Raw genomic sequence first — 57,671 nt, 5'->3', positions numbered from 1 at the left:
TAATATTGATTTAAGTAGATATTTTGAGTAGATCATTGACTCTAGCGGGTACATATCTGCACTACATAATCCATCGAATTCGGCGATAATAGCTTTAGATAAAGACGGACGAATTTTAGAGTACAAAATTTGGCCATTATAGAATCTACTATTAGGTCCTTTGATTCCGGACTCTTTCACAGTTCTGCGTTTGATAAGTTGACCAGTTCCTTTTTCAATAGAATCAGGTCCAACTTGATCAAAGTCGAGAAAAGCCTCAGGTCTTACTAACTCAGCTTTAAAATTAACTAAGTCACCAAACCTAACCCACTCCCACCCATGCGGCAGTTCAAACGGCTTTTCTTGGTCGGTGATGGCGGGGAGTGGTTTCTGCTTTTTGATTTTTTTGTCAGCGATTAACTGTGCTTTTTCTGCGGCGATACGCTCTAGTAGCTTAGCGGCAGGTTCATAGTTCGCACTATTTCTCGCTTCGCAGCTGGCCTGTTCCACCAGCTTGCCCATGACGGCGAGTTGGAGGATGGTTTGTTTTAGGGTGTCGATGCTGGCGCTGGTGGTGAATAGCGTGTCGAAGTGCTCGGCAACACGTTGCCAGTTCTCTTTGAAAAGTAGCTCAGGACTATCTATAAAGTGCGGCTCATGGCTGTTCTCAAAAGAAGGATCAGGGCTTTGTGCATGTTCAGAACCGGCTGCTGAACTAAGGCTGTTTGCTGTTTTGCTGCCACTGGCTGTTTGGGCACCTGTTGGCTGAGCGGTGTTAGGCAGTAACAGCGCATTAAGCAGGGTTTCGACTATGGTTTGATGTGCGCTGATACTCGCTTCTGTTTGCGCTTCAAGGGCATCACACAAGCTCATCAGCTCATCGACTTTAGCGACGATGCGGTGTTGTTCTTCGATCGGAGGAATAGGAATAATAAATTTAGCAATATTACTCATACTAAGATTAGGCCTAGCATTTTCAACTTGCTTGTCATACATATACGAAATGCATGTATGACTATTAAAAAATTTCAGAAAAAAATCTGGAACTATATGCTTTGAAAATGACCTGATTAAGCAAACTGCTTGATTTATATTAGCGACTTCATTTAAGTCAAATATTGCACATCTCCCTATTGAAGCGCCAACAATATTCATTAAGAAATCATTCTTTCTCAGAATTGAACGAGGTTCAATTTCATTAAACGTCCTTTCAACATATTTTTTCTTATCAAGTAATATCTTAAAAGCGCCAACATTTTCACTGGTAACAAAAAGAACATCGTCTGGGTTATCTGTATAGGAAACACCCTGCCATTTAGGAGATGATCCTTTTGTAATTAACTCACACATATTTTCTAATCGTAAAAATGACCAATTAACTGGCAGCTCAAACGGCTTTTCATCCTTGCTAATTTCAGGCAGGGCTTTTGGCTTTTTAATCTTCTTGTCTTTGACCAATTGCGCTTTTTCAGCAGCAATACGTTCAAGCAAGACTGATGCAGGTTCGTCTTTCTCATCTTGTGGGACCAACTTACCGCGCACGGCGAGTTCTAAAATCAGTTCGCGTAGCTTTTTAATGCCATGCAGAGAAAACTTCTTCGATGAACCACGACCTGATGGTGACTTTTGCTTGATGGCTGAAGTCCAAATATCGATATGGTCAGTGATAATATTTAAATTGGTTGAGTCTACTTTTGATGCTGTTTTTGATTTTGTAGGTAAAGAGTCAGCCATTACTTGTTATCTCCGCTCTTTACTGGAGTAACAGGTGCTGGAGCCAGTGCAGCCGCGAGAATACCTTTAAGCTGATCACGCAAGGCTTGAATATCGGCTTGCTGCTTGGCGTAGTCTTGGAGTAATGCTTGTGGGTCGTGACTGATGACCTCGCCCACATGTTGATTTTTAATATCAAGGTTGTAGTTACGCTTGATGATGTCTTCAATTGACACCTTCCAGGCTTGCTCGTTCTCTACCCGCGACGCAAAACCGTCAGCCTCGTTGCCCCACCAGCTCAGTTCAGGTGCAAACTCTTCAAAGCGCATGGGCTTGGTTTTGTTGTAGTTCTTTACCCCTGCTGGGTATGGATGCTCGTAGAACCATACGTCAGTTGTTGGCTGGCCTTTAGTGAAGAACAGAATGTTAGTTTTAATGCCTGTGTAGGGGTTAAATACACCGTTAGGTAAACGCACTATGGTGTGCAGGTTACATTCATCCAACAGTAGCTTTTTGATTTTGGTTTTAACGCCTTCACCAAACAGGGTGCCGTCTGGTAATACCACGGCAGCGCGCCCTTTCGTTGCTAAGACCTCAATAATGAGCTGTAGGAACAAATCAGCTGTTTCACGGGTTTGATACTCGCTGGGGAAGTTCTTTTCAATACCGTCTTCTTCAGTGCCACCAAATGGCGGGTTGGTGATGATGACATCTACTTGATCATCCCAACTTGAAAGCGGCTTGTTTAAGGTATTGCCGTGTTTGATTTGTACTGGTACTTCTATGCCGTGCAACATCATATTGGTGGTACACAATAAATGTGGCAGTTGTTTTTTCTCGACCCCATGGATTTGTTTTTGTAGCTGCTGGTGGTCTTCCGCAGTTTTAACGTAGTTGGCTTTAACATGGTCAAAGGCACATGCTAAAAAGCCGCCAGTACCACAAGCTGGGTCCATGATGGACTCGCCAAGCTTAGGGTCAGTTACTGCAACAATAAACTTAGTGATGGCGCGTGGTGTATAGAACTCACCTGCATTACCGGCGCTTTGTAAGTCTTTTAAGATTTGCTCATAAAGGTCACCAAATAGATGACGCTCTTTTGAGTCGGTAAAATCAATCTCGTTGAGCTTGTTGATCACTTGGCGCAGTAGCGTGCCGTTTTTCATGTAATTAAAGGCATCAGAAAATGCGGCTTTGACTACATAACCACGGGGATTTTTGTCGATTGGCGCAATCAGGCTTTTAAGCTGTGGGAATAGCTCGTCATTGACAAACTCAAGTAATTCGTCACCGGTAATGCCTTGGTTATCTGCCGCCCAATTGCGCCATAAAAACTCTTCAGGGATTGGCTCACGGTAATCGTCTAGTTCAAGCTCCAACTCTTCTTCTTGGGCATCAAACACTTTTAAGAAGAGTAACCAAGACATTTGCCCTAGGCGCTGTGCATCACCATCGACCCCAGCATCTTTACGCATAATATCTTGGATGGATTTAACTGCTGAACTGATAGACATAAAACTTTCCTGAATACAAAAAAACTGCTTAGGATAGTAGCAAAAACACTACATCAATACACTGAATAATAAGCCATAAAAGGCTCATAAACATGATGAAACTCTCCTGCTCGATAAATTACAGAGTTGACTGCTCGGTTATTATTAGAAGCATTTTTAAAAATGAGATATAAACGTATGCAGTAATCAATTAACTATGATTAAATAATTGCCAAACAACTGATTAACAAGGATGAAAGTTAGTGGTGTCCCATGATTATTGAATGCCCCCATTGCAGCGAAGATAATAAAATCGAGTACGCTGAAAACATACGCTGTAAGAAGTGTGAGAAAGACTACAAAGGTTTTGAATTTTCTAAACGAAAAATCATAACAGGCACTGCGCTCGCCCTTTTAACTTATGTTGGCTTTCATACTCTCAATGATGAGATTAAAGGCTATGGTGAGCGTTACCCAATAGCGGTGGAATATGCGTTGCTGGATAGCTGTATTAATGGAAGTACAAATTCTATTTCTAAAAGCAACTATCTCAGCAAGCGCGATGCTTGCCTATGCGCGCTTAAAGATACTCAGGAAGATTATCCTTATGCTGACTATAAAGACAATGTGAAAGGCTTTGTTCCTATTTTTCGTCAGAATGCTAAGAGCTGCCGATAATTTATAGGTAAACAAGCGGTCACCAATGGTGACCGCTTTAGTCGAATTTAACGTTACATCGTTTTACTTACCCTTTGGGACGTTACCTCGACTTTTGCCAGACGGTTTACCTGTTGTGCTAGGGTAGTTGGGGTTGTTACTTGGGCGAGATGTTGCCGGTGCTTTAGAGTTTGATTTGGGTGTTGATTTGTTCATGGTAATCTCCTTATTTGCCTGACTTTTTGTTGGTTTCTGCTGCACGTTGTGCACGAGCACCAAAACTACCTTTGTCTACCTTGCCACCATTTTGCTTGGCTGTGCCTGAGTGAATGCGAGCAGCGGCTTCAGGTGTCATTGGGGTTTTACTTTTAGTCATGTTTAATTCCTTTTTACTGGTTAATTTAATTAGTGTCTTCGCTAAGACAGGCACAGAATGACATAGGGTGTGGGGACCAATGGGGACAGAACTAAAACAAAAACAAATAAAAGTGTTACTGCAAAAACTAAACCTGAGTATTAACAAGTTTGCGGAGTTAGTTTATGAAGCGCTTTATGATGATTTTGATAAAGAGGCTGAGCAAAAGCTTGCTGAGAACATTAAGAAGCAGCTACAACGAAAAACGACCAAAGAGGAAGTGTTAGATTCATACCTTGATATATTAGCAGAACAGCCTAGTTATCAAGCACTCAACCTTGATAAGGTTCGAAGTCAATTTGTTAGTCATAGCTGCTTAAATGATGAGATTACAATTGTTCTTACAGAGCTTTCTGGTGAGCTGGACAACTAATTGTACAATCAAAGGGGCACTCCCCCCTTTGATTTCGTTACTTATTAGCACAAGCTACAATGTTAATCATCTGAGATTGGCGGGCTTTAATTAACCGGTAGTACAGGTAAGCAGTAATAAACGCATCGATTGTCATACCAATACCAAACATAATGGCAATTTTAATGAGTGACGGAATAAACCAGCCAAATTGATAAGCAACAAACGCACTACCATAGAAAAAAGTGTTAACGATTAGCGATTGATACAACATTAAGTCGGTACGACCAATGCCATAAAAGTAGCTATCAATGACATGATTAAAAGCAAAGATAATGTAGAACCCGAGCATCAGCAATGCTAACTGAGCCACGGCTTGTGATTGTTCTATCCCCATCACTTGGCTGATAAATAACTGCCACCCCGCTGTAGAGCATAACCACAACAGGACAAAGGCCAACACCAGTAGCATATAGCCGTTAATTTTATCTGTACTTAAGCCATTATTGTTGGCAGCATCTCGCTTAACCAGCTGCCCTATAGCCAGAATAGGTAATAGCAACCAACCCCAAATGAATTGGTTGGTTAGCCAATAGGTACCAGCCTGCTGCACTTGATTGACTAGCTGTAAAATCATCACCACAAATGCGGTATTACGCACTAATGACTCTAATCCTGATTTCCAGCCTACCCGTAACCACTCTTTGAGCCATGACTGCCCAATAAAATGTATTCGATTTATTGATAACCCTTTACTCGAAAGGTAAACAATAGATATGCCAGCCAAGATGCAATGGGTGATGATGTTTGTCCATGCGATGCCATTTACCCCAAGCTGGTATGAAAACGATAAATGACTCACAAACAAGCTGTCACCAAGGATGATTAACACCGTTTGAAGGATCAGAAGTTTGTAAATTAGCACCTTTTTATTTTTCAGTACCAATACTAAGCTAGCAAATGAAAATACACTCGATATGAAAATACCGAGTGCTTCGAGCCTGATATAGCTGACGGTTTGTGCGACAAGTGTCGTTTGCTGCTGCATGCCTTTCACCAGTTGCGGTGTGAATATGGCGACTAAAACTGTGACAATGGCATAGGCAAGTAGCAGTACTATTAAACCTGTAGAAATACGAATATTGTAAGCTTTCGGCTGTTTTCGTACTTGCCCTAGTATGTAAGCAAAAGGCAATAATAAAGCTTCTGCTAACACCTCATAACCCACATTCAGCCATGCAACTTGCGCTGCAATGCTAAACGACCAAGGTTCAGGTAAGTTACCTAAAAAATGGATTCGAGTGGTTGAATAAATAAGTGGTATTAAACTAGTAAAAATTAGTACCAGTAAGAGCTCAAAATTAATCTGCTTAAAAGCGTTGATGGAAGCTGTTCGCTTTAAGCTTTGGAACATATTTCAACTACACCTTAACTAATGGTTACACGGGTTATATACTCGCCAACGGCCTAACCTTTGGCAGGTGTGCCTTGGCGGATATCATTATGCTGATTGCTGGTGGTTTTGATAAATCTCTGCTTCTAATTCTTTAATGGCTTGCTCATACTGAGGTTTGCCCCCAAAGCCTTTTTTGACAATCTCACTTAGGCTGCCAATTTCGTTAAATGGCTGCACTTTGAGCACTTGCATGGATTCGATTTCTTGCACGCCAACGTCGGCGTATTTTATCAGTAGATTCTCTAAAACAGCTTGTGCTGTATCGGAATATTTAGTGAAATAATTGCGTTTTTTGACATTATTGGCGCGTTCAGCGCGTGTTAGTGGCGGTTGGTCATATACCACGTGACAGATCATATCAAATGGGTCCATGTCTTTACCCACTTCTTCCTCTAGTGCTTGCCAGATAATGCCTTCATTGGCGAGTTCATCAATGATGGCTTGTTTGCGGTCAGACTCGTTCCAACGTTTGACAAATTCATCAAGCGAGCCAAACTGTTTAGCCATGGTTTTACAGGTGTAATCTTTAAAAGATTCGGTCACCAATTTACCGTCGCTGTCGTAGTACTGCACGCGCTCAGCGACCTTACTGACGCTGACTCCCGATACACGGTATTTGTTAATCTTTTGCGGTTCATCGTCAGCCCATTCACCGTCATAACTGCCATCACCTTGGGGTTCTTTTACTGTGTCATCTTGATTGTTATCAGTGCTATGCTCATCAGTTGCCAGCTCAGCATCGGTATTTTCTTCATCTGCATCAATTATTGAATCGCCAATTGAGTCGATATCAATCTCTTCATCTTTAATATCGTCTGGCGTGGCCTTAATGACTTTCTCAGGTGTACCGTCAAAGCGTTCATCAGCAAACAATTCAGTGGCTTTTTTGAAATCTAGAATGGTGAACCATAGCTTGCCGTATCTGTCGTCAATACGTGTACCACGACCAATGATCTGTTTAAACTTGGTCATGGATTGTATGTTTTGGTCCAGTACCACCAGCTTACAGGTTTTAGCATCAACACCAGTGCTCATTAACTCTGAGGTTGTGGCAATAACGGGATAGGACTTTTTGGGATTGATGAAGTTATCGAGCTGGGCTTTACCTAACTCATCATCACCGGTGATCTTCATGACGTATTTTTCGTTCTTGGCCATTTGCTCTGGATTGAGATTAGCGAGAGCACGGCGCATACGGTCTGCGTGGTCAATGTCATTACAGAACACAATGGTTTTAGCCATTGGGTCGGTACGTTTTAGATAGTTGGTGATGGTTTCGGCAACAAGTGTCGTTCGTTCATCAATAACCATGGTGCGATCAAAGTCTTTTTGGTTATAGATGCGGTCTTCAATGATTTCGCCTTGATTATCAATCTGACCTTTAGTGGGTCGCCAGCCTTGCAAATCAACATCAATGTCTACACGCACCACTTTATAAGGTGCTAAGAAACCATCTTCAATACCTTCTTTAAGCGAATAGGTATAGGCCGATTCACCAAAGTAATCAGAGTTAGATACTTCATCGGTTTCTTTAGGTGTGGCCGTTAAACCAACTTGCGCTGCACTGTCGAAGTATTCAAGAATTTCACGCCATGCACTGTCATCAGCGGCGCTCCCTCTATGGCACTCGTCGATGATGATTAAGTCGAAGAAGTCTGGATCAACTTGTTTAAAGGCTTTTTGGCTTTCTTCTGGACCTGTTAATGCTTGGTATAACGCCAGATGGATTTCATATGACGGGTCTACTGTTCTGCCCGTGATCTTGGTCATTGATTGACCAAATGGCTGAAAGTCATTAATACGGGTTTGGTCTACTAGAATATTACGGTCGGCCAAGAACAAGATTCGCTTTTTAGCGCGAGACTTCCATAAACGCCAAATGATTTGAAATGCGGTGTAGGTTTTACCTGTACCGGTAGCCATCACCAAAAGAACACGATCTTTACCTGATGATATTGCTTCTATGGTTTTATTGATGGCTTGTAGTTGATAATAGCGAGGGTGTTTACCGCTGCCATCGTCATAGTATTCTTGGTTAATAATCGGCAGCTGTGATTCGGTGTAACCTTTCCAAATACAGTATTTAGCCCATAATTCTTGTGGCGATGGAAAGTCTTCTAAGCGAATTTCTGATTCTAGGTTGTGTGCTTCAGCGGTACCTAGTTTGGTTTTATCATGAAAGATAAAACCATCACCGTTGGAGGCAAAGATGAAAGGCACTTCAAGCAAGCGTGCATAATCCAACCCTTGCTGCATACCTTTACCAACTTCATGCTTATTGGCTTTAGCTTCAATAACAGCAAGCGGCATGCTCGGTTTATGGTAGAGCACAATATCAGCCGACTTAACGGTTTTACGCACACCTAATTGGCCACGCACAATCACTTTACCATCACGCAGTTTCACCTCTTGGCGAATTTGCGTCATATCATCCCAACCTGCATCAGTAATGGCTGGCATGATGAACTTTGTGATGATATCCGTTTCAGTCAACTTTGCTTTATTAATGCTCATCGCCAATCCAGGTCCTTCTTAGAAGATAACAAACAGTTTCGGACAGTTATGCCCGTTTGGATTGTGCCATAAAGAGCTGGACTAACCTATATTTTGCTTCAAACATAAATGGTTGGTCACAAATTGATCTCAAACAACTTAACATAGAGTTATATCGCCGTAGTCAAAATCTGTATGACGCAACCAATTACATTCAATTGAGTACATTGCACTAGTTACTTAACTCCCACAATGCTCTTTATTTCATGTACATATTCATCCCACAATAAAGCGACCTCTCTAACGACTTTCAGCTCAATTTCTGAATAATTAACATTCAAAAACCATTCGTTAGTATTGCTAGCAACTCTCTGTTTGTAACCAGGTCCTTTTCCCCATTGGCTATTTAGTAACTTCCAAAATTCCGTATCTTTTTCAAGTTCAGACTGATAAGCACTACGTCCCAAAAGGTATGCCACATTTCTTAGTTTTTTTAGCCTAAGATCTGTTGTATTTTTTATCTGCTCAAGCAACATGTAAGCAGGCTGCAACCTGTTATTCGACAGCATATTGTTCACAAGCGTATTTAACTCTGAACATAAAACTTCTGTTTCCTTTACACACTGAGAACGAGAAGCAACTGCAAGTATTTGATAATAATCAAGGCGATGCCAGTCTCCATCTCTATTAACGCTTGCACGTACACTTGCAGCATAAGTTGTTCTACCGAGTATGGTATTAATTAGTTCTTTAAAGTATTTGTCTATTGTTGGCTTACTTCTTTGAGACTTTTGAATCCACGGTTCCAAAGTTTGCCTTACATCATTTTTTGCTTCACTTGAAGAATTAGAGGTCAACTCTCGCTCGATAGCATTTACTGCTTCTGTAATTTGATTTAGCTTTCGTATATGTGCTTTCCTTAACCCAGTTACTTTATTCTCTACGAGTTCCAACACATCACAAGGAGAATCTAATTTAGCATCAAAACAAGGCATACAGAGCTCTTTGATACCACGAGATTGGTCAACAACATTGGTAACCTGCTCAATTCTTACTTCTCTTCCATCTTCAGTGTTAGCGACAGTACCATCGTAATCCATAACATCTTTAGCCTCTCCGTTTCTTTCTAAAATGAGAAGAATTGTTTCAAGACTGATGCGATTCTCTAATCCAGCTTTACTCGCAAAATCAAGTAGGTTCATTGTAGTTTTATCAGGAGCATCATTGAACCGAGTACAAAGCACACATATTGTTCTATCGTCGTTCAGGTAAGAATCCAAATCATGTCTATTAGCGATCTGGTCAACCCCTTTAGTATCGACGATAGTAATAGACACATCTGAATTAGTAAAAGTAAGATCTGGAATTGTTAGGATCATCTTCTTGGGCAGACTCACATTACCTTTCAGACCTGAGTTAATGTTTTTAAACGTCTCATGCATCCAACTCATACCGTTCTGTTCACCATCAAAAACATGCCTTGTAACTGTTCTTTTATCTAACATAATTAGACGTTTAAACTCATCAAACAACTCTATCGCTGATGAGAATTTTCCAGCTAGAACTTTCGCTTTATCAATACGTACCTTATTACCATTTTTGTCTTTTCTTATGCATTTAAGATCTAACATGTTTCTCAACGCCCTATCAACTTCGGCGCTTAACTTGAAACTTTCTCTATCACTCTCATCGCCATTTCCAGGCATTAAATATTGAGCAAACTCTAATAAGTATGCATAGACCTCTTTATCACTGTGAGGTACGAGTTCAACTTTTAATGCAGATCCAGATTTCAATTGTACTTCGCAAAGCGTAGTTCGTCCGGAACCAGTGCTGAGCAATGGAACTCCGTTGTGAATCAAACCCAAAAGGTGACAAATAGCCGTAGTTTTACCTGCGCCTACATTGCCAATAAATGCAATATTATGATTAAGGTCAGCCAAATAATCGCGGCTAATCTCATAGAGTTCTGAGAAGTTCTCTAACTGTGCTCGGGTATTATTTTCCTCCGGAAGAGTTGAAATCAACCTGTTAATCGTCTCTATAGTCTCGTGTTCCATGCTAACCCCTGAATATTGTTTGATACTTTAACTTTGGATTTAGCAATTATCATGTCTATTTAAGTTAATATATAACCAATAACTATTAGCGAATCGAATACGTAAACTAAACAGGTCGCGCATAGATCTAAAAGATTTTCAAATATGGATTGTTTATTTCGCATGACATAGAGCTATAGGAACACAAGTGGGAACACCGCAATCAATATTCCTGGTGTTTGCATTTAATTACAAAAGCTTACGCCAGAAAATAGAGCCCCGCCGCCTCCACCAAATACTAAGAAGGGTCATCAGCAATGATGACCCTTTTTTTATGTCTTGAATTTAAGAATGTCTCCCTACTATGATTGCAGGGAGATTAGTTGCAAATTTAACCTACTCGGTTAACCCTCTGCGGATGAGTAGGTTGTCGATGTTCGGTTCGCCGCCAGTGAAGTTAATGTAGTCTTGCATTAAATCTTGGCTGTTACCTTTCGACAAAATAGCTTCGCGGAATTTGTCGCCATTATCATGCGATAACCCACCGGTTTTATTCATGTAAGAGAACGCATCAGCAGCTAATACTTCTGTCCATAAATAGGCGTAATAACCTGCAGAGTAACCACCGCTAAAGCTGTGGCTAAAGTAGCTAGTCTTGTATCTAGGCGGAACAGCAGCATAGTCGATACCGTGTTTAGCAAGCACTTTATGCTCAAACTCCTCTACATTTGAAATTTGTGTGTTTGCGGGCACTGAGTGCCACTCCATATCTAAAATAGCCGCAGCTAGATATTCGGTGGTGTCGTGACCCTGATTAAATTTATGAGATTTTAATATTTTATCTAACAGCGAAGCTGGAATTGGTTTTCCAGTCTGATAATGCTTGGCGTAATGAGAAATCACCTCAGGGTTAATGTCCCAGTCCTCATTAAACTGTGATGGAAACTCAACGAAATCTCTAGCAGTTGCAGTGCCTGCAATACTTGGGTATTTCACTTGAGAGAACAAACCATGTACTGCGTGACCAAACTCATGGAACATTGTTGATACTTCGTCGAACGTCATCAACGTAGGATTTCCCGCAGAAGGCTTTGGTATGTTAAGCGCGTTATAAACGACCGGCTTATTGCCCATTAGGCCTGACTGCGTCACTAGTTCATCCATCCAAGCACCACCGCTCTTGCCAGGCCTTGCGTATGGATCAAGGTAGAAGATCCCCACTGAGCTCGAATCTTTGTTAAAGACCTCAAATGCTAAGACATCATCATTCCATACCGGCAGATCGGGCCTTGGTTTGACTTCAATCCCGTAGAGCTTGTTCATTGCATAGAACAACCCGTCTTTTAGCACTCGGTTAAATTCAAAATAGGGCTTTATCTGACTCTCATCGAGGTTGTACTTTTCTTTACGCACCTTTTCTGCGTAGAACGCCCAATCCCATGGTTGTAACTCAAAACTCACGCCCTCTTTTGCCATTTCAGCTTGTATGTCTTGCGCTTCTGAATCCGCTTTCGCGACAGCTTTGGGCACTAAGGCATCAAGTATGTCGAACACTGCAGATGGGGTTTTAGCCATCTGGTCGGCAACCGCATAAGCAGCCCAGCTTGAATAGCCAAGTAATGCTGCTTTTTCAGCACGTAGCCTAGCAATTTTTAGTGCTAACGGGCCATTGTTAGACATGGCGCGAGTTGAAGATGCTTGCCATATCTGTTGACGTAAATCACGGTTGGTTAATTGGGCCAATATCGGTTGTCTGGTAGTGTTTACCAAGGTGATCATGTAACCCGTTTTACCTGCTGATTTAGCCGCGGCGGCCAAAGATGAGATTTCATCTGCTGACAGTCCATCTAGCTTGCTTTTATCCTGCACTAAAACGACATCGCTTTTAAATGATTCAAGGATGTTATTTGAAAACTCTGCAGTGTCTTTAGCTAACGAGGCATTGATACTGCGAATTTTGGCTTGCTCGGCTGCAGATAACTTGGCACCAGCACGGAGAAAGTTATTGTAATAGATCTCTGTTAAACGTTTTTGTTCACCTTTTAGTGCGGACCTATGTTGATACACAGCTTCCACTCGAGCAAACAACTTCTGGTTGAGATAGATATTGTCGCCATGATTGGTGAGCTCTGGGGTAATGGTCTGTTGGATCTTTTGCATCTCATCATTCGACATTAAAGACGATAAAGCAAAGAACACTCGTGACACGTGGTTTAATGCTGCGCCGGAAGATTCCATTGCTGAGATAGTATTCTCAAAATCTGCTGCTGATGGATTGTTGATGATAGAGGCTAGCTCTTCATCATGGCGTCGTATTCCCTCTCTAAATGCGGGTAGATAATCTGTTGATTTTATTTTATCAAATTGAGGCGCGTGATCTTGCAGCGGACTAGGGTAAAGCAATACATTACTGCTATTGCTCATACCGACTTTAGCTGTCGACATATCATTTGACGATGATGAACAACCGCCTAGAACAAATGCCATGGTGATTGTAAGTGTGATTAAATTCTTGCGCATGTGCTTTCCTTCCTTTTTTAAGTTTTATAATTAAGCTCGCTATATGAAACATTTCTTCAAGGTGTTGCTAAGGTTTAGTGCTGTTTTTTGATACCTATTATTTGGCTATCTCACCAAAACTAATTAGTTAAAAGTGCTAGCGGGGTTTGTGTCACTAACTGAAAATCCAGCGCCATAGTGACGCTTAGCGCTGTAATCGTGATGATGGAAAAACCAAAGAGTTGTCGTGCCCAACGCTGTAGGTTTACCCCATGGCGATAGCCTTGTAATGCCATCGCCAGCCACCATAGACTGGTAGCACAAGTAACCGCCATAAAGGTCAATCCCGTGTAGCCGGCGAGTGGCAGTGAAGCGCTAACCAAAGCAAACACAGCGATATAAAGCACGATATGAAGCTTTGCCTTAGTGATCCCCGATGCAACCGGTAATACTGGGATTTTTGCTGCTGAATAATCGTTAAAGCGAAAGATTGCTATCGCATAAGAGTGCGGCATCTGCCACAGGCTAAACATCAGTAATAGAATAATGGCAGCAATATCGAGTTGGCCTGTCACTGCGCAGTAGCCGACCACAGGTGGAACAGCACCTGAGATGCTGCCCACCAATGTGCCGTAGACTGAGTTTCGCTTCATATACAAGCTGTAAACACCGACATAAATCAGATAGCCAAGTGCAGCAAATAACAAGGCAACCTTATTGGTAAAAATCCCCAACATGGCAAAGCCAAGAACACCTAACACTAGGCCAAAAATCAGTGCCGAGCGCAGCGAGATCTGCCCCGTAACCGTGACTCTATGGCGGGTTCGTTGCATCTTGCCGTCGATATCGCGGTCAATACAGTTATTAATCACGCAGCCAGAAGCAACCACCAGAGATAAACCAAGCAAAGTGGCAAGCATCAAGAGCCAATTTACATCACCCTTTGCAGCTAACAAGAAGCCACCCGCGACGGAAATCAAATTACCCATGATGATGCCAGGCTTAGTGACCTGAGCATAACTTCGTATCGTTGACTTCAATCGTGCTGACATAAACCGGTCTTGAATTCTCATGACATCATTCTCACTACATCATCAATGCATTGGCGGCGTAGATAATCCACACCGACAAGCCCACAACCATGACAATAATCAAAGCGGTGAATAAAAAAGAGAATGTATTGAGTTTGCCCTCTTTTGAGAAATCGAGATGCAAGAAGTACTTGAGGTGCACCACAATCTGTACCACTGCAGATCCAAGCACTAGCGCGATTGTTAACGGTTTCTCAAAGCAGTGGCTCATCACCGCCAAAAATGGAATTGCCGTTAAAACCACTGACAACATAAAGCCAACCAAATAGGACTTCACTTGACTTGAAAGGTCATCAGTCTGCTGTGTTGCTAAAGTATTTCCCTGTCCCATCACAAAGCTCCCAATAGATAAACAACAGTGAATACACAGATCCATACAATATCGAGAAAATGCCAGAACAAACTTAAGCAACCAAGACGTGTAATACTGCGGTTATTCAGCCCAGTTTTTAGCACCTCTATCATCAATACTGCCATCCAGATCAAACCAGCAGTGACATGTAATCCATGCATACCGACTAAGGCAAAGAAAGAGGATAAAAATGCACTGCGTTGAGGTCCATTGCCCTGCTCTATTAAGTGATGGAACTCATAAATTTCCATACCTATAAACACACAACCGAGGGCAAAAGTGATCAATAACCAGATCACAGTTGCTCTGCGGTTATGTCGTTTAGCAAAAATTAACGCCAAGCCAAAAGTGATACTACTGAGCAATAACGCTGCGGTTTCAATCAAGACAAAATTCAACTCAAAAATGTCTTTCCCCGAAACGCCACCATCAGTATTCATATAGAGCACTGCATAAGTTGCAAACACAGACGCAAACAAAATGCAGTCGGTCATCAAGTAGAGCCAAAAACCGAATAGCGTATTTTGGCTGCTGTCGTGATGTTCGCCATGTGCCGCGTTAATCACCGTTTCAGAGGGAGTAACGTTTAGGTCTGTTTTAATGGCTGTATTCATACTGCCCCCCTTGCAACCTTGTCTAAATGCGCATTCTCAATAGTGGCAACCTCTTTAGGCTGCACATAATAATCATGGTCATTGCCATAGGCGCGAAATAGAAAAACCACAAAGGCACCAAGCATGCCTGCGATTGCCAGCCATAAAATATGCCAAACGGCAGCAAAACCGGCAGCAGTGATGCCAATAGCCATCAATATCCCGCAGGCAGTATTTTTGGGCATATGAATAGCCTCATAGTGAGTAGGTCTTTGGTACGCTTGCCCTTTCTCTTTCTGATCAGTAAAAGCATCGATATCTGATACATGAGGAAGTTTGGCAAAGTTATAGAACTGAGGCGGAGATGAAGTTGACCATTCCAAGGTATGGCCATTCCATGGATCACCGGTGGTGTCGAGGTTTTGTTCGCGATCGCGAAAACTCACATACAGCTGTACAAACTGCAAAATGATGCCAACGAAGATAATAAACGCACCAACCGCCGCAAAGTAGATCCAGAAGTTCCAAGCGGGATTATCAGTATGACTAAGGCGACGGGTCATACCTAAGAATCCCAACACATATAACGGCATAAAGGCCACGTAAAAACCTATCTGCCAGCACCAGAATGCTGCTTTGCCTAACCGCTCGTTAAGGTGGAAGCCCATGGCTTTAGGGAACCAATAGGAGAATCCGGCTAAATAGCCAAATACTGCGCCACCTAAAATGGTGTTATGAAAGTGAGCGATTAAAAACAGACTGTTATGCAATACATAGTCGGCACCAGGTACAGCCAGCAATACGCCTGTCATTCCGCCTATCGTGAAGGTCACCATAAAGCCCAGTGTCCATAAAACGGGGACCGTTACCTTTAAGCGACCGCGATAGATAGTGAACAACCAGTTAAATAACTTCACCCCAGTCGGCACCGCAATCACCATGGTCATGACACCGAAAAACGCATTTACATTGGCGCTAGATCCCATGGTAAAAAAGTGATGCAACCAAACGATAAAGCCCAAGATTGAGATAGCACCACTCGCCCAAACCATGGAGGTGTAACCAAACAAACGTTTAGAGGTAAAGGTTGAGATCACTTCAGAGAAAATACCGAAAGCGGGCAAGATAAGAATATAGACCTCAGGATGACCCCAAGCCCAAAACAGGTTGATATACATCATGGCGTTACCGCCACCGGCATTGGTAAAGAAGTGGAAATCCATGTAGCGATCTAAGGTCAACATGCCAAGTAGCGCGGTTAAAATTGGAAACGATGCCACGATTAGAATGTTGGCCCACGTGCAGGTCCAAGTGAAAATGGGCATCTGCATTAACTTCATACCTGGTGCACGCATTTTAAGCACTGTGGCGATAAAGTTGACCCCAGTTAATGTGGTGCCAATGCCAGAGATCTGTAACGCCCAAATGTAGTAGTCAACACCTACTCCGGGGCTAAATGCCAACTCAGATAATGGTGGATACGCAACCCAGCCCGTCTTAGCAAACTCACCTAAACCCAATGAGATGTTAATCAACACAGCTCCTGAAGTGGTGAGCCAGAAACTCAAGTTATTCAGGAAGGGAAATGCGACATCTCGAGCGCCTATTTGCAATGGCAACACCAAGTTCATCAGACCAATCATGAATGGCATGGCCATAAAGATAATCATGATGACGCCGTGAGCAGTAAATATTTGATCGTAATGTTCTGGCGGTAAATATCCAGCCGCACCATTAGTCGCTAATGCTTGCTGGGTTCGCATCATAATGGCATCAGAAAAGCCGCGCACTAACATCACTAATGCCAGCACGATATACATGATACCTAGACGCTTATGATCAACCGAGGTAAACCAGTCACTCCATAACACGCCCCACTTTCTGTATTTTGTAATTAGGGCCGCGATGGCAACCGCAAGGACTGCAACAACAGCTAACGTCACCATGATAATTGGCTCATGGTAGGGAATTGATTCTAGTGTTAATTTTCCAAGAATAGACATGGTTACTCCGTCTCCCCATGTTTAGAGGATGAATGTCCAGAATGTGGTGACATCTCCATAGCATTACCCATATGCATATACTGCATAACGATATGGTTAAACATGCCCTCGCTTACGGAGCTGTAATACTGAACAGCATTGTTCTCGCTCGGTTTAGCGAGTATTTGATAGCTATCAGGATTTAACTGCTGGTTATGCTGCTTAACTTTGGCAACCCACGCATCAAACCCTTCAGGAGTCGCGGTGGCAATGGCGTTAAATTTCATTCCAGAAAAGCCTGCGCCGCTATAGTTGGCAGAGATCCCCTCAAAAATCCCAGCTTCATTGGCAATAAGATGCAACTGTGTCGCCATGCCTGCCATGGAATAGATCTGGCTACCCAGTTGTGGAATAAAGAATGAGTTCATAGCGGTGTCAGAAGTGATCTTAAAGTTCACAGGAACATTTGCAGGAAAGGCAAGTTCGTTGACAGAGGCTATCCCCAACTCAGGATAGATAAACAACCATTTCCAATTAAGAGAAACAACTTCAACTGTTATCGGCGTAGCTTGGTGCTTTAAAGGCTTGTAGGGGTCAAGATCATGAGTTGAGCCCCAAGTAATGACGCCTAAAATAATCACAATCACGATTGGCACTAGCCAAACAACAATCTCAATCATTTTAGAATGCGCCCACTTCGGCGCGTAAATTTCATGGTCCCGTCCATCACGATATTTCCATGCAAAAAATAACGTCATGAATATGACAGGGAGAACAACGACGAGCATCAGCAAAGTAGCAACAACAATGAGATGTTTTTCATCGATGCCTACCTGCCCTTTCGGATCTAATACGCCGCCTTCACAGCCGCTCAGCAATATTGTAAATATCACCATTGCAGCTTTACTTATATTTCGGATTAGCAAAGGAAGATTCCTCTAACCTTAGGGTGTATCGCTCTGCAGGCATTGACAGCAAGTCCTACAGCATTGGCTGTAATAACAATTAAATATAGGAATCGTCATGCTCGACGAACCCTTTCAATAGGAGAAGTTTTAATTTCAAGCCTATGACTTAACTATTAAAAAGCTTATTTTTATCAGAAATTACGAGTAGATAGAGGCGGAGCGCGGCAGCCGTGTGCAGCTTGCACTCGAGCTTGAAGTTGTGGAATTAAAAAGTCGGGGAATAAAACAGTCAAACTTAACTTGTTGATGAGTTTGACAATATAACGAATCAATCGCCAAAGCTGTTCTATAACAATGGGATTACTTAACAATAAACTGAATGAGCTGGCCGCTAGACAATCAAAGAAAAAACCGTCGTTAAGCGCTATGAACTCACTAAGGTCTATGTATCCAGCTGAAGATATTGATAAACCATCTGAGAATAACAGCAACAGTAACCCAGTTAATATCATTGAGAGATTAGCTTTACCCGCATTACAAGCCTCTGCCGATAAAGGCAGCTTGGTCAGTGTTAGTAGGTAAGGGGCTAGTTTCAAAAAGGTTTCCTGCTGGCTAAATTATCATTTTTATTTTGACTGGAAAGTATTCCAATTCAGTCTTTCGCTGGAGAATAACAAGAAGGTTGTGTTGGATCAAAGCAACTCAGCCTTAAAAACGACCTTTATATTAAATAAAGCTTAATTTAAACACTAAACACCCGAAAAAATTACTAATTTAACAAGATGGAAACCTTCAGCTTCACAAAATATGTGCAAAAAGCTAACTAAATCACACCTAAAGGCTTTTGATAAGTGATGAACGCCTCAGGCATTGATTAAGGTCAGTTAACAATGTTGCAAACACAAATAGAGCAGTTCAAACCGCAGTGTGCATCAGTACTTTTTAAAGCGCATAAAAAAACATCTGCACGAGGCAGATGTTTTAGATGTTGAGCTAGCTAAAAGTTAATTAGTTTTGTTTTCTAACAAACTTCGACTTAAGCATCATCTGGCCGTGGCCATCGACTTTACAATCGATGTCGTGGTCAGCGTCAACGAAACGCTTGATAACGGCTTTAGTACCAACTTTAAGTACTAGAGAAGAACCTTTCACTTTAAGATCTTTAATCAAAGTGACTTTGTCTTCTTCAGCCAACAGGTTACCTACGGCGTCTTTTAGGATAATTGCATCTGGATCAACGATAACTTCGTTTGGATTCCATTCATGAGCACATTCAGGGCAAATCAGCTGTGAGCCATCTTCGTAAGCATAGATAGATTCACATTTTGGGCATGGTGGTAAAGCGCTCATGGCATATTCTCTTTAGTCAATAATTTGGTGAATCATGCTTGATAGTGCTGTTAACTAAGGCTGCTATCAATATAACTCGCATTTCAAAGGCACATTATAATCAATATTTCGAATATCATCTAGATTGAAAACCTTGTCCTGTGAACTTGCCTCAACTGAGCAGCAAGCTAACTTGCGCAAGGTATCAAATTTGATGCTAGCCCATAGCGTTAGCAATCACTTATCGCTAAAGCCTTGTCGGTTTAGAAACTCTTTCATAAAAGGTCGAGACTCTTTACTCAACGTTGCGGTGATTTGCTGTGACCAAGTCACTTGCTTGGTATTGCTACTGCGAGCAGCATAATACTCAAGAATATGTTGGTCATAGGCTGCAACAGCCGCGAGATCTAACGCTTGGTACTTGTCTTGGTGCAGCACGATATTGAGCGGCAAACGTGGTTTTTGTTCAGGCTCTTTGGCTGGGTAACCAATACATAAACCGAATAACGGCAGTACATGTTTAGGCAGGTCTAATAGCTCACTCACCTGCTGCGGGTTATTGCGAATGCCGCCAATGAATACACCGCCTAGACCTAATGACTCGGCAGCAAGTAAAGCGTTTTGCCCCATGAGTGCGGTATCTACCGCACAAATCAAAGTTTGCTCTGTAAAACCAAGTTGCGCATCGGGGTGGATCTGTTGGTGACGGTTAAAGTCGGCACAAAAGACCAAAAACTCTGCAGCAGAGGCTACATAAGGCTGGCCACCAGCATATTGCGCCAGCTTTTCTCGACTATCAGGACTTGATACTCGAATGATACTGCTACATTGAATAAAGCTTGAGGTTGATGCAGCTAACGCGCAGTTCAAGATCTGCTCAAGGTTAGCGGCATCTATTATTTGATCAGTAAAATGCCTTACTGAACGGTGGTTCATTATTGTGGCTATTGTTGGAGTCATATCTGCTAAATTCTAGCTGTTGTGTCGCACCAGACTACTTTTCAATAAAGTTTAGTGCAATGGCTAGCGGCAAACGAGCAAGTGTTTTTAGATAAATGATTCTATGTTGCAGCCTTTAATACTAAGCTTCTAATAATGAACTAAAGGCTGCATAGCAGTTTAAGCAGGGTCTTTGGGCTTATCTTCTAACGAGAAGTAGATTTTCGAAACGATAAACTCAGCGATTAAAATCCCAAATACCAGCGCAAAAAAGGCCACGATGCCATCAACAGGTCCGGTAAAAGTAATACTGTCGCCAAATACTAAATTTATTGCCTCTAACATCACAAACTTAGAGCCAAATAAAATAAGCCAAGTACAAAATGCACGGTAGAACTTGGGCGCTTTGCCCGGTTTGTCTTTAAAGTAGTCAGCGATGGCATGTTCTGCGGCGATTGTCAGTTTAAGCAGCAGTTGCAGTAAAATAGCCACCAGTAGCGAAATAGAAAAAGACTCAACCGTAATGTATTGCCAGAACTCATTAAATAGATTCAATACGGTAAGGTCGACCAGGACTGCTAGCGTATAGCCAACAAAGAAACGTTGCGGGGTATTGAATCCATACTCTTTAATCGGTGCTGCTAATGTGGGTTTAGCAGTGGCTGCTGCAGACTCTTGGCTCATTGACTTTCCCCTTTCAATAACTTGTTGAAAATTTTATCACTTCTCTAACCTAACAGTAACTCAGGGGATTTCAAGGCATTGATGTTAGTTAACAGTTTACAGGGCCATTTTTCTTAGTTCATTGCCTAAGCACGCGGCTTAGGATAATAATAAGCAAAGCAAAAACAACAACTCATTTTGGTAAGAGAGACTATGGACAAAACTACGCCTATCGTTCCTTTGATCAAAACCCAGTACGCCCTAGCTTTTGTGGATATTCTTAAGCAGATAGACAGCGATATTTACCCATCGATTGCTAAAGCTCAATTGCCAGAAAACATCCTAGCACCAGGCCACGATTACATACCTCAGCTCCCCTTAATCAAACTGCTAAACATTATTGGCGAAAAAGCAGGGCCAGACAGATACAGCCAGCTAATATGGCAAGTATGCCGACAAGTTTTGATCCCAAGCTATATAGGTAAAATGCAACATGCTAAGACCCTCGAAGAGGCTTTGATTGAGTTTGCGCAGCTATTTAACCAAGAGTCGTTGCATTCGGCAGTAAAACTTCGACATCTTGCTGGCCGCCATTGGTTTATTCGAGAACATCGTTTCTATAGTGAACAACTACAAGACTTTAGAGCACACTTTATTGTCACTTTTATGGTTGAACTGGTGCGGGCATTAACAAATAGACAATGGTCCCCTACCGCAATAATGCTCACTGGCAGTAATGCCGAAGAAATTAAAGCATCGCTGCTGCTTGAAGACGCTGAGTTTTATCTCAATCGCCGAGTGATTGGGTTATCTCTGTCTACAGAAGAGTTAGCTTCCCCGGTAAAATTGACGCTGAATTGGCATGAAACCTCCGCTCACTCCCCTTTAAAACCAGCGTTATTTGCTGACTCATTAAAGCAAGCACTTAAACCCTATTTAGGCTTAGGGAGGTTACCAATAGAGGCAGCAGCAGAGATCTTAGGGATGCCGATTCGCACTATACAACGGCGTTTAAAAAAGGAGAATGCCAGCTACTCAAACATCGTTGAGAATATTCTATTCAACCAAGCTTGTGAGATGTTGTCTGATGCAAATATTCCTATCAGCCGCATCGCCTCGTCCTTAGGCTATTCCGATCTGCCACACTTTTCTCGGGCATTCAAACGCATAACAGGTCTATCGCCGCGAGCCTATCGTCAACAGATTAGCTAGGCCCAGCTATCCCCGTGCTACCTGAAGATGCAGGATTCGATGGGAGTTTTAGCGACTCTGATGCTGCGTTAATGAACTTGAACGTAGAATAACTATGCTCTTCATTCATAGCCTTACTTCAAAGCCGCTAAACTCTCGCTGAGCGATCAAATCTTTATACTGATTGGTATAACCATTTCTACGCTAATACGCCTAGAATTGAACTGGCACAATGCCTCTGAAACGAGCATATTCAAGTAGAACGGGTATATACATGCCTATAGTTTATCTATATTCTGGCAGTGTTAGTTTTGTGTATCTTCTCGCCTGAAATCATGCATTGAACTAAATTGAGGAGTCTATTGTGACCTTCTTCCCCTCTAGAGATCCAGCGAAGCTAAAACCAGCTGTCGCCACCGCACTAATATCGATTTTACTATCAGTTCCTGCTCATGCGGACCAGTGGAATCTGGGGTTAGATAATGACGTGGTGATCGGTGATGACGGTGACTTTTCCAATGGCATTGTTATTGGCTGGCAAACCGCAGACGAGCACGACTTCTCACACGCTATCTTACCGATTAACTGGCAATCTAAGTTACTGTTCTCCCAACAAGAAGGTCGTAAACAATGGGGCGCCAAAATTTATCAGCGCATGTGGACGCCCACAGAAATTGGTTATGATTATGCCCAACCTAATGAGCGGCCATACGCAGGCTTACTAGAACTTGAAAGCTATACCGCAGCCTACAGCAGCCAAATCGCGCAAAAGAACTGGTTGAGTATAGGGATAATGGGGCCCGCTTCTGGTGCTCAAGCAACACAGGAATTGGTGCACAAAATAACCTCCTCTACTGAGCCTCTGGGCTGGAAATATCAGGTTGAGAACCAGTTCACTTTGCAATTTGCTTATGAAGCAGACTATCTATTCGCTCGACAGACAGCCTTTGAAAATAGTGATTGGGAGCTTAGTGGTCACAGTTATTCGCAACTGGGTAATTTCCGCTCTGAAACCAATCTAGGCATGACCTTGCGTTGGGGCGATGACCTAGCACAATCATTTGGCCAGCTCAGTAGCCATCAAGGGCATTACGGTCAATACAGTATGTCAGCGAAAGACAGTGGCAGTTTAACGGTATTTACTCGGGCTCAAGCGGGTTATCGCTTTAACGATTTAACGCTTGAGGGTGATCTCCCCTACGACTCTTATGTTCAGCTGAAAAATCAGCAAGCTCAAGCAAGTGCGGGAGTCGTGTGGGCTTTTCCGAATTGGTCGCTAAGCTGGCGCTTTGATTTTTACAGTAAAGAATATGAATCAGATCCACAAGATTGGCATGCTTATGGTGTATTGAGTTACAGCTGGATAATGTAATGCATAACGACAGTAAGTATCCAAGAGGCAGTTATTAGCTGGCTCTTGGTTACTTACTGTCGCCCAATATTGCTGTGCTTAGCGGTGTTAACTTTCCTCTTTAACCCAGTGCAACACATCCTTAATCACTGACCAACGCGGCTTTTTCGGTTTGGCATTTTCACCTAAAATCCAGTATCCATAGAGCTTATCGACGTAACCCGATGACTTTTGAATCGCTAACCAACTGTTAAGGAATGTTTGTAATGACGCATTGTCACGCGCAACAGCATAAGATGCAGGAAAAGACTTAATCTCTTCTCGGTTATATAACGTGGTGTACTCTGGGTACAAAATAGTCCAAGTCTTACCCGCTTCAAGGCTTATCATCAACCCGTCCCATGTTTTACCGTCATCTTCGAAGAACAAGCGGTCAGACTGGATAGTGTCAAACGTAAAGTTAGCAAATTTCTTTTGTAGATGAGGAATGATTGAATAAGAACCAACAGAGGCAATACGAAGCGGGCCAGCCTCACGCAGCAGTTTATCGGTCTTGAACTCATCAGCGCGATGGTCTTTGACCACAAACGAGTAATGCAGATCGAGTACTGGTGTAGTGAAACCCACATGCTCGATGCGTTTAGTGGTCATCTGTAGTCCAGATATAGCGATATCAAACTGGCCTTGGTTTATCGCGCCCAGCACATTGGCAAATGTATAAGGCACAAATGCTATTTTAACCTCCATCTCCGCCGCTAACTTTTTCATCAATTCAACGTCGAAACCCACCAGCTCATCTTGGGCATTATAAAATGAGAACGGTACTTGAATCGGGTTATAGCCCACTCTTAATACGCCACTCTCTCTAATTTCAGCCACGCTTCTTGGGCCTGTCGCTTTGGCTAATTCGTCCCATCGAAAAGAGGTTACCTGATCAGGTACTTTTTCTGCGGCGCTCATTTGTGCGACCACTTCATCCATATTATATTCGGTGTTAACAATACTGCTTAATAACCAACTAGAACCTAATAGACTCACTCCTATAACAACGGGGGTTAGTGCGCTATACATAATTAATCGCGCCATACTAACCTTAGCAATGCCCACCAGCATGGCGGTACCACCAACGGCGAGAATAAAGATATTCATCGCAGCGAGTAAGGAGGTGAATCGGCTAGTAAATAGGCTCGACACCATATAGAGCTGGAATAGATCCGATGACAACTCTAACGAGTCTAACAACATAGGAATGGTTAAATACACACTGCCAAACAAGCTAATTAAACCGTTTATCGACATTGGCAGGTAAGTTAAAAAATCAATCTCTTTGCCAGAGAACCAAGCAGCAAATAGCACAAAGACAATGGTTAGCAATTTGCCGAGATTAGGAAAACTAAACACCACTGGAATAATGATATTGGCATAGTCATCTGTTTGTTGATTACCAATATCGTATTTATGAAATAGCTCTTTGGTACGCTGAATAAGCAGCGGAATCACAATGAAAATATTACCGGCGGCGAATGCGGTGATCATCGCATCTTTTGCGATACCAGTAATGTCACGATATGAAAATGGTGTAATTGTTGCCAAGATTGCCGGCAACACCCAATAGGTCAATATCAGAGTCATGACCACATGGGCAACAAAGTAAACTTGTAGCTTTTGAAACTCTTCAAAATCCATAGTACCAGCCGTGGCGGCTGTCATGGCAAAAATACCTATTGGCATTAACTTTACAATGCTTTGCGTCACCTTGTTGAATGACTCGCCTAGCAGTTGCATTGGCCGCATTAACGACTCTTTGTCATCTATAGAGATAAGCGCGATGCCGGTAGCGACACAGAAAAGCACAATCGCAGGAATGTAACTATTAGACAGAGAAAAGAACGGATTTGATGGGATATACACATCGAGTAGATTAATCGAGTTTGGATCTTGCAGCGCCGTTAAGCTAAAAAACTCCCCAGCCTGCCAATCTGGAAAGCTGTACTTGATAAGGAACATGGTTAGCAAGCCAAACATCCAAATCACCAGCATCAATTTACCCACTTTTACCCCAAGTGATTTAGCTTGTACCAAGGTCAAGCTGCCTAAGCTAGAGATAAGCGACACGATAATGTAGGGGATAATGGTCATCTGCAGTAGCTTAATAAAGGCATCACCTATCACCGACATCCAAGCTAGCATCTCGCCGAAAAACAGCCCTGCCGCAATACCTGCAGCAAATGACAGCAGGACAAGCGTAGACATACTCATCTTTTTCTTTGGTTTTTCTATACTCTCTTTTGCAAGCTCACTGTCATTATTTACATCGGCTACTGCTGTTTTATCAACCATAATACAAATCGTCCTTTTTTCAGCTATTTACAACAGCCTCTAAATAACCATTATCGGCAATGGCATGGTGATAACACTCAACATACTGGGCAATTTTCTGCTCGGGGCTAAAGAGTGCTCTAGCCCGCTCTCTCCCCGCGAGTCCCATTTGTTGCTGCTTGTTATCGTCTAGCAAAATAGTTTCCATTGCTTTTGCCATCGCGAGTGCATCTTCTGGATCAAACATATAACCGCTCACTCCATGCTCAACCACTTCAGGGATCCCATCAACATTGCTGCTTACAGTGGGAACAGCGCAGGCCATAGCCTCAAGTAGCACCATGCTAAATGATTCACGATAACTTGGCTGAATAACACAATCCGCATTCGGCAGGTATGACTCCACATGCATCACATCCCCCATAAAGGTGACATGCTGTAATATGCCGAGCTGGTCACACTGAGTTTTAATTTTATCTATATATGGTCCACTACCGAGCAACACCAAGCGTGCATTCACTTTACGAAGTAATAGGTGAAAAGCTTGGATAACCGTATCGGTATTTTTAAGCGCTCTAAAGTTTGAAACATGCATCACCACTTTCTCACCGTCTTTCGCCATTTGTCTGCGAGTATTAATGTCGGCAAATGTTGGTGAAAACACATCCAGATCAATGAAGTTATGGATGACATCTATCGATTTATCATTATCAAAGTGGCTGTAAATATAGTGACGTTGGAAGCTTGAGACTGTTGTGACCTTATTGCTTTTGTGAATACTAAATTTATTAAGTGGATACAGCGGCTTATCTTGTCCAACTACAGTAACATCAGTGCCATGAATCGTTGTTACCGTAGCAAATTTATGTTGGCTTATCTCTCCCGCTAGGTATGCACATAAAGAGTGAGGAATAGAGTAATGCGCGTGCACCACATCGAGTTGGTATTGCTCTGCGACTTCAACAATTTTAGCCGTTAGCGCAAAAGTATATAAAGGGTCTGAGAAAAGCGGATAATTAATTGCTTCTACAGAATGAAAAAAAAGCTGCTGAAAATCTTCAATCAATTTAAAAGGTCTAACACTGGAAATAAAGTGAACTTCATGACCCAGTTTGGCTAAACCAAGGCCTAGTTCGGTTGCTACTAGTCCTGAGCCACCAATACTGGGGTGACACACTATCCCGATGCGCAGTTTAGACATAAATTTGCTACCACCCAAATAATAGTTAATAAGATGTTATCGCTAGATAAAACTTAGCACCGTTATACAGTTAAGCAAATAAGTATAAGAAACATACACTCACTGCTATTTATTCACTGCTAAATCACTCCTAGTTGCATCACTTATGACGGCGATTTCTATTACTTATTTTGTTTGCAAAATGCGAATAACTCGCTACCACATCATAATAAAATACAATAAATAACTGAAAAATAACGATTTATCATAATGGCACGTCTTGTGCTTTATCTAGTTTACTTTGATAACATGACAGTGAGAGATGCATTATGAAAATATCCAAGACTATTTCATTGAGCTGCGGCTCCCCTTTACTTCTTAGCCTTCTTATATCAGCAAATGTTAATGCCTCTGAGCCGTTTACTGCTTGTCCTACTGAAGCGTTTGTCATTCAAAAACAATCTAATACACCAAAAACATATGGGGTAAACCTTGCCACTGGTAGCTACTCAGTACTTTCAGATGATATGGGCACTGGTGACGCATTTAATGGCGTTGGTTTTAACTATCACGATAATTATATTTATGGTTGGGACTACGCAAATACGACACTTGGTAAAGCGGGCAGTGATTATCAAATTGCAGCGCTCAATGTCACGAAAGATGCAGCCGCAGCTGCAGCAGGTTCTTTCTATGTTGGCGATGTGGCGATAGCTGAAAATGTCTGGTACGGCTACCGTAAAGGGAAAGGCTTATTCAAAATCCCTCTCGATAACCCCGCAAGCTACAACATGACCATCATTCCCGGTAGTAAAGACAATGCCACTTACAATATTACCGATCTTGCCTTTCACCCAACAGACGGCCACATATACTCAATAAGCAATGGGTCTAGCGGTAAACTACTGCGTATAGACGCTACAACGGGGGCAGCAGAAAACTTAGGTACTGTGATTACTTCAAGCGGCAGTAACTTCATTTTTGGCGCACAATTTTTTGACCCCGATGGTAATTTATACGTCAGTAATAACAGTAACGGTAATATTTACAAGGTCAATGTCGATGAGGCGTCGCCAACCGCTGTGTTGTTTGCTTATGGCCCTTCATCCTCTAGTAATGACGGTGCAAGATGTGCTCTAGCTGAGGTGACTGTCGGTGACTCAGTCGACTTTGGTGATGCTCCCGATTCATACGGCACTGTGCTTGACTCAAACGGTGCTCGCCACTCAATAAGCGATAACTTGTACTTGGGAGCATTAGTTGATAATGAATCCGACGGTTACGCAGCACCGCTGTCAGACGATGCTAGTGATAACTCAGATGATGATGATGGCGTGGTGATGCCAACTGGTTTTGAACTAGGTGAGAGCGCCATTTTACTGGTTACCGCTAAAGGCGGAGACGGTTACCTAAACGCTTGGTTTGATTGGGATCAAAACGGCACCTTTGAATTAGAAGAACAAATTATTCTAGGTGAACCGCTAGATAATGGTTTAAACACCATTAGCATTGATGTCCCAAGTTGGGCCAAAGAAGGGCCAACTTGGGCACGTTTTCGCTTAAGTACCCAACAAGATATCGCCGCGACAGGTGGCGTTGGCGATGGCGAAGTTGAAGACTATGCAGTGACCTTAACGGAAACAGGCGTCACGATAAACTACTACCCCTCTTCTTCAACCTACACCACGCTTGCCTATGAGGATCTATACCCAGATTTGGGCGACTTTGACATGAACGACGTGGTGGTGCAACTGCGAATTATTGAATATGTAAAAGACAACAAAGTAAGACGAATTGGCTTTAAAGCTCAGCTTGCAGCGATGGGCGCAGCTTATCATAACGGTTTTGGCGTGCACCTCCCCGGTGTTAGCCGCAACACCATTAAAGAATCACTGATCAACTGGACTATTGATGATATTGGCCAGCAAGAGTCACCGCTTGAAACCGGCCAAACTAATGCGGTGTTTATCTTCACCCAAGATCTGTCTGATTATGTAACGCTAGAGCAAGGTTGTGAATACCTGCGAACAGAAACAGGTTGTGAAAGCGCCTTTAGAACAACATGGTCATTAGATATTCCATTTGATGTACCTGTTTCAGAAAGCATAATCCCAGCTTTCCCCTATGATCCATTTATTTTTGCAACACCGAATACTGATCATGGTTCAGCAGCCAAAAACGCCGTTGGAGCAAATCCTGGTCGTCAGCTTGAGATCCACTTAAAGAACCAAGCTCCAACAGATAAGTTCTCAAGTAACTATTTCGGTTACCGAGAAGATGCTTCAAATCCAAGCGAAAACCAATACTTTCAGAATGAGAATGGCATGGCTTGGGCAATTGAGATCCCGGTGACATGGAAGCACCCTAAAGAGAAAGAGCGCTTAGACAACGCTTACTCCGAGTTTGTTGAATTTGCTGCCGATGACACTGGCGCGACTAACCCAACTTGGTATGAAAATGCCGACAATGCACTTATCTTTAACGATTAATGGAGAATCACATGAAAACTCAATTTGAAAAAATCACCTATGTTCGTTTAAGTCTTATCGCATTTCCATTATTAGCGCTAACAGCTTGTGGCGGTGGCGGGGATGGCGATGGTGCAAGCCCAGCACCTGCGGCAGTAACACCTACAACAACTACTACAACGACCACAACCACAACCGATGCGGACCCAACACCTGCGCCAACGTCTCTCGATGATTTGGTGGTTGATGCGGATAACGCCTTAGAAGCTTCTTACCTGTTAACGATTAACGTCGATAAGAGCAGCCAGAGTCGAGGTTACTTCTCACTATGTGATGACTACACCGCTCAAGGCGGCGGTTACAACGTCAACTTTGATTCTTGTTTATTTAGAGGCCCTTTAAGCGATGGTAAACTAAGCAAAGAGCTAAAGATTGCTAATCATGAAAGCCAGTTAATCGCCGTCATTTGGTTTTATGAAGGACAAAACCCACAATATGTTGAGTGGAGCTACCTGACCGATAGCGAAAGCCAAATACTGACAATGAACTAACACTATACAAGTGTGGGTCTATTCTTCCGCGATGTCACTCTCCATGCATCGCGGATTTTTTATGTCTTATCCTTCCCCAAATACTCTCTAAAAATAAACAGTCATCCAAATCAGTATTTGCGCCGTATTGGTAATAAAGCAGATTATTAGAGAACAATATGAAGGCAAACAGCTATCAACATCGGAAACAACAAACTTTATCAATCAACATCTCACTGCTTCTAGGGAGTCTACTAATGAGTAGCGTAAGCATTGCGACACCTTTCACTATTGAGCCCGAGAATAGTTGGAATATTATCAATGATTCTGTAATGGGCGGGGTATCAAGCAGCTCCGTCAGGTATGACAACCAGGTCGCAACGTTTAGCGGGGAGTTATCACTTGATAACAATGGCGGTTTTGCCTCAACGAGAGCGCGTTTAACCGCTAAAGTGCCTGCAAAGGCAACTCACGTTAATATTCGCGTAAAAGGCGATGGTAGACAGTACCAGTTGCGTTTGCGCACAAGCAATGACTGGGACGCAGCGGCTTACTCTCGAACATTTAATACCGAACCTAGTAAATGGTTATCTTACCAATTCAGTGCTGAAGAGTTCAGCGCACTTTTTCGAGGTCAAATTATCGATGCACCAAAGCTAAATCTCACAGATATAAAACAAGTTGGCTTTTTACTCGCGGATAAGCAGGCGGGACAATTTTCGCTGTCATTTAAATCTATTTTGTTAGATTGATCCATCAAAAAGGCCAGCTTAACAGCTGGCTTTCATCAGCAACTGAAACTTACTCGTCTTTCTCGACAAAGTCATCGGTAAAGTCGGTTTCCCAATACTTATACCCTTGAACAGTTGCTTGTGCAGCTGCGCCCATAAGGTTGACCTGGTAAGTTTTAATCCCTGAAACATCAACAGATTGGTTGGCAGACGCTTGCTCACCACTCTCGTCATATTTAGCACTTGCCTCAGCCTGCGCTTGCCCTTCGTAACCAGACTCTTTGTAACGTGTTAGTGCATCTCTATCCATAAATGCTTGCACAAACCCTAGCTGCTTCCAGCCAATCCCAGCACCAACCCCCCCTGTAGCGAAACGGTAATAAGATTTCTTACTGCCTTCATGCAGAACGCAGATCCCGCCACCGGTTGATAATGCAAAAAGATAAGTATTACTACCTGTACATACAACATAACCAACTGACTCAGCCACTGCTGACTTAGCTCCAGGATGTTCTTTATAGATCTCTTGCAATGCTGCTTGAGTCTCTTCTCGAGCATTCATTTTCTTTGAATCTGGAGTATCGCCAGTTGCACAACCAACAAGTATTGCAGGAACGAGAACAGCTGCTAACTTAACTCGACTAAATTGGAACATAGCTTTATTCAGTTGGAACATAGTTTTATCCTTTTGGTAAAACAAAAAAACGCTGCCAAGGCTGCGTTTTTAGAAATAGACATCCACTAAAAACTTGCGCTATATAAGCTATAGCACAAGATTCAAGTTATTGATTAAACTCTATCATTACCAAGCTTAACAAATGTTGAACAGCTGACGCGTAATCCTTTCACAACTTGTATACCCATTATCTTCAAGCTCAGTGTTATCAAGGCTTATAATCATTAAACTGCAAAATGCTTGCAGCTAAGAACTGACAAAACAACTAATAAAATAATTGTTTAAGTCTGACAGCCAGTATGTGCTTTAGTCCTTTAAGGACAGCATTACCTCGGTTACCTCATCCATATGCTCAAGAAACAGCGGCACCAGTTGTGGGTCAAAATGTTCACCCGCCTCTTTTTGTAATAACGCGACCGCTTCCTCGACCGACCAAGCACGCTTATACGGTCGCTCACAAGTCAATGCATCAAATACATCAGCAATTGCAACAATGCGGCCTATGCGAGGAATATCCTCACCTTTAAGTCCATAGGGATAACCAGTACCATTCCATTTCTCATGGTGACTAATAGCAACAATTTTTGCCATCTTAAGCAGATCGGATTCATTATCTCCAATGATTTCAGCGCCGATTTCTGCGTGTTTTTTCATCTCTTCGAACTCATCAGCGGTGAGTTTGCCAGGCTTACGCAAGATGGCATCTGATATGCCTATTTTACCAATGTCGTGCATTGGGCTCGCAGCCATTAACATATCCGCATCTGCTTCACACATGCCCGCCGCTTTCGCTAGGATATGCGCATAGTGACTCATTCGTATGACATGCATCCCTGTTTCATTATCTTTGTACTCCGCTGCGCGCCCGAGCTTCTGTATCACTTTAAGCTGAGTTGCGGCCAGCTCTGCCGTTTTCTGTTTAACTTTAATCGCCAGTTCGCGACTCTGATTAAACAGCGCCAACTGGGTTTTAACCCTTTGCTGAACAATAGGTGGGTTAAATGGCTTAGTGATATAATCTACCGCGCCAAGTTCTAAGCCCTTAAGCTCGTCTTCAGCGGTGATTTTTGCGGTTACAAAAATGATCGGTATATGCCGAGTGGTATGATCGCTTTTAAGACGCCTACAAACCTCAAAACCATCAATTCCTGGCATCATAATATCAAGTAAAATAAGGTCCAAAGGGAGACGTTTGGCAATCTTTAGTGCAATTTCACCATTTTTAGCCACTTTTATTTGGTAATCATCTTTTAACATTCCAGCCAAAACATCTATGTTCGCTGGGGTGTCATCGACAACTAGTAAGGTTTGTTGGTCCATCACAGCCTTCCTATATCGTAAAAATTAATTGTCTGTAACGCTAGCTACAATCGCTTGCATCTTTATTGCGACTTTGAGTGCCTCATCAAATTCATAATCATCTAACTGTTTTTCAAGCTGCTTAAGCAGAGATGCAAGTGGCTTAGATGACAGTGTTGCTCGCTCTGTTGTGATAAGTTCGGTCGCTGCCATATCAAAGTCATTAAGCATATCGATAAGTGTAGCTAAAACGGCGCTAGCCTTATCAACATCTAGAGTAACCAGTGTCTGCTCTTTGGCTCCCACAAGCAGTTGTGCGCTAATCTCTTTACAGACTAGTGATAATTCACTTTCTAACAATTCATAATTATCACTAGCAGTAATCTCTGCCTTGGGTCGTGAAAATGTTTCATTATCTTGCTCTAATTGCTCCGCATACTCAGCTAGCTTTAATGCTCCTATCGCACCAGCAACGCTTTTTAGCGTATGTAAAAGTCTTGCTGCTGTCACAATATCATCGGCTTCGACACTCGCATTAAATCGCGTTGAAAAGTCGTGTTGTCCGCTAACGAACTTCTGCAGCAACTTAATATAAAGCTCTGTTTTTCCTTGAGTACGATGCAAGCCCAACTGAGTATTTATGTGCTCAAAGAGGTCAAAGTCAATCTCGCTTCCTCTAGAAGGGCTGTCCGCCTTTGCTGTTAATTGCGGATATTTGGGAGTCACCCATTTAGCGATAGTAATAAATAACTCATCGACATTAATCGGTTTAGGAATATGATCATTCATGCCCGACTCGAGTGCTTTTTCTCTATCTCCAGCCATTGCGTTTGCCGTCATAGCCAGCACAGGAAGGTGTTCCAACTGCTCAATCTCTCTAATCCTGCGAGTGGCACTATAGCCGTCCATGATTGGCATTTGGCAATCCATCAATACACCATCGAACTGTTCTTGCTCAAGGAAATCAAGCGCCTCTTGACCGTTATTAGCCAGCACGGGGGTTATGCCATTACTGCTGAGCAGCTCTACGATCAGCTCCTGATTTAAATCATTGTCTTCTGCAACTAATAGTTTTGCTCCTGCAAGTTGAGATAGCGCAGTTTCAACTCGACTGCGCCTTTTTGAAAAGCTCGTGAGTTTACGTGGCGCTAAACCTAAAGCAGGCAATAACGCATCCCACAATGTCGATTGAGTAACAGGTTTGGTGAGCACCGCATCTATAGGTACATCTACAGCATCGAATAATAACTCCTCTTTACCGTAGGCTGTCACCATGACGACATGAGGTGTCATGGATTCGGGCAGCTGCTTGATGAATTTCGCTACGCCTATTCCATCAAGCTTTGGCATCTTCCAATCCAGCAATACCAGTTGATAAGGTAAAGTCTCACTTTTTTTGAGCATTTCGACGGCTTCTACGCCATCTTCAGCACACTCAACCTGCACGTTAAGACTATCTAACATGGCTAAGAGGATCTCACGGGAATTGGCATTATCCTCAACAAGTAACACACGAATATCTTCTAAGCTTCCTTGATAAATTGGCGTAATGTCATGATGTTCGACTATGGGGAATACCGATTCAAAATAGAAACTACTGCCTTGATTCACTTCACTTGAAACGCCAATATGCCCCCCCATTAAGTCAGCCAAATTTTTACAAATTGCCAGCCCTAATCCAGTACCGCCATATTTTCTAGTGGTTGATGCATCGGCTTGAGAAAACGCTTTAAACAAGCCTTGCTGCTGCTCTGTCGTCATGCCGATTCCAGTATCAGTGACCGAGAACTTAAGTGTGACTTCATCATCAGTCAGCTTTTCAATACTGACGCCAATGATCACGCTACCTTGTTCGGTGAACTTAACGGCATTATTAGCAAGGTTGGTAAGGATCTGTGCTAATCGGAGCGGGTCGCCCTGCAACATAGCAGGAATTGATGGGTCAATATCAAACAACAATTCCAGCTCCTTCTCAGCTACTTTAATGCCAACAAAGTTGATAATGTCTTCTAATACATCCTCTAAGCGGAATTGAATCGCTTCGATATCCAGCTTACCCGCTTCTATTTTTGAAAAGTCGAGGATGTCATTGATGATCCCTAATAGAGATTGAGCTGAACGATGGGATTTATCAATATAGTTGTGTTGCTGCTTAGTTAATTCCGTTTTAAGTGCAAGATGTGTCATGCCAATAATGGCATTCATCGGCGTGCGGATCTCATGACTCATATTCGCTAGGAACTCTCCCTTAGCACGGTTAGCGTCATCAGCAATTTCAATCGCTGAGGCGAGCTCCCTTTGCAACGCTTTCGACTCATTAATATTGAGATGAACGCCACTGATCCGACCGGCATGACCATCTTCAGTATAATGGTGCACCTGGCCGATACTCATTATCCAGTCATAACTTCCGTCTTTACGTTGCATTCTAAATTCGCGTTTAAGCAGCTGTGGGTTTGATTTACTCTGAGCTTTTAAGCTATTTAGAATCGACTCCCTGTCATCTGGGTGTATTAAATTAAACCAGGTCTGCTCTCCAGCATTAAGCACTGACCACTGCTCGTTATCAATACAAAGATCCAGTACATCGTAACCAAGCATATTGGCGTACATAGGGTTTACTACGACTTTATTTTCAGCAGGATAATAATCCCACATTCCCATTCTTGCGCTTTCAGCAGCCACCTTGAGTTTATCTTCAGATAGTTGCAGTCGATTTTCAGCTAGCTTTTGCTCAGTAATATCAAATAATGTGCCATCAAAATAGCAAGCATCGCCTATTTCATCGTAAACAAATTGCGCCTTAATCTGCAAATATCTTAATTCATTTGCAGCATTCTTAATGCGAATATCGCGGGTCACAAAGCTCTGCTCTTGATAAGCAATACTCAGCTCAGCTTTGAGCGCTTTCATATCTTCTGGAACGACAATATCCACAAAAGTAAGCCGAGCATTTTCACCTAGAAAATCTTTATCGCAGTAACCTGTAACGACTTCTACATTGGGACTCAAATACTGCAGTGTATATTCAAATTTATCGAGAATATCGACCCGATAGCGGTATACAACACCCTGAATATTTTCCAGTAAAACTTGGTATTGCTGCTGGTTTTTCAGCATTTCTAAACGGACTTTTTCTTGCTCGCTGATATCGAGTAATGAAAACCTAACCTCGGTAACTCGACCCGAACCATCCTTTACAAGATCGGTCGACACAGAAACAAATAACATCTCGCCGCTGGTATCATGCAGCTGCACCCTTTCATCTTGTGATCTAATACCGCGTAATCCTTGTTTGAATACGGTATCAATTGGACCATTCTCTTTATTGATTACATCACGCCAATTAATGCTTTTAAAAGCCTCGCGTTCGACACCTGCTAACAAAGAAAACTGCCGATTGTGCTTGATAAAATCACCGTCAACATTAACCGATGCATAAGCCACAAATGAGTTTTCGTAGAGATCCCACAGCGCTTCTTCCCGCTCTTGTAGCTCTTTAGTTCGCAGGTTAATTTGTCGCTCTAAGTTATCATTATCAACTTGTAACCGGTCATGCACCAAGCGACTTATCTTGATACCGCCGACAGAGAGCAAGATGCACAACAGCACAATCGCCGCCATAATCCCTATGATAATATTTTTAAAGAAGAAGTAATTACTTGCCGCTTCATCGAGATCCATTTCGGTAATCACACCGAAGCCATAACGGCTGTCCCAATGCCAAGCGCCGATAACCTCCTTACCACGGTAATCTTTATAACCCTTATAATTATGTCCATCCATGCGCATACTTAATTGGCTAGCACTGTAGGTGAGCGGACTATCGTTGTGGTTCTTTGCTGCAGGAGATTCTGGAGTCAGTATTCTTCCTGGATTGGTTACCCGTAGGTTTAATACCGACATCTGCCCCGGGTCGACCAGTCCTAATGATTGCAGATCTTTCTCGAAGCGACTGTGGGACAATATATATCCCTCTTGAGATACAAAATAAGACTCTCCTGTTTTACCGACACCCGCGCTTTCAGCTAATTTTGCAAACTCGACATAAGGGTCGATACGTAACATCAATACTGCCAGGATATTCTCTTTAGCATCCCGTATAGGGCTCAGAACAAACATCGTCGGTGTTTGCGTTTGCTCAATACCGTAAGGGTTTTTCAAAATCACTTCAGAGCGGATAGGCGCGGTAATCACGGTTTCGCCAGCAACTGCGCGGGCAAAAATCTTAGCCTCTTTGCGGGCAACAATATTCAGTGTGCCAATATTTTTATCTCTTGCTGAAGACAAGTTAGTGCCATCTAAAGCAGTGATAAAAAAACCTAAAGCCCCAAAAGATCGACTGTAACGATGATAAGCTTCTCTTGACCACTGAATGTTTTCACTAGCAAGTACGTTTTTGTTGTTAGTATCAGAAATGAGATCAGCTGTCCGTTTCTGCAAAAGAGGGTTGCTCGAAACGGCTGTAATTCGCGACTCCCAGCCTTTTACCCAAGAGTAAAGGGCTACATCGCTAGTTTTGGTTAATGTTCTCAGCGCTTCGCCGCTTTTTTTAACCTCATGGTCATAGGTAATCGATAAGCCAATCGCACCGACGAGTTGCAAAATAAGCGTGAAAACTAGCAATGATAGTGCGGCATACACCCGATTTTTTCTTAGTTTGAAAAAGATAGATATATCTTGATTGACAGCGCGTTTAAGCTGTAAGAACAGTCCAATAAGTAAAGCAAATAAGCCAAATAGTACTAGCCCGATAAAGATATGATCCATTACCTATAAACTCCATACTATTGATGCAAATGTGATTATTTGCATTTTCCCTATATCGACTTAAAGGCTATTTCTCTTCTTCAAGAATTTCCAATCTCTAGATTCTAAATAAAAAGAAGCGAATATCATGTACACGCCTACTAAGAATAGCTGCAAGATCCGCAAATAAAAATTAACCGCAACATCTTTGTCTGTGGAAGAAACCGTTGAGCCAACAACCACTAATAAAGCCGACAATATCCCCGCAAAGAGCGGTGCTTTTGCGGGATCTGCATAGATCTTTTGTCCAAATATTAACGCTGCTAACATCGACATGCCAATATAAAATGGCAGTTCAGGAACAATCGTCAACAAGTTATAGAACACAATTGCCAGTACGCCACCAATACCATTGGTGACCAATAAAAATAGACTCACCTTGATGCTCTTTGCACCTGCGGCTTGTAGCGATAAAATGGCGATAAATATCATCGTCAGCAGCGCACCAGAGATCTCTAAAAAATAGAAAAAACAGATAACGGGGAACGCTAGAATGAGGGCTCGAAATGCTTCGTGAGTGCGTTCATCGTGACTCTGTTCTGCATTGGCTAGTGATTCTTTCTCTGGCGAGAGATCGGGGAGTAAAACATGCAGTAATGCAAAAATAGAAACCGCAACGACCCCTGAAAAACTGAGTCCGACCCCAACCATCAGCGATGCGCCCGGCTGCAACAGTCCAAGATAGGGTAACAACAGCGTGGCAACGATGAAGATCGTTGCAAAGAAATTCCACTTAGGGCTACTGAAAAGGTAGTAGCCCCAAAGCATCATCATCGCCAATAATGGCAGTAAAACCGCTGGGTATTGCGTGGGTCCGAAACTGACTAACCAAGCAATCGCGATAGTACAAATCATTGAGATGAGTAACTCGTACACCGTTTGTACTGTAGGCTCTTGTCTGTCGACCAAAAACTTAGCCACAAACACCGGCACAATAAACGCTAGCGGCCATGCCCAGATAGAAGAGACTGCGACCGCAAGACCTATTCCTAAGGTGAACCTGAGCACTCGTCGAGTATAAATAGCCTCTTCGAGCGCTGCTTTTTCAGCGCTGACGATAAGCTCCTCGGCTTTATCTGACATAAGAGAACCAGCTCACGACTCTGATCCAAGCGCGGCCAAATAAGTTAATCATTGAATTATCTTTAGTATAAACGATTACATCAGCTTGGCCGCCTACACGTCGCAGCCCCACTGCTTCATCTTTTGATAATACTATGGTGACAGGAAAGCGTTGTGACTGCCTAAGCCAACCAGTTTGGCCTGAGATCTGAGCCAGTTTGCCCGTTTGCTCACTCTGCCCCCAGTCAATGCCGTAATCAATGCTACCAACCTTTGCTTTAAACACTTGGCCAGGGGCATAATCTAGCGCGAACTCGACCTCATCACCGGCTGTTATATTACCTAAACTATTTTCTCTGAAATAAGCTTCGATCCAGACATCTTCTGAAGAGATAAAGGTCATAATAGGCTGACCAGCGCTCGCATATATCCCCTCTTTCAATCTGAAGTTAGAGGCGACGCCATCGGTAGGTGCTGTAATAGAGGTTCGTTGTAAGTTTAATTGAGCTTTCTCTAAACTCAATAATGCCGATTTAACATTGGTATTATTTTCACCTTCAGCGCCTAAACGCTCTTCTGCCTTGGCTAAATCCGCTTTCGCGCTTGCGACCCCCGCCTCAGCTTTAGTTAATTCTGCACGGGCATTGTCGGCATCAGCCTGCGACATAACCTGCTTTTCAACCATGGTAAATATGCGCTTAGACTGAACCTGCGCATTTTTATAGTTAGCCACCGCATTGGTCACTTTCGCCTGCGCAGCTGCCACATTGGCAGTTTGAGCGCCAACATTTTGCCCTGCTTTCTTTAAAGATTGCTCTGCTTGATGAAGCGCAATCTCATAGTCAGTAGTATCAATCTGAGCCAAAACATCACCCGCTCTAATTAGCGTATTTGGCGTTGCTAAAATATCTACAATTTCACCTGAGACTTGCGGACTAATTGGCACGACATAGCCGCGAATACGGCCTAAATCTGTAGAGGGAATAAAACGGTCGGCGATTAAATGGAATACAAATAGAAAACTAACAACAATCAAAATGATGTTAGTCGCCTTACGAATTTTGCTGTTCTTTTTGTCCTCAGTTGGGTTGGCTTCTGCCTTTGCACTTTCACTTGCTGATACTTCTTCAGGCGTACCCTTTTGTTCAGTCATATTGATCCCTATCCCTAACCGATGCTTTTGCTTAGAACACATACTATTTTTTTACCAGTTTAGTGTTAAAAACACGTAAAATTCAATATCTTTTAGAAATAAGCTTAGTATCTGCTCCATCACACCATTAAATATGCGAATTGGAGCTGCAATCAATGTCTGAGTTTTTGATTTAACGGCAGGAGTTTTGTCGACGGGATTGGCGGTGAGCCTTGTAACACAGCAATAAAATGAGCGTTATCAACCTGGGAACTGCTTGGCCAATAACGCTCGAAACTCATCAATACTTTTTGATACTCGGTTGAAACTAGTGGGCTCTTTTTACATCCTCAGCCATACCGCTTGCAGGTAAAGCCTTAGGTTTGAAGTCCTCAACAGCTTGTTTATCTAACTCTTGCTTAAGGTAGTCCAACGCCTTCTCAAGTTGCGCATCTTTACCGGTAAAAGTTGCATATGGCAGATTATCAACTTCGATATCAGGGCTGACGCCACGTCCTTCAATAATCCAGCTACCGTCCATTGCATACTGTGGATACTCAGCAACCCGTGCCATTCCTTTATCAGTCAGAGAGTTACGACCAGACAACCATACGCCGGCACCCGTAGTTTGCTTACCTATAAGCGGAGCAATACCCAGTGCTTTAACCCCAGCAGAGAAGGTCTCACCGTCTGAATAAGTCAGCTGATCGGTCAGTACGACTAAGTGACCATTAAAGGTTTGCTGCATATTGCCAGATGGAGTGCCATGGGTTGGAGCCCAAAATGCCCATGTACGTCTAAGCAATTTCTCAATAATCCAACTGTCGATATTTCCGCCTCGGTTACGGCGAACATCAATAATCAGTCCCTGTTTATCGTAATTAGCGTAGAACTCACGCGCGAAACTGGCGACATCACCACTGCCCATCGCGTAGAGATGCAGGTAACCGAACTTGCCATCACTTGCTTTGCTAACTTCATGACTATTGTGGTTGACCCAGTCTTGATACCTTAATTTTGCGTTCGCTGATGCGGTGACCGGTTTTACAATTGTCTGATGTGTTTTACTGCCACGTTTAAGCTCTAGTAGTACCTGTTTAGCACTTTGGTTACGAATAAGGCGTGTAACATCCGCGATGTTCGTCAACTTCCTACCGTTTATCGCAATGATAATGTCACCGACTTTAGCATCAACACCCATCTGTTTTAGTGGCGCCGCTTGCTTAGGCAGTTCAGGATCGCCTTGATAAATATGCTCAATCACCACCCCTGCTTTTGTTTGCTCTAAACGCGCACCTAAACTTGCAGATTTAGCCTTGTTGGGATCTTTAGCGAAGTCGCCGCCACGAACTTGAGAGTGCAGCGAATCTAACTCGCCCATCATCATCTTGAAAATATCATTGAGCTCATGACGATCAGTTAAACGATCCACCAACGGTTGGTATTTCACTTTAGCCTGCTGCCAATCGACACCACGCATTTTCTTGTCATAGAACGAATCTCGGTGCATTAACCAGGCATCTTCAAACATCTGCTGCCATTCAGCTGTTGGTTGAATGGCCAGCTGCCAATTGTTTACCTGAACTTTGGCGTTATCGAGTTCTTTAGGTAGCTTGTCGCCCGCATCAACAATCAACATCTCTTTACCCTGCTTCGATTGTTTGCGGATAAACAGCTTTTTACTGTCGTCAGACAAGGTATATGACCCCACATCCTTTGAGAATGTATCGACCTTAGGGCTTAGTGGGTTAAACTTCACCACCTTCAAAGAAGACTTACGGCTTCCGACATTTTTATCAAGCAGATAGAACTTATCTTCACCGAGTTGCAGTGATGAATAGTTACCAGCTGCAATAGGCACTTGCCATAATCTGGCCGATAAGCCATCCCAGTCAACTCGTGTCTTAATCTCGTCATCACTGTCTTTTTCAGGCTCACTCAGCAACTCATTGGGCTTTTGAAAAGCAAAACGTGCTTTAGAGTTTAGGGCAATGGCAAACACTTCAGTACGCTTATTAAACATCGGCCCCATGTTTCTGTCACCCCATGGAGAGCTTGGCGTAGAGACAAACTTTCGGTTTGAGAGAAAATAAAGCCAATCGCCATCTTTACTAAAACTGGGCGAGAATGACTCATACTTATCTGTGGTGAGTGCTTGCGCTTTATTTTTATCTAAAGAGTACAACACGATTTGGGGGCGATTTTTACCCATCTCTGCTTTGGTGAGCGCGATAAATTGACTGTCTCCCGACCAAACGATATCGGCGTATGGCCCAAGCCCTTCACCTTGGGTAATAATTTTCTTATCACGTCCCTTCTTTAAATCTAATAGCCAAACATTACCGTCATAATCATCATGAGCCAAATAACGGCCGTTAGGCGAAAGGTATAGATCCATACGTAATGCTTTGCCGTTTTCGGTTAACTGCTTACGCTTATCACTGCCATCGGCGGCAAATTGCCATATCTCCTGCTCACCGCTAATGTCACTTATGCCGTATACCCACTGGCCATCTTTACTCATAACCGCATTGCGCACTCGACTGTCAGCAGGTACTGTCAGCTGTACCAATCTTTGGCCATCCGTTGAAGCGATGGCGACTTGGCTACGAGCGGTGATCACAACTCTGTCGTTTTGCGGCGTAAACCTTGTAGATGTTGCATACTTCATCGGATCGTTGACCCAATGTTCTCGTTTATGCGAAAAATCTGAAATCAATTCAATATCAACAGCTTGCTCTTTATTCGATGCAATATCGAATAACTTAATATCGGCGCCCTGTTGGAAAACAATACGCCCTTCATTAAGCTTAGCACTTCTCACTTGCCACTCTTTATAATGTGTATGTTGCTGTAGATCTTTGCCATTAACAGACATTGACCAGATATTGTCGTTACCATCACTATCGCTGATAAAGTAAACACGAGACTGCCACAACATGGGTTGCCTTACAGAGCCGTCGTGGGTAGCTGCTAATTGCTGCGCTTCTTGTTGCTCACCAAGCTTAAAACGCCAAAGCTCTCCCTTAGCGCCGCCTCGATAGACTTTGGCATTATCACCAGTGGTTTGTAAGCCAAAACGAGTGAAATAAACATATTCATTTTGCTCATCAATAACCCCTTCGATAGCATCGGCAAGCGGTAAATCTGTTGTTACCAGACTTGTAGGGTCGACAGTACGTAATACCCAGTAATTTGCTGGACCAAATGCATTATCAGTGGCATACAGGATTTTTCCATCACGGGTCCAGCCTTGCACTCTCACTCGAGAGTTTTCAAAGCTAACTCGCTTGGCTTGCCCACCGTCAATTGCAATAACGTAAACCTCTGATGAACCTTCATAGTTCGCCACATAAGCGACAGATTGACCATCAGGAGAAATAGTCGCTCCCAACTCTTCAGCAGGTAAACTGGTTAAACGTCTGGCCTTCGATTCTGTCAGGTCTTTAGTCCAAAGATCGCCTTCAGCAGTAAATACTAATGTTTGTTGATTTAATGCCGGTGCGCGAAAATAGCCTGCTTTATCACTAGAGTCAGAGGCAAATGAGGGAGAAATATTAATTGTGCCCAAAGCTAACATGCAACATGCAAGTGAGTGACGAAGTTTCATCGAAGAGGCCATCCTATTGTAATTATTCTAAATGGGAGCGATTGAGCCACACAAAGTAGCAAACTTTTGATTAACCTTCAGCAAAATAAATATAAAGAATTATTAGCAAATGTGTCTTATACCAGTAGGTATACCCGTTCTACCTGAAGATGCAGGATTCAGTGGTAATTTAATGGACTTTAATCACGGCATTGATTGCAACCAATGGTCATTCCCTTGGTAAAATCAATAACACTGAGTAAAGTCCATGCTTTTATATAAGTCGTTGATCTACTCAGAGTGTTTTTAGCGAGCTAATTCAAAACGGATCATTGGCATAATGGTTGTTCTCTTTTGCATTTATCCAACACTGAAGTAGGTAGCTAAAACACTCCTTATAGGCGAGTTTTAGCGACTCTGATGCTGCGTTAATGAGCTTGAAGCTAGAATAACTATGCTCTTCACTCACTGCAAACCACATGGCCTAGCATGTTCCTGACATGCTTAAGGCATTCCCTCCATCCTTGGAGGTCAGATGTGGTGAATGTCATTCATGCACGACGATATGGATATAGGAGGTAGAGTAACGCAGGAGCAGTTATCGAGGAGCATTTAATGACCTTGCCTCAACACCGCTAAACGCCCGCTAAGCGTTCAAATCATTATAGCGATTGGTATTAGAGACATTCATAGCTATTTGAGAGTTAGCAACTATCTACTACGCTTGATAGGTCAGCACTCACTTTTTAACTAACACCTTGTATTGGCACAGGCCTGTTGATCTTTAAAACAAAAATAGTCATGAAAGCTCAATAACCCTAATGAAGGATAATAATGACCTCTGAATATCTGCGTCCCTCTTTAAGGGATGATCCCCGACTCCATAAAGCGCTACTGGATATGCCAAGCAAGTATGCCGATAGTTACAGTGAATCACAGCTTATCTATTTCCGACTTGCACTGATAGGTAAACCATGGCAGCAACACTTTATTGATAATCGTGGCACTTTTTATTTTCCGTTTGTTGGCTGGCGTTTTTTCTATGTATTCCTTTTAGGTAGAAACAAACGCGCGTTGAACCGCAAGGAAAAACAGGCGTCAATGGCCGTTTTCCTCCTGTCTTTAGTTGGCTTTATTGTGCTATCTATGGTTATTGGGCTGCTACTGCTATACCTACTGAAATCAGCACTAGGTATTGATCTATTTGAAGGTACTTCTCTAGGGATCTGGGATTGGTTCAATGAATAATGCCTACTGCATGAGTAGGCATTATTAAAGATAAAAGCTATTTTCTATTAATGAGCGGGATGATTCTATTCTCTGGGATCATCTAGCTTTTTTTGCAATTCGATAAAGCGGTTTTTCAATGCTTCATTTGACTGCAACAGGGTTTCATATTCATTTTCAATCCGTTGCAATGCTTGTTCAGCCTGAGCAAACTCTTCTAGGTTAAGCATTTTTTCCACCTCATCGAGCTCAGCAGTTAGCGTTCCAACATCAGTACCAACGTTTTTTAGGTTTTTAGCCCCATTAAAGTCCGATGACTGCAGCTTAATTTGCGGCTTTTCATCAGCGCTAGTACTTTCTTGGGCTGACATATTACCTGACTCTTGTTCTGGTGTAGCCATTCTCATCATCGCTGGTGCGTTGTGATCTTCTGGCGTAGACATTAAGGCTGGCATCGCTTCATCACTCAAATTACCCGTCTGCATTTGTGGATTAATCACAAACAAAGTGACCACCAATAATACAGAAGCTGCAGAAGATAATGGCCAACGGTGCTTGCGCCAAAATGACTGGCTTTTCACCCGCGGTTTTGCATTGCTGGCTGCGAGTTCTAGAATGGCGTTATCAAGTACCTTTGATGGCCGTTCTTGCTCAATATGTTGATAAAGTGCATGCAGCTCTTTTTGAGTATTGTCTTCACTCTCTTTAGTCATACTCCACCTCCTGCCACTTCAGGTCAACACAGGCTTTAAGGCCTTTATTTGCGTAACGAAGACGGCTCTTTGTTGCCTCAACTGTTGCACCTGCAATATCGGCAATCGTTGCGGCAGTGAAGCCCATTTCAATATTAAGCAAGAACGCTTCTTGTTGAACTTGCGGCAAGTCTTTCACGCAGTCTTTAAGTAACAGCGCCTTCTTTTGCTGTTGCAGTTGTTGCTCTGGAGATTCAGACAAACAACTGGCGACGGATTCTGTTTCTTGGCCATCCTCAAAAGTATCACTAAAACTACTTTCAGGTTTCTTGGCTCTTACATGGTCGATTATCAGGTTATGTGCAATGCGATATAACCAAGTGGTGAATTTTGCTTTGGCTTGATAATTGGCTGCCGCTTTTATCACTCTGCTCCATGTTTCTTGGTACAGATCTTCAGCCAGTTGATTGTCATAGATTTGCCGCACAAAGTAGCGATATAACGGCCCTTTGTGTTTACTGTATAGCAGTTCAAAAGCACGAGTATTACCGCTAGCATACTGCAGCATGAGCGCTTGGTCGGGATCTGCATTTAAAGGTTGATCTGTTGGGTGAATGGGCTCTAACACACCAAGGTCCTTTACAGAGTATTGAAACAATAAGTCTGCATTGCTGCGGGGAATTTGTCTATAGCGAGATTTATAGCGATGACATGGAGTGTGGAGTTAATTTAGCAGCGTTATAAACGTGAACAGATAATGACAATTTACTTAATGCTAGAGTGAAACTATCGACATCGATTAACTAAAAACACAGATACGTCATACCGTTGGTATTAACAGGCACAAAAAAACCGCAGTGAAAACACTGCGGTTTTATTTGTTTAGTGTCGCTTAAGCTAGTTTAGCTTGTAGCGCAGCATCTTTAGCCTGAACAGCTTCAGCAGACTTAGCACGCTCTTCTTTTACAGCTACAGCCAGTGCATCATCACCAACCGCTAGCATTTGTGCAGCTAGGTAACCCGCATTTTTAGCACCAGCACTGCCGATAGCGACAGTAGCAACAGGAACGCCACCAGGCATCATCACTGTAGATAGTAATGCATCATGACCTTGTAGTGGACCATTGTCTATTGGTACACCAATCACTGGACGAGTTGTGATACCAGCAACTGCACCTGCTAAGTGTGCAGCAAGACCAGCAGCACAAATAAATACTTTACAACCACGAGCTTCAGCATCAGTCACGTAAGCGTGAGTAGCGGCTGGAGTACGGTGGGCAGATGTCACTTTAGCTTCAAACGTAATGTTGAAAGTCTTTAATACATCTAGGGTAGATTGCATTGTAGGCAGGTCAGAATCAGACCCCATTAATACTGCAACAAATGGTTTGCTCATTTTTTGTCCTTGTGTAGGGCGGTACATTATTATATTTGCGCGCATTATAATGAAAATAAGCGCAAAGAGTAAACAGGCTTCCCCCAAAGCCAATGACCTAATTATCTCTAAGCTTTGTTTTGACTGCAAATAACTTATTAGTACATATGTATAACAAATAACTAAGATTGCTAGCCAATCTCTTATGTACCTTTAGATCCCTGTGACTATACGGTACTGCATAGAACTAAGCGTCTCTATGGCTATAGAGTGTGAATATTGTGTATCACTTTGTAACACCGATAGCGGTTCACACAAATAATTTTGTCAGTCAAAATGATGATGTATACATTTCCGTTATTAAGCGCAAATAGCACTACTGTTTAGTACCGCAAATTTGATAAACTCGCCCGATAGCTTTCAACAAATACACCAACTCGTCGTTGCAAGATTAAGCACTTGTTAGAGTTGTACTTTTTATCTACTATTTAAGTAATTTACAATGATCTTTACCTGTACATATTTTCTTTTGAATGCAGCAAACAAATGATTTGAACGAGTAGAATAGGATATTCATGTTGCCCATCAAAGACAGTTTAAAAAAGAAGAAAATTGATTCACTCGATTGGAAGACTCACTTAGCTCTGCTAGGTGTGCCTTTGATGTTGCTGTTTATCTGTTGGTCGTTTTTTTTTAGTATCACCGCATCACCAAACGCAATTGCAAACTTGCTACTTGTTGGCATCATCTACCTGCTTGGTTACAGTCTCAATTACTATTTTCATCAAGGGCGACTTACAAGGCTTTGGGAACATCTGCAGCAAGTTGTGCATGTAAATGAAACAACCTTCGAATTAGTCAATATTTCCAGTCAGTATCAAGATGAAACCGCTTTTTTAAACGCGTTACTAAATAAGGCCGTGAGTAGTGTTGATGGCGCTGAAATGGGTTCAATTATTCGAGTCGAACCCAACACTGGTGCATTATCATTTGAATCAAGTGTGGGAATTGATATCAATAAGCTTAGACAGCTCAATATCAATCTAAAGCAATCATTTGAATATCGGTTAACCAAAGGTAAATGCGATAGAGTCGTCGTCATTGATGATATGGAAGCCATTAACTCTCGCAGCTCATTAAGCTCGTCAGATCAAAATATCCTGCTCGATGCTCCCTCAACAGCGATACGCTCAACCTTATCGAGCCCGATCCATATTGATGGTCACCTTTACGCCATGCTTAATTTAGATAGCGGAAAAGTGAAAGCGTTTAGCCATTATGATCGCAACCTAGTGGCGATACTCACTCATGAAGCAGCAAATGCTATTTCTCTATACCAAAAAAACCATAAGATTAATTTGCTAGCTAACTTTGATAGCTTGACCGAATTGTACAATCGTCAACGTTTTGAAACGCTTGTCAAAGAGTGGAAGTTGAAGCCCCATTTTGGTTGTTACTTGATACTCATCGATTTAGATAATCTTAAAGCGATTAACGACCAACATGGTCATGCAGCCGGCGACACAGCACTGCAAAAATTGAGCAAGCTTCTCAAAGCTCAATGGCATGAAAAGCAGTTAGTGGCGCGTTACGGCGGCGATGAATTTATAGCACTGTGCCACGGGCCTTTAGAGCGTATCGAAAATGAGATAAATATTATAGAGACAGCGCTGAGTGAACGAGGAGATATTAGTTTTAGCTATGGTATCGAGCAGTATCACGGTCAGTTAAACAAGACCATTAAGGCTGCCGATGAAGCCATGTATAGACATAAACGCGCAAAGGTCAGTAAGAGCTTATAAAGCTCTTATAAAATCTACATTTTTAATAAAGGAGTAGGCTTTCTTAGCCTATACCCATCCCACTTGAAAATGCTCGTTTCAGAGGTGTTGTGCTAGTTCAATTCTAGGCGCGTTAACGTGGAAATGGTTATTCCCTTTTAAGGTGCCGCAACAGCGAAGTGGGCTTGTACAACCTCTTCTTCGATGGGCGTTTCTTATATAAAAAGCATGGGCTTTACTCTGTGTTATTGATTTTACCAAGGGAGCGACCATTAACTGCAATCAATGCCTCGCCGACAGGATGTAGGTGCCTAGGTTCAGCATGGAGCAATGAATCTGTGACTAAAGCTGATTAAACACCCACTGAATCCTGCATTTTCAGGTCGGATGGGTATAACCCTTTAACGATAATTGTTTTAGCAACCGCCCTATACACACACTCGTTTGAGGATTTTGTCCAGTTTTGCAGATGTGCTTTTCTGCTCTCTTGCTTGTTCAGCAATCGTCTTCAAATTGCTATGCACATCTTGGCTAAGCCTTGATATTTCAGATGCTCGGTCATTAATACTTGAAGTGGATGTTTGTTGACCCTGAATACTGTCATTAATATTTCCCGTCAAATTATCAAGTTGCAGAAAAGCGCTACCGATATCGGTAAATGCTTGCGATACTCGCTGACATTGCTGCAAGCTTTCTTGGCTCACTCGCTGGCTTTCACCAATTGCAGTGACTGCGCTGCTGGTTTTACCTTGCAGGCCTTCAACGATGCTCTGAATTTCGACGGTTGATTCTTGGGTTCTATGTGCCAATGCCCTAACTTCATCAGCCACAACAGCAAAACCTCGACCTTGCTCACCAGCACGTGCTGCTTCAATTGCCGCATTAAGCGCTAACAAGTTTGTTTGCTCAGCAATACTTTTTATCACTTCCAACACGTTACCGATTTTTTGGCTGTCCTTATGTAACACATCAAGTTCGCTAACTAAGCTTTCAATGCCATGGGTAAAATCTCCCATAAAGGTTTGATTCTTTATCGCGTCATTGGTACCTGTTTGCAGTAATTCGTTCACCTTCATCGAGGTAGATTGTAGCTCTTTAGCGTTGCCAGTTAACTCCTGAGCTGTCGCATCTATTTCACTCAATGACTGAGTTATTTTTTCATTTTCACCACTGCTTAGCTCTACAGATGATTCAGCTAACGTCATTTGTTCTGCCAGCTGCTCAGAGCCTTGGCGAAAAATGGTTGCGTCACTACGAACCTTATCAAGTACGTCTTTTAGGCCTTCAATAAATTCACTTAAGTTATTAGTAATCAACGCTAATCCATCGTCATTAGTATCAACGAGGCGCTCTTTCGGGGCTTCTTCAGTACTCACCACTAATGCGAGGTATTGTCTCAGCCTTGCTAATCGCATACTCAGTGCATTTTTAATCACATACCAACTGCCAACCACTTGAGCGAACGTTATACCCAAAAGTAACATAGCGACATCCCACTTAGAGATTGAAGCATCTGCAAACAATATAAATAGCAGTAATGCAGCAAGACCAACCGCAACGACAGGGAAAATAAGCTTCAATTGCAACTTGTGATCATCATTATCTTGCATAAAGAGTTCCATTCAATAGGCAGAGCCAAGGAGTGAATTATTAACTGCCGCAGCAGAATTAATTTTGATTTAACAAAATATCTACATTGTTATCGGGCAAAATAGAAAAACATGAAGGGCTAATTTATAATATTTACTAAAAAAGCCAGTTGCGATTGCAAACTGGCTTTAACTATTATTTACGCATGAGCAATAACTATCCGAAAAATAGTCGCCATAACCAAGAAGAATCAAGATCCTCCTGACACTGTCGATATTGGCCCGCATAACGTTTTGAGCGGTCATCGACTTTTTTAGCCACTTTAATCAACCAGGCTTTTTGATTATAAGTTTTACGTTTATAACCACCCCAACCTTCATGGTAATTTAAGTATTGGTTACGCGCATCCCATTTAGAGACGCCATTGATTTTATGGGTTTTATAGATAAACCAGCCCATAAAGTCCATCGCATCGCTAAAATTACTGCGGCTCGACCAAGAGTTGCCTGTCTCTCTTACATAATCATCCCAAGTCATGGTTTTTGCTTGGGCATAGCCATAAGCACTACTCGCTCTTCCTGTAGGGATAAAGCCTAAAAAGTACTCCATTGGCGGCGCAGCATTATGCTTAAATGAGCTTTCTTGGTACATCATTGCCAGCGGCACATGCACAGGCACGCCCCACTTCTCTCGGGTATCTTTAGCGGCGCTATACCAAGAGCGATTCTCTTGAAATATCGAACAAAGGTTTTCAGGATCTTTCGGGGGAGGCGTCGCGCAACCTGTTAACAGTGTTGCCAAGATAACAGTCGCAAATAATGCAGGCCATTTCATAAAAATTCATACCAACAGACAATAATAGCAATGCGCTAGTGTCACATTGATAGCCTCAATATGCAATTAGCCAAACGTTAAATTGTGTTAGAAATCAAGCGGGGACTGGGTTTATTGAGACTCAGGGAATTCACATTCATAAGATTCTTGACTGATAATCTCGGGTTGCCAAAAATCAGTGTTGTTTCCGTTATAAATTTTATCACGATTAAACTTTGCCCCAATGTGATACCGAGTATTAGCTGCAACAGTCACAGTCAGATCTTTTGGAGTACGAGCAGCAAGAGAGACATTTAAGTCTGGAGAGTCGATTAACTCAGCCAAAGTGAAGCGATGTTCGCCAACACTTAAGCGATAATTAGGCTGGGAGATCACAGGCTTGCCATCAAGATGGGTTACAACAGCTCGGTACAGGCCAAGCTCAGGCTCTGGCGCCAAAAAGCTTGATACCGTGCCACACTGGTTACTGTTATCTAGCTGCGATGCACAGCCAGATAACAATGATATCGATATTAAAGCCAGTAACTTAAGACTTTTCAAACTTATGACTCAAAATAATCTGCTAGAAACTCATCAAAGCTCACTTCGCCAACCGCTTCACTAGCGGCTTGCTGCTGAAGAGATGTTTTAGCATCTTGCTCGTAGCGTGCAAGCACAGAATCACTAATCGGGTAATCTTTGAGTTCTTGATGATACTGCTGCGCAAGCGACATCACCCACTGGCTATGATCAACCTGTTCCAGCTTAAGTTTAGCCATAATTCGACCCGACAACGTCTCATCTGGATTAACAACCGCTTTATGCCAGTGTGCAAGCGCTTGTTGATAGTCACCATCGGCTCCATCATCAAGTAGGCTGGCGATTGAACTCATATTGCCAAATAAGCTTTCTAACCAGTTTGAAAGTGATACTTGGTTACCATTTTGACTTAATTCTAAGCCTGGTTTACGCCCTTCAAGCACTACAGCTTGTAGGTTGGCTGCAATTTCGGCCTCTTCTGTAGCATCTGTGCTAGCAGAGGGCTGCAATAAACAATTAAGTAAGAACATATCCAAGAAGCGAATTTGTGATTTCTCAATCCCTACAGCACTGTATGGGTTAACATCGAGTGCTCTAACTTCGATATATTCAACCCCTGCACGTGCTAGAGATTCAGAAGGCTTCTCATTTCCTTTCGCCACTCTTTTAGCGCGAATAGGAGAATAAAATTCATTTTCAATCTGGAGTACATTTGCATTTAATTGGCGGTATTCACCATCAACTTTTACGCCTATTTTGGCAAAATTCTCTGAAGGCATATTAATGGCGGCGTTCATACCTTCAAGATAAGAGGATAAGTTGTTGTAACTGATATCCAAATTGTCTTGTTCTTGATTGGTATAGCCCAAGTCACTCATACGAAGTGACGTTGCGTAAGGTAAATAAAGCGTACCTTTACCGACTTTTTCAAATGGAAGTGACGTCTGCTGATCTTTGATAAATGAGCCACATAGTGCAGGCGAGGCACCAAATAAGTACGGCAGTACCCACACCAAACGACGGTAATTACGGATCAAGCCAAAGTAAGACTCTGAAATAAATGCATCTTTCGTTAGGCTTTTATCAGATAAGTCATAGAGACGGTTCCATAAATCATCTGATACTGAAAAGTTAAAGTGCACACCCGAGATAATCTGCATCTGCGCGCCATATCGATAGGTCAATCCTTTACGATATAAGCGTTTCATTTTGCCATTATTAGAGCTGCCATAATCTGCGATTGGAATATCAGCGAGATCTCCGACATAACAAGGCATACTGACAGGCCACAACCGTTGGCCATTTAGATGACGCACGCTATATGCATGGGTGTAAGTTAAATCTTCAACGAGTGAATCAATATTTTCAAAAACTGGAGTAATAAACTCTAGTAAGGACTCACTATAGTCAGTCGTGATCCGCGAATGCATTAATGCAGAGCCCAATGCTTGTGGATGACTGTCTGCAGCTAAGTGACCTGTCTTTTCAATTCTAAGCGCCTCGCGTTCAATGCCTCGTTGCATTGCCCTAAGTGCTTGACGACTTACTGGATCAGACAGATCCCCTACTAATTCATTGAATGATTTCAATATATTATTCTCTAGTACGTGACTTAAACTCAAAGTTCAACATAATCAGACCCGCGCTAATTAACTAAACTTTCAAGTCATATAAAAATAACTGTTATGTCTATATCATGACAATTATAGATGAGGTACTCCCACCTGTAGGAGCACCACATCTATATTGGGTCTAATTGCTAACTTTACAACTGCAAAATCTCAATTGGATAACCAAGTGTAGATAATTCAGACTCTATCTTGGCACGATCGCCAACGACAAGAATAAGCATATCGTCCAGTTTTAACTGACTTTTAGCTAAACCATTGAGCTCATTAAGTGTCACCTCATTAGTGATCTTAGTTTGTTGCTCACTGTAATTGTCATCCAGGTTATAACGTTGAATATTACGCATTAAGCCCGCTTTTTGGTACGGAGTTTCGTAATCTAACGCTTTAGACTGTGAAATAGAGTTTTGCATAAAGCTCAATTCATTCTCTGTCATGCCAGTCGCTTGGAACTCATTGATCTCTTTAATAAACTCAATCAATGCTTCGGTTGTGACATCACTACGAACACTTGCAGTAGCTTGATAGTAGCCTTGCTCAGGTCCGCCCGAGAAATAGCTTCTTGCGCCATAGGTGTAACCTTTATCTTCACGAAGATTAAGGTTTATACGACTATTAAATGCGCCCCCCAACGGGTAGTTCATCAAATACGACTTAAAGAAAGTACCAGTTGCATCATACGCTAGCGCACGTTTACCAATCTTAATCACAGACTGTGCCGCTTCAGGCTTATCTACGATGTAGATTTTACCTCCAGAGAATGCAGGTAATTCAGCCAACTCAGGAAATGGTGTTTTATCGCCCTTCCAGCTGTTTAGCCCGCTCAACTTCGCTAGCATCTGAGCTTCATTTAAATTACCGACAGCCACGATTTGAGCATTACCCGCGGTGTATTGGCGCTGATAGAAAGCTTTAACATCATCTAAAGTGATTGCAGAAACGGATTCAATTGAACCACCACTACTCACTCCAAATGGACTTTTATCACCGTACAACAGCGTTCCAAATGCTCTAGAAGCTAGATAGCTAGGTTCGGTCAATTGACGTTGAAGATTCTGCAGTAGCTGTTGCTTAACTCTGTCGAAATCAGCTTGTTTAAAGGCTGGTTCAAACAGCTTCTCTTGTACAATTTTCATTGTCGCATCAAGATTTTCAGTCAAAGCTGAGATCTTTAGATGACTTTGATAGCTACTCGCGCCAAAGCTAACATTACTGCCGAGCATCTCTAGTGCTTGAGTAAGGTCTTCTGCACTGCGCTTAAGACTTGATTCATTCATCATTGACGCAGTTATTGATGCTAAACCGGCTTGCTGCACATCAAGTATTCGATGACCACCATTGAGGTATACGACCACTTCAACCGTCGGAGTTTCATTGGTTTCAGTACCGATGACTTCAATGTCATTAGCTAACTTGCCTTGCCATAGTGTTGGGATTTTTAATACCGGTGCAGCGCCAACAGGCGGTACCAGGTTACGATCAAACTTAGAGGTAATTTGCGGTTTAACGTTTAAGTTTTGCACAGCAACTGCAGCGACTTTTTCAGTGGGTGCAACGAAATTATCAGCTTTCGCGATTAACTGCTTCTGACCTTGTGGCACGACACTCATTACCACCATAGGCTTGCCTTTAATATACTGATTAAACACGCGCATCACATCTTCTTTGGTGACGTTGGCATAACGAGCCAAATCAGACCCAATCATGTTGGGGTTACCCGAAAATGTTTCGTTAAATGCCAGACTAGATACTTTAACCTGCACGCTTTGCAGCCCAAATATGGTTGCCGCTTCAAAGTTAACTTTAACTTTTTCCAGATCCTCATCATTCACGCCGCGCTGTTCAAACTCAGTTATCGAATCGCGCATGATTTTCTCAATTGCGTCCAAATTCCCGCCTTTAGCAGGATTCGCTAATGCGTACAAAGAGAACTGACAAGCAAGCTCCTGACAAGGATGGCTAACACCAGCCTGCACTGCAAAACCGTCTTTGACCAAGTTCTTATAGAAAATTGATGTTTTACCACCACCAAGAATATTAGACAGTAGATCTAATGCAGGTTCATCTTCATGACGTGCATAAACAGTTGGCATACCCATGCGGATCAGTGGCAAATGAACGCGGTCTTCCATTGATAGATAGCGATCTTCATCCAAAGTCACTAACGACTTCGTTGGTTCTGCAACCGCTGGACCTGCTGGGATTTCACCAAAATACTTGTTTACCCAAGCGAGCGTTTGCATTTCATCAAAATCACCACCAATCGTCAATGTGGCATTATTAGGCCCATACCAACGTTGGAAAAAGTGTTTAACGTCTTCAACATCTGCTCGGTCTAAATCTTCAGGCCAACCGATGACAGGCCAAGAATAAGGATGACCTTGGGGATAAAATGCTTGATTAAAACGTTCACCCATTCTGCCGTAAGGGCGGTTGTCGATACGCTGTGCACGTTCGTTTTTAACCGTCTCACGCTGTACTTCAAACTTATCTTCGGTTAACGCTGGTAAGAAAAAGCCCATGCGGTCCGACTCAAGCCAGAGCATTTTCTCTAATTGATTATTCGGTACGGTTTCAAAATAATTGGTTCTATCGGTGTTTGTGGTGCCGTTTAAGGTACCACCCGCTTCGGTAACCATCTTAAAATGTTGTTCATCACCTACATGCTCAGAGCCCTGGAACATCATGTGTTCGAACAAGTGCGCAAAACCGCTGCGGCCTTCCAATTCACGTCCAGAACCGACGTGATAGGTTACATCAACATGCACCAGCGGATCTGAGTGATCTTCGTGTAATATAACGGTTAATCCGTTGGCTAATTGATACTTACGGTAAGGGATCCCTACTTCCTGGCCAGAAAAGCTCACGCTCTCAAGTAATGTCACTCCAGCAGGTAAGGTGGTTTTCACCTCTTGTTGGCCCGCACATCCAAATAACGCGGCACTCACGGCCGCGGCTAACATCCATTTTTTCAATTGTTATCTCCTTCGCTTGAATGCGATATTGCTTTAACGTCTGCACATGGCTCTAGTATTACTCACTCAGCTTAAAACAACCAGTGAGGACTCATCTGCTTAAAACTCCGTTTAAACCGAAAATTAACCACAATAATCAACATACCATTTTCATGCGTTTCAACTTTAACTCTGATAACGCAGACATAAGTCATCAAATCTATTATGTTTTTTATAGCATTAAACGTAGTTATCAGTCATGTTACTTACATGTAAACTGTTAATATAATTAAAACAAACTTGCATATTACAATAAGTTATAACTAAATCGGTTTGTGGTGCAAGGCACTCTCTCTATAGAATGCCAATATATACTCCTTCACTGTATGAAGGCAGCATTTTCCCAGCTCGTAATTGTAAATAATTAAGTGATAACTCTGTCACTTAAACTAAAAAAATAGAATATTTGGAATATTGATAATGTGGCAAACGATTAAAAACATCCCCTTTTGGCAAAAGGTATTAGCCGCCTTTGTGCTTGGCGCCACTGTTGGCGTTATCTTTGGTGAATCAGCAACGGTATTAAAGCCTCTTGGCGATCTATTTATCAGCGCCATTAAGATGCTGGTTGCACCGCTTATTTTCTGCGCCATTGTCGTGAGCATCACCTCTTTAGGCTCACAGGCGAACCTGAAACGATTAAGCTTTAAGACCTTAGGCATGTTTATGCTTACCGGTACAATTGCATCGTTAATTGGCTTAACGATCGGTTCATTGATAGATATGGGTGGTACCACAGCACTTGTGGCAAGCGAAGTGAGCGAACGTCATGTTCCTGGTTTTGCTCAAGTACTACTAAACATGGTACCAGTGAACCCATTTTCCTCACTTGCCGAAGGAAAAGTACTGCAGATTATAGTATTTGCGGCATTGATTGGTATTGCTATCAATAAAGTTGGCGAAAAAGCTGAACCGCTCAAGAAAACACTTGAAGCAGGTGCAGAGGTAATGTTCCAGCTTACCCGCATGGTGTTGCAACTAACTCCTATTGGTGTATTTGGTCTAATGGCTTGGGTTGTCGGTGAATATGGTTTATCGATGCTGCTACCATTGGGTAAATTTATTGGTGCTATTTATCTTGCTGCATTAATTCACATTATTTTCGTCTATGGCGGCTTAGTGAAGTTTGTAGCTAAATTGAGCCCGGTTCAATTCTTTAGAAAAGCAATACCTGCACAAATTGTTGCATTCACGACGGCATCGAGTTTTGGTACTTTGCCAGCGAGCACGCGCTGCACTGAATCAATGGGAGTATCTAAGCGTTATAGCTCATTTGTGCTGCCACTTGGTGCGACGATGAATATGGATGGCTGTGGGGGTATTTACCCTGCTATAGCAGCAATTTTTATCGCTCAAATCTATGGTATCCCACTCGATATGACTGACTACATGCTCATTGCCGTAACCGCAACTGTAGCCTCAGTAGGCACTGCAGGCGTGCCAGGAAGTGCAATGGTTATGCTCACGGTTACATTAGGTGTTGTTGGATTGCCACTTGAGGGGATTGCATTTATTGCTGCCATTGATCGTATCATCGATATGATCCGTACTGCGACTAACGTCACCGGCGATATGATGACTGCAGTTGTTATTGGTAAGTCTGAAGGCCAGTTGGATCAAGAACAATTCTATGCCGATGACAGCCAGAAGCCCGCTCCTGTAGCCAGCTAGACTTTTCTGTCCCAATAAAAGGCCGCTATCGCGGCCTTTTTATTATATAC

At 42.6% G+C, this 57,671-nt stretch carries 43 protein-coding genes (1 of these 43 running past the window's edge); 10 read left to right on the top strand and 33 right to left on the bottom strand.

Features of this window, described 5'->3' with window-relative positions; translation table 11 throughout:
- Window positions 1-1,713, bottom strand: partial view of a restriction endonuclease subunit S gene (locus K5R16_RS16970; protein ID WP_220738857.1) — the 5' portion only. The gene continues 237 nt to the left of window position 1, outside the view; the window shows 1,713 of its 1,950 coding nt (coding positions 1-1,713); its start codon is at window positions 1,711-1,713; the stop codon falls past the left edge of the window.
- Window positions 1,713-3,206 carry an N-6 DNA methylase gene (locus K5R16_RS16965; protein ID WP_220738855.1) on the bottom strand — a complete coding sequence of 498 codons (1,494 nt, stop codon included), beginning with the start codon at window positions 3,204-3,206 and terminating at the stop codon, window positions 1,713-1,715. The genes K5R16_RS16970 and K5R16_RS16965 overlap by 1 nt, the downstream gene beginning before the upstream one ends.
- Before the next feature lie 252 nt (window positions 3,207-3,458).
- Between K5R16_RS16965 and K5R16_RS16960 the strand changes: the two genes are divergently transcribed.
- The gene (locus K5R16_RS16960; RefSeq protein ID WP_220738853.1) at window positions 3,459-3,863 is read left to right on the top strand and encodes a hypothetical protein; all 405 of its coding nucleotides are present in this window, start codon (window positions 3,459-3,461) and stop codon (window positions 3,861-3,863) included.
- 63 nt (window positions 3,864-3,926) lie between these two features.
- Here the strand turns inward: K5R16_RS16960 and K5R16_RS22515 are convergent, their stop codons facing one another.
- The gene (locus tag K5R16_RS22515) at window positions 3,927-4,058 is read right to left on the bottom strand and encodes a hypothetical protein (RefSeq protein WP_259649915.1); all 132 of its coding nucleotides are present in this window, start codon (window positions 4,056-4,058) and stop codon (window positions 3,927-3,929) included.
- Window positions 4,059-4,068: 10 nt separating this feature from the next.
- Window positions 4,069-4,218 carry a hypothetical protein gene (locus K5R16_RS16955; protein WP_220738851.1) on the bottom strand — a complete coding sequence of 50 codons (150 nt, stop codon included), beginning with the start codon at window positions 4,216-4,218 and terminating at the stop codon, window positions 4,069-4,071.
- Between the two features lie 79 nt (window positions 4,219-4,297).
- On the opposite strand from K5R16_RS16955, the gene K5R16_RS16950 reads away from it, so the two are divergent.
- A complete protein-coding gene (locus K5R16_RS16950; RefSeq protein WP_220738849.1) occupies window positions 4,298-4,630 on the top strand; it encodes a hypothetical protein in 333 nt (110 codons plus the stop codon).
- Window positions 4,631-4,667: 37 nt separating this feature from the next.
- On the opposite strand, the gene K5R16_RS16945 is transcribed toward K5R16_RS16950, so the two are convergent.
- The 13 genes from K5R16_RS16945 to K5R16_RS16885 all read right to left on the bottom strand — a co-directional run bounded on the left by K5R16_RS16945 (window position 4,668) and on the right by K5R16_RS16885 (window position 20,974).
- Window positions 4,668-6,023: an MATE family Na+-driven efflux transporter gene (locus K5R16_RS16945; RefSeq protein WP_220738847.1), complete on the bottom strand. Its 1,356-nt coding sequence runs from the start codon at window positions 6,021-6,023 to the stop codon at window positions 4,668-4,670.
- An 87-nt stretch (window positions 6,024-6,110) separates the two neighbouring features.
- Window positions 6,111-8,579, bottom strand: a complete 2,469-nt coding sequence (gene hsdR / locus K5R16_RS16940; protein WP_220738845.1) for an EcoAI/FtnUII family type I restriction enzme subunit R — start codon at window positions 8,577-8,579, stop codon at window positions 6,111-6,113.
- Between the two features lie 215 nt (window positions 8,580-8,794).
- Entirely contained in the window at window positions 8,795-10,618 is a 1,824-nt protein-coding gene (locus K5R16_RS16935) for a hypothetical protein (RefSeq protein ID WP_220738843.1), read from the bottom strand.
- A 375-nt stretch (window positions 10,619-10,993) separates the two neighbouring features.
- Window positions 10,994-13,117: a M3 family metallopeptidase gene (locus tag K5R16_RS16930; RefSeq protein WP_220738841.1), complete on the bottom strand. Its 2,124-nt coding sequence runs from the start codon at window positions 13,115-13,117 to the stop codon at window positions 10,994-10,996.
- Between the two features lie 119 nt (window positions 13,118-13,236).
- Window positions 13,237-14,169 carry a heme o synthase gene (gene cyoE, locus K5R16_RS16925; RefSeq protein ID WP_220738839.1) on the bottom strand — a complete coding sequence of 311 codons (933 nt, stop codon included), beginning with the start codon at window positions 14,167-14,169 and terminating at the stop codon, window positions 13,237-13,239.
- Between the two features lie 13 nt (window positions 14,170-14,182).
- The gene (cyoD, locus tag K5R16_RS16920; protein ID WP_220738837.1) at window positions 14,183-14,518 is read right to left on the bottom strand and encodes a cytochrome o ubiquinol oxidase subunit IV; all 336 of its coding nucleotides are present in this window, start codon (window positions 14,516-14,518) and stop codon (window positions 14,183-14,185) included.
- Window positions 14,518-15,153 (bottom strand): cytochrome o ubiquinol oxidase subunit III, encoded by a 636-nt coding sequence (cyoC, locus tag K5R16_RS16915; RefSeq protein WP_220738835.1) that lies wholly within the window; start codon window positions 15,151-15,153, stop codon window positions 14,518-14,520. Before cyoC ends, cyoD begins: the two co-directional genes overlap by 1 nt.
- Window positions 15,150-17,135: a cytochrome o ubiquinol oxidase subunit I gene (cyoB, locus tag K5R16_RS16910; protein ID WP_220738833.1), complete on the bottom strand. Its 1,986-nt coding sequence runs from the start codon at window positions 17,133-17,135 to the stop codon at window positions 15,150-15,152. The genes cyoC and cyoB overlap by 4 nt, the downstream gene beginning before the upstream one ends.
- 2 nt (window positions 17,136-17,137) lie before the next feature.
- The gene (gene cyoA / locus K5R16_RS16905; protein WP_220738831.1) at window positions 17,138-18,040 is read right to left on the bottom strand and encodes a ubiquinol oxidase subunit II; all 903 of its coding nucleotides are present in this window, start codon (window positions 18,038-18,040) and stop codon (window positions 17,138-17,140) included.
- Window positions 18,041-18,213: 173 nt separating this feature from the next.
- Window positions 18,214-18,618 (bottom strand): hypothetical protein, encoded by a 405-nt coding sequence (locus tag K5R16_RS16900; protein ID WP_220738829.1) that lies wholly within the window; start codon window positions 18,616-18,618, stop codon window positions 18,214-18,216.
- Between the two features lie 412 nt (window positions 18,619-19,030).
- Window positions 19,031-19,372, bottom strand: a complete 342-nt coding sequence (locus K5R16_RS16895; RefSeq protein WP_020911583.1) for a zinc ribbon domain-containing protein YjdM — start codon at window positions 19,370-19,372, stop codon at window positions 19,031-19,033.
- Window positions 19,373-19,588: 216 nt separating this feature from the next.
- Complete coding sequence (nfsA, locus tag K5R16_RS16890; RefSeq protein WP_220738827.1) at window positions 19,589-20,311, bottom strand: oxygen-insensitive NADPH nitroreductase; 723 nt, start codon at window positions 20,309-20,311, stop codon at window positions 19,589-19,591.
- Between the two features lie 159 nt (window positions 20,312-20,470).
- The gene (locus K5R16_RS16885) at window positions 20,471-20,974 is read right to left on the bottom strand and encodes a hypothetical protein (protein WP_259649914.1); all 504 of its coding nucleotides are present in this window, start codon (window positions 20,972-20,974) and stop codon (window positions 20,471-20,473) included.
- 192 nt (window positions 20,975-21,166) lie between these two features.
- Here K5R16_RS16885 and K5R16_RS16880 point away from each other — a divergent pair, with 192 nt between their 5' ends.
- Both K5R16_RS16880 and K5R16_RS16875 read left to right on the top strand, forming a co-directional pair.
- Window positions 21,167-22,165 (top strand): AraC family transcriptional regulator, encoded by a 999-nt coding sequence (locus tag K5R16_RS16880; RefSeq protein ID WP_220738826.1) that lies wholly within the window; start codon window positions 21,167-21,169, stop codon window positions 22,163-22,165.
- A gap of 343 nt (window positions 22,166-22,508) precedes the next feature.
- Complete coding sequence (locus K5R16_RS16875; protein WP_220738824.1) at window positions 22,509-23,516, top strand: lipid A deacylase LpxR family protein; 1,008 nt, start codon at window positions 22,509-22,511, stop codon at window positions 23,514-23,516.
- Between the two features lie 87 nt (window positions 23,517-23,603).
- On the opposite strand, the gene K5R16_RS16870 is transcribed toward K5R16_RS16875, so the two are convergent.
- Window positions 23,604-25,835: a cation:dicarboxylate symporter family transporter gene (locus K5R16_RS16870; protein ID WP_220738822.1), complete on the bottom strand. Its 2,232-nt coding sequence runs from the start codon at window positions 25,833-25,835 to the stop codon at window positions 23,604-23,606.
- 19 nt (window positions 25,836-25,854) lie between these two features.
- Entirely contained in the window at window positions 25,855-27,015 is a 1,161-nt protein-coding gene (bshA, locus tag K5R16_RS16865; protein ID WP_220738820.1) for an N-acetyl-alpha-D-glucosaminyl L-malate synthase BshA, read from the bottom strand.
- Between the two features lie 308 nt (window positions 27,016-27,323).
- On the opposite strand from bshA, the gene K5R16_RS16860 reads away from it, so the two are divergent.
- The 3 genes from K5R16_RS16860 (at window position 27,324) to K5R16_RS16850 (ending at window position 30,744) form a co-directional block, all read left to right on the top strand.
- A complete protein-coding gene (locus K5R16_RS16860) occupies window positions 27,324-29,483 on the top strand; it encodes an LruC domain-containing protein (protein ID WP_220738818.1) in 2,160 nt (719 codons plus the stop codon).
- Window positions 29,484-29,494: 11 nt separating this feature from the next.
- Complete coding sequence (locus K5R16_RS16855; RefSeq protein WP_220738816.1) at window positions 29,495-30,013, top strand: hypothetical protein; 519 nt, start codon at window positions 29,495-29,497, stop codon at window positions 30,011-30,013.
- 236 nt (window positions 30,014-30,249) lie between these two features.
- On the top strand, window positions 30,250-30,744 hold the full coding sequence (locus K5R16_RS16850; protein WP_220738814.1) for a CIA30 family protein: 495 nt from the start codon (window positions 30,250-30,252) through the stop codon (window positions 30,742-30,744).
- Window positions 30,745-30,793: 49 nt separating this feature from the next.
- Here K5R16_RS16850 and K5R16_RS16845 read toward each other — a convergent pair whose 3' ends face one another.
- The 6 genes from K5R16_RS16845 to K5R16_RS16820 form a co-directional block, all read right to left on the bottom strand.
- Complete coding sequence (locus tag K5R16_RS16845) at window positions 30,794-31,399, bottom strand: hypothetical protein (protein WP_374758403.1); 606 nt, start codon at window positions 31,397-31,399, stop codon at window positions 30,794-30,796.
- Window positions 31,400-31,705: 306 nt separating this feature from the next.
- Entirely contained in the window at window positions 31,706-32,719 is a 1,014-nt protein-coding gene (locus K5R16_RS16840; RefSeq protein ID WP_220738812.1) for an HD domain-containing phosphohydrolase, read from the bottom strand.
- Window positions 32,720-32,743: 24 nt separating this feature from the next.
- Window positions 32,744-37,468 carry a response regulator gene (locus K5R16_RS16835; protein WP_220738810.1) on the bottom strand — a complete coding sequence of 1,575 codons (4,725 nt, stop codon included), beginning with the start codon at window positions 37,466-37,468 and terminating at the stop codon, window positions 32,744-32,746.
- Window positions 37,469-37,528: 60 nt separating this feature from the next.
- Entirely contained in the window at window positions 37,529-38,590 is a 1,062-nt protein-coding gene (locus K5R16_RS16830; RefSeq protein WP_220738808.1) for a DUF2955 domain-containing protein, read from the bottom strand.
- Window positions 38,580-39,722, bottom strand: a complete 1,143-nt coding sequence (locus K5R16_RS16825) for an HlyD family secretion protein (protein WP_259649913.1) — start codon at window positions 39,720-39,722, stop codon at window positions 38,580-38,582. The genes K5R16_RS16830 and K5R16_RS16825 overlap by 11 nt, the downstream gene beginning before the upstream one ends.
- Before the next feature lie 307 nt (window positions 39,723-40,029).
- A complete protein-coding gene (locus K5R16_RS16820) occupies window positions 40,030-43,311 on the bottom strand; it encodes a S41 family peptidase (RefSeq protein WP_220738806.1) in 3,282 nt (1,093 codons plus the stop codon).
- Between the two features lie 813 nt (window positions 43,312-44,124).
- On the opposite strand from K5R16_RS16820, the gene K5R16_RS16815 reads away from it, so the two are divergent.
- Window positions 44,125-44,538 carry a hypothetical protein gene (locus K5R16_RS16815; protein ID WP_220738804.1) on the top strand — a complete coding sequence of 138 codons (414 nt, stop codon included), beginning with the start codon at window positions 44,125-44,127 and terminating at the stop codon, window positions 44,536-44,538.
- A 65-nt stretch (window positions 44,539-44,603) separates the two neighbouring features.
- Here K5R16_RS16815 and K5R16_RS16810 read toward each other — a convergent pair whose 3' ends face one another.
- From K5R16_RS16810 to purE, 3 genes are all read right to left on the bottom strand, one after another.
- Entirely contained in the window at window positions 44,604-45,230 is a 627-nt protein-coding gene (locus tag K5R16_RS16810; protein WP_220738802.1) for a hypothetical protein, read from the bottom strand.
- Window positions 45,223-45,777, bottom strand: coding sequence for a sigma-70 family RNA polymerase sigma factor (locus tag K5R16_RS16805; RefSeq protein ID WP_220738867.1), 555 nt, complete (start codon window positions 45,775-45,777; stop codon window positions 45,223-45,225). Before K5R16_RS16805 ends, K5R16_RS16810 begins: the two co-directional genes overlap by 8 nt.
- Window positions 45,778-46,101: 324 nt before the next feature.
- Entirely contained in the window at window positions 46,102-46,605 is a 504-nt protein-coding gene (gene purE, locus K5R16_RS16800; RefSeq protein ID WP_220738800.1) for a 5-(carboxyamino)imidazole ribonucleotide mutase, read from the bottom strand.
- Between the two features lie 557 nt (window positions 46,606-47,162).
- Here purE and K5R16_RS16795 point away from each other — a divergent pair.
- On the top strand, window positions 47,163-48,386 hold the full coding sequence (locus K5R16_RS16795; RefSeq protein WP_220738865.1) for a diguanylate cyclase: 1,224 nt from the start codon (window positions 47,163-47,165) through the stop codon (window positions 48,384-48,386).
- 407 nt (window positions 48,387-48,793) lie between these two features.
- Here the strand turns inward: K5R16_RS16795 and K5R16_RS16790 are convergent, their stop codons facing one another.
- The 5 genes from K5R16_RS16790 to K5R16_RS16770 all read right to left on the bottom strand — a co-directional run bounded on the left by K5R16_RS16790 (window position 48,794) and on the right by K5R16_RS16770 (window position 55,911).
- Complete coding sequence (locus K5R16_RS16790) at window positions 48,794-49,975, bottom strand: methyl-accepting chemotaxis protein (RefSeq protein WP_220738797.1); 1,182 nt, start codon at window positions 49,973-49,975, stop codon at window positions 48,794-48,796.
- Between the two features lie 196 nt (window positions 49,976-50,171).
- Entirely contained in the window at window positions 50,172-50,789 is a 618-nt protein-coding gene (locus K5R16_RS16785) for a hypothetical protein (RefSeq protein WP_220738795.1), read from the bottom strand.
- 111 nt (window positions 50,790-50,900) lie between these two features.
- Window positions 50,901-51,335 (bottom strand): hypothetical protein, encoded by a 435-nt coding sequence (locus K5R16_RS16780; protein ID WP_220738863.1) that lies wholly within the window; start codon window positions 51,333-51,335, stop codon window positions 50,901-50,903.
- Complete coding sequence (gshA, locus tag K5R16_RS16775) at window positions 51,332-52,897, bottom strand: glutamate--cysteine ligase (protein WP_220738793.1); 1,566 nt, start codon at window positions 52,895-52,897, stop codon at window positions 51,332-51,334. Before gshA ends, K5R16_RS16780 begins: the two co-directional genes overlap by 4 nt.
- A 176-nt stretch (window positions 52,898-53,073) precedes the next feature.
- Window positions 53,074-55,911: a pitrilysin family protein gene (locus tag K5R16_RS16770; protein ID WP_220738791.1), complete on the bottom strand. Its 2,838-nt coding sequence runs from the start codon at window positions 55,909-55,911 to the stop codon at window positions 53,074-53,076.
- 459 nt (window positions 55,912-56,370) lie between these two features.
- On the opposite strand from K5R16_RS16770, the gene K5R16_RS16765 reads away from it, so the two are divergent.
- Complete coding sequence (locus K5R16_RS16765; RefSeq protein ID WP_374758402.1) at window positions 56,371-57,621, top strand: dicarboxylate/amino acid:cation symporter; 1,251 nt, start codon at window positions 56,371-56,373, stop codon at window positions 57,619-57,621.
- Window positions 57,622-57,671: the final 50 nt, after the last annotated feature.

It is taken from the genome of Shewanella sp. c952 (assembly GCF_019654975.1).
In the GTDB taxonomy this organism is placed as follows: domain Bacteria; phylum Pseudomonadota; class Gammaproteobacteria; order Enterobacterales; family Shewanellaceae; genus Shewanella.
The sequence above is the reverse complement of the archived record's forward strand: the minus strand, read 5'-3'. Positions and strand labels throughout refer to the sequence as shown.

Bases quoted from the DNA above. Each gene is read 5' to 3' on its own strand.
- K5R16_RS16965 (WP_220738855.1), bottom strand. From the start codon at position 3,206: ATGTCTATCAGTTCAGCAGTTAAATCCATCCAAGATATTATGCGTAAA.
- K5R16_RS16960 (WP_220738853.1), top strand. From the start codon at position 3,459: ATGATTATTGAATGCCCCCATTGCAGCGAAGATAATAAAATCGAGTAC.
- K5R16_RS22515 (WP_259649915.1), bottom strand. From the start codon at position 4,058: ATGAACAAATCAACACCCAAATCAAACTCTAAAGCACCGGCAACATCT.
- K5R16_RS16955 (WP_220738851.1), bottom strand. From the start codon at position 4,218: ATGACTAAAAGTAAAACCCCAATGACACCTGAAGCCGCTGCTCGCATT.
- K5R16_RS16950 (WP_220738849.1), top strand. From the start codon at position 4,298: ATGGGGACAGAACTAAAACAAAAACAAATAAAAGTGTTACTGCAAAAA.
- K5R16_RS16945 (WP_220738847.1), bottom strand. From the start codon at position 6,023: ATGTTCCAAAGCTTAAAGCGAACAGCTTCCATCAACGCTTTTAAGCAG.
- hsdR (WP_220738845.1), bottom strand. From the start codon at position 8,579: ATGAGCATTAATAAAGCAAAGTTGACTGAAACGGATATCATCACAAAG.
- K5R16_RS16935 (WP_220738843.1), bottom strand. From the start codon at position 10,618: ATGGAACACGAGACTATAGAGACGATTAACAGGTTGATTTCAACTCTT.
- K5R16_RS16930 (WP_220738841.1), bottom strand. From the start codon at position 13,117: ATGCGCAAGAATTTAATCACACTTACAATCACCATGGCATTTGTTCTA.
- cyoE (WP_220738839.1), bottom strand. From the start codon at position 14,169: ATGAGAATTCAAGACCGGTTTATGTCAGCACGATTGAAGTCAACGATA.
- cyoD (WP_220738837.1), bottom strand. From the start codon at position 14,518: ATGGGACAGGGAAATACTTTAGCAACACAGCAGACTGATGACCTTTCA.
- cyoC (WP_220738835.1), bottom strand. From the start codon at position 15,153: ATGAATACAGCCATTAAAACAGACCTAAACGTTACTCCCTCTGAAACG.
- cyoB (WP_220738833.1), bottom strand. From the start codon at position 17,135: ATGTCTATTCTTGGAAAATTAACACTAGAATCAATTCCCTACCATGAG.
- K5R16_RS16895 (WP_020911583.1), bottom strand. From the start codon at position 19,372: ATGAGCGCTTTACCACCATGCCCAAAATGTGAATCTATCTATGCTTAC.
- nfsA (WP_220738827.1), bottom strand. From the start codon at position 20,311: ATGACTCCAACAATAGCCACAATAATGAACCACCGTTCAGTAAGGCAT.
- K5R16_RS16885 (WP_259649914.1), bottom strand. From the start codon at position 20,974: ATGAGCCAAGAGTCTGCAGCAGCCACTGCTAAACCCACATTAGCAGCA.
- K5R16_RS16880 (WP_220738826.1), top strand. From the start codon at position 21,167: ATGGACAAAACTACGCCTATCGTTCCTTTGATCAAAACCCAGTACGCC.
- K5R16_RS16870 (WP_220738822.1), bottom strand. From the start codon at position 25,835: ATGGTTGATAAAACAGCAGTAGCCGATGTAAATAATGACAGTGAGCTT.
- bshA (WP_220738820.1), bottom strand. From the start codon at position 27,015: ATGTCTAAACTGCGCATCGGGATAGTGTGTCACCCCAGTATTGGTGGC.
- K5R16_RS16860 (WP_220738818.1), top strand. From the start codon at position 27,324: ATGAAAATATCCAAGACTATTTCATTGAGCTGCGGCTCCCCTTTACTT.
- K5R16_RS16855 (WP_220738816.1), top strand. From the start codon at position 29,495: ATGAAAACTCAATTTGAAAAAATCACCTATGTTCGTTTAAGTCTTATC.
- K5R16_RS16850 (WP_220738814.1), top strand. From the start codon at position 30,250: ATGAGTAGCGTAAGCATTGCGACACCTTTCACTATTGAGCCCGAGAAT.
- K5R16_RS16845 (WP_374758403.1), bottom strand. From the start codon at position 31,399: ATGTTCCAACTGAATAAAGCTATGTTCCAATTTAGTCGAGTTAAGTTA.
- K5R16_RS16840 (WP_220738812.1), bottom strand. From the start codon at position 32,719: ATGGACCAACAAACCTTACTAGTTGTCGATGACACCCCAGCGAACATA.
- K5R16_RS16835 (WP_220738810.1), bottom strand. From the start codon at position 37,468: ATGGATCATATCTTTATCGGGCTAGTACTATTTGGCTTATTTGCTTTA.
- K5R16_RS16830 (WP_220738808.1), bottom strand. From the start codon at position 38,590: ATGTCAGATAAAGCCGAGGAGCTTATCGTCAGCGCTGAAAAAGCAGCG.
- K5R16_RS16825 (WP_259649913.1), bottom strand. From the start codon at position 39,722: ATGACTGAACAAAAGGGTACGCCTGAAGAAGTATCAGCAAGTGAAAGT.
- K5R16_RS16820 (WP_220738806.1), bottom strand. From the start codon at position 43,311: ATGAAACTTCGTCACTCACTTGCATGTTGCATGTTAGCTTTGGGCACA.
- K5R16_RS16815 (WP_220738804.1), top strand. From the start codon at position 44,125: ATGACCTCTGAATATCTGCGTCCCTCTTTAAGGGATGATCCCCGACTC.
- K5R16_RS16810 (WP_220738802.1), bottom strand. From the start codon at position 45,230: ATGACTAAAGAGAGTGAAGACAATACTCAAAAAGAGCTGCATGCACTT.
- K5R16_RS16805 (WP_220738867.1), bottom strand. From the start codon at position 45,777: ATGCTGCAGTATGCTAGCGGTAATACTCGTGCTTTTGAACTGCTATAC.
- purE (WP_220738800.1), bottom strand. From the start codon at position 46,605: ATGAGCAAACCATTTGTTGCAGTATTAATGGGGTCTGATTCTGACCTG.
- K5R16_RS16790 (WP_220738797.1), bottom strand. From the start codon at position 49,975: ATGCAAGATAATGATGATCACAAGTTGCAATTGAAGCTTATTTTCCCT.
- K5R16_RS16785 (WP_220738795.1), bottom strand. From the start codon at position 50,789: ATGAAATGGCCTGCATTATTTGCGACTGTTATCTTGGCAACACTGTTA.
- K5R16_RS16765 (WP_374758402.1), top strand. From the start codon at position 56,371: ATGTGGCAAACGATTAAAAACATCCCCTTTTGGCAAAAGGTATTAGCC.